Origin of the sequence: Micromonospora sp. NPDC023888, from assembly GCF_040639415.1 — a bacterium.
Classification (GTDB): domain Bacteria; phylum Actinomycetota; class Actinomycetes; order Mycobacteriales; family Micromonosporaceae; genus Micromonospora.
In genome coordinates, this window is record NZ_JBEZZW010000015.1 from 1 (window position 1) to 54965 (window position 54965).

At 72.8% G+C, this 54965-nt stretch carries 56 protein-coding genes and 1 pseudogene (1 of these 57 running past the window's edge); 28 read left to right on the forward strand and 29 right to left on the reverse strand.

The genetic code is table 11. The features are described from left to right. The 6 genes and pseudogenes from AB0F61_RS15670 to AB0F61_RS15695 all read left to right on the forward strand — a co-directional run. Window positions 1-99, forward strand: a pseudogene (locus tag AB0F61_RS15670) (alcohol dehydrogenase catalytic domain-containing protein); the annotation flags it as partial. A gap of 118 nt (window positions 100-217) precedes the next feature. Continuing rightward, complete coding sequence (locus AB0F61_RS15675) at window positions 218-784, forward strand: hypothetical protein (protein WP_357809869.1); 567 nt, start codon at window positions 218-220, stop codon at window positions 782-784. Between the two features lie 141 nt (window positions 785-925). Then, window positions 926-1318: a YciI family protein gene (locus tag AB0F61_RS15680; RefSeq protein ID WP_357809449.1), complete on the forward strand. Its 393-nt coding sequence runs from the start codon at window positions 926-928 to the stop codon at window positions 1316-1318. 122 nt (window positions 1319-1440) lie between these two features. Next, entirely contained in the window at window positions 1441-4221 is a 2781-nt protein-coding gene (locus AB0F61_RS15685) for a BTAD domain-containing putative transcriptional regulator (protein ID WP_357809452.1), read from the forward strand. Window positions 4222-4313: 92 nt separating this feature from the next. Then, window positions 4314-5033: a hypothetical protein gene (locus tag AB0F61_RS15690; protein ID WP_357809455.1), complete on the forward strand. Its 720-nt coding sequence runs from the start codon at window positions 4314-4316 to the stop codon at window positions 5031-5033. A 43-nt stretch (window positions 5034-5076) separates the two neighbouring features. Beyond that, complete coding sequence (locus AB0F61_RS15695; protein ID WP_357809458.1) at window positions 5077-5964, forward strand: hypothetical protein; 888 nt, start codon at window positions 5077-5079, stop codon at window positions 5962-5964. Window positions 5965-6046: 82 nt separating this feature from the next. Here AB0F61_RS15695 and AB0F61_RS15700 read toward each other — a convergent pair whose 3' ends face one another. Then, entirely contained in the window at window positions 6047-7030 is a 984-nt protein-coding gene (locus AB0F61_RS15700; RefSeq protein ID WP_357809461.1) for an AraC family transcriptional regulator, read from the reverse strand. A gap of 332 nt (window positions 7031-7362) precedes the next feature. Here AB0F61_RS15700 and AB0F61_RS15705 point away from each other — a divergent pair, with 332 nt between their 5' ends. The 3 genes from AB0F61_RS15705 to AB0F61_RS15715 all read left to right on the forward strand — a co-directional run bounded on the left by AB0F61_RS15705 (window position 7363) and on the right by AB0F61_RS15715 (window position 10080). Next, on the forward strand, window positions 7363-8181 hold the full coding sequence (locus AB0F61_RS15705; RefSeq protein ID WP_357809464.1) for a hypothetical protein: 819 nt from the start codon (window positions 7363-7365) through the stop codon (window positions 8179-8181). Continuing rightward, window positions 8178-8582: a lasso peptide biosynthesis B2 protein gene (locus tag AB0F61_RS15710; RefSeq protein ID WP_357809467.1), complete on the forward strand. Its 405-nt coding sequence runs from the start codon at window positions 8178-8180 to the stop codon at window positions 8580-8582. Before AB0F61_RS15705 ends, AB0F61_RS15710 begins: the two co-directional genes overlap by 4 nt. A gap of 571 nt (window positions 8583-9153) precedes the next feature. Next, window positions 9154-10080: an AraC family transcriptional regulator gene (locus AB0F61_RS15715; RefSeq protein ID WP_357809470.1), complete on the forward strand. Its 927-nt coding sequence runs from the start codon at window positions 9154-9156 to the stop codon at window positions 10078-10080. Window positions 10081-10201: 121 nt separating this feature from the next. On the opposite strand, the gene AB0F61_RS15720 is transcribed toward AB0F61_RS15715, so the two are convergent. Further along, a complete protein-coding gene (locus AB0F61_RS15720) occupies window positions 10202-11584 on the reverse strand; it encodes a vanadium-dependent haloperoxidase (protein WP_357809473.1) in 1383 nt (460 codons plus the stop codon). A 97-nt stretch (window positions 11585-11681) separates the two neighbouring features. On the opposite strand from AB0F61_RS15720, the gene AB0F61_RS15725 reads away from it, so the two are divergent. Then, window positions 11682-12173, forward strand: a complete 492-nt coding sequence (locus AB0F61_RS15725) for a YcxB family protein (protein WP_357809476.1) — start codon at window positions 11682-11684, stop codon at window positions 12171-12173. A 12-nt stretch (window positions 12174-12185) separates the two neighbouring features. On the opposite strand, the gene AB0F61_RS15730 is transcribed toward AB0F61_RS15725, so the two are convergent. Both AB0F61_RS15730 and AB0F61_RS15735 read right to left on the reverse strand, forming a co-directional pair. After that, window positions 12186-12677 (reverse strand): helix-turn-helix domain-containing protein, encoded by a 492-nt coding sequence (locus AB0F61_RS15730; protein ID WP_357809479.1) that lies wholly within the window; start codon window positions 12675-12677, stop codon window positions 12186-12188. Window positions 12678-12711: 34 nt separating this feature from the next. Then, complete coding sequence (locus tag AB0F61_RS15735) at window positions 12712-13251, reverse strand: helix-turn-helix domain-containing protein (protein WP_357809482.1); 540 nt, start codon at window positions 13249-13251, stop codon at window positions 12712-12714. Between the two features lie 86 nt (window positions 13252-13337). On the opposite strand from AB0F61_RS15735, the gene AB0F61_RS15740 reads away from it, so the two are divergent. Beyond that, window positions 13338-14228 (forward strand): NmrA family NAD(P)-binding protein, encoded by an 891-nt coding sequence (locus AB0F61_RS15740; protein WP_357809485.1) that lies wholly within the window; start codon window positions 13338-13340, stop codon window positions 14226-14228. A gap of 11 nt (window positions 14229-14239) precedes the next feature. Here the strand turns inward: AB0F61_RS15740 and AB0F61_RS15745 are convergent, their stop codons facing one another. From AB0F61_RS15745 to AB0F61_RS15765, 5 genes are all read right to left on the reverse strand, one after another. Continuing rightward, window positions 14240-15415 carry an FAD-dependent oxidoreductase gene (locus tag AB0F61_RS15745; RefSeq protein ID WP_357809488.1) on the reverse strand — a complete coding sequence of 392 codons (1176 nt, stop codon included), beginning with the start codon at window positions 15413-15415 and terminating at the stop codon, window positions 14240-14242. 82 nt (window positions 15416-15497) lie between these two features. Further along, window positions 15498-16442: an RNA polymerase sigma-70 factor gene (locus AB0F61_RS15750; RefSeq protein ID WP_357809491.1), complete on the reverse strand. Its 945-nt coding sequence runs from the start codon at window positions 16440-16442 to the stop codon at window positions 15498-15500. 10 nt (window positions 16443-16452) lie between these two features. Beyond that, window positions 16453-17661 (reverse strand): MFS transporter, encoded by a 1209-nt coding sequence (locus AB0F61_RS15755; protein WP_357809494.1) that lies wholly within the window; start codon window positions 17659-17661, stop codon window positions 16453-16455. A 75-nt stretch (window positions 17662-17736) separates the two neighbouring features. Further along, window positions 17737-18216 carry a hypothetical protein gene (locus AB0F61_RS15760; RefSeq protein WP_357809497.1) on the reverse strand — a complete coding sequence of 160 codons (480 nt, stop codon included), beginning with the start codon at window positions 18214-18216 and terminating at the stop codon, window positions 17737-17739. Window positions 18217-18220: 4 nt separating this feature from the next. Then, on the reverse strand, window positions 18221-18673 hold the full coding sequence (locus tag AB0F61_RS15765) for a GNAT family N-acetyltransferase (RefSeq protein ID WP_357809500.1): 453 nt from the start codon (window positions 18671-18673) through the stop codon (window positions 18221-18223). 427 nt (window positions 18674-19100) lie between these two features. Here AB0F61_RS15765 and AB0F61_RS15770 point away from each other — a divergent pair, with 427 nt between their 5' ends. From AB0F61_RS15770 to AB0F61_RS15780, 3 genes are all read left to right on the forward strand, one after another. Then, the gene (locus AB0F61_RS15770; protein ID WP_357809504.1) at window positions 19101-19370 is read left to right on the forward strand and encodes a hypothetical protein; all 270 of its coding nucleotides are present in this window, start codon (window positions 19101-19103) and stop codon (window positions 19368-19370) included. Then, complete coding sequence (locus tag AB0F61_RS15775) at window positions 19370-20410, forward strand: hypothetical protein (protein WP_357809507.1); 1041 nt, start codon at window positions 19370-19372, stop codon at window positions 20408-20410. Before AB0F61_RS15770 ends, AB0F61_RS15775 begins: the two co-directional genes overlap by 1 nt. 69 nt (window positions 20411-20479) lie before the next feature. Beyond that, on the forward strand, window positions 20480-21409 hold the full coding sequence (locus tag AB0F61_RS15780) for an LLM class F420-dependent oxidoreductase (RefSeq protein WP_357809510.1): 930 nt from the start codon (window positions 20480-20482) through the stop codon (window positions 21407-21409). Between the two features lie 23 nt (window positions 21410-21432). Here AB0F61_RS15780 and AB0F61_RS15785 read toward each other — a convergent pair whose 3' ends face one another. Further along, window positions 21433-21870, reverse strand: a complete 438-nt coding sequence (locus AB0F61_RS15785; protein ID WP_357809513.1) for a hypothetical protein — start codon at window positions 21868-21870, stop codon at window positions 21433-21435. A 221-nt stretch (window positions 21871-22091) separates the two neighbouring features. Here AB0F61_RS15785 and AB0F61_RS15790 point away from each other — a divergent pair, with 221 nt between their 5' ends. Beyond that, window positions 22092-22742, forward strand: coding sequence for a hypothetical protein (locus AB0F61_RS15790; RefSeq protein ID WP_357809516.1), 651 nt, complete (start codon window positions 22092-22094; stop codon window positions 22740-22742). Continuing rightward, window positions 22739-24016 (forward strand): FAD-binding protein, encoded by a 1278-nt coding sequence (locus tag AB0F61_RS15795; RefSeq protein ID WP_357809519.1) that lies wholly within the window; start codon window positions 22739-22741, stop codon window positions 24014-24016. The genes AB0F61_RS15790 and AB0F61_RS15795 overlap by 4 nt, the downstream gene beginning before the upstream one ends. A 92-nt stretch (window positions 24017-24108) precedes the next feature. On the opposite strand, the gene AB0F61_RS15800 is transcribed toward AB0F61_RS15795, so the two are convergent. From AB0F61_RS15800 to AB0F61_RS15815, 4 genes are all read right to left on the reverse strand, one after another. Next, a complete protein-coding gene (locus AB0F61_RS15800; RefSeq protein ID WP_357809522.1) occupies window positions 24109-25245 on the reverse strand; it encodes a site-2 protease family protein in 1137 nt (378 codons plus the stop codon). Between the two features lie 60 nt (window positions 25246-25305). Further along, on the reverse strand, window positions 25306-25725 hold the full coding sequence (locus tag AB0F61_RS15805; RefSeq protein WP_357809526.1) for a PIN domain nuclease: 420 nt from the start codon (window positions 25723-25725) through the stop codon (window positions 25306-25308). After that, window positions 25722-25931: a type II toxin-antitoxin system VapB family antitoxin gene (locus AB0F61_RS15810; protein WP_357809529.1), complete on the reverse strand. Its 210-nt coding sequence runs from the start codon at window positions 25929-25931 to the stop codon at window positions 25722-25724. The genes AB0F61_RS15805 and AB0F61_RS15810 overlap by 4 nt, the downstream gene beginning before the upstream one ends. A 102-nt stretch (window positions 25932-26033) precedes the next feature. Next, window positions 26034-26888, reverse strand: a complete 855-nt coding sequence (locus AB0F61_RS15815) for an alpha/beta fold hydrolase (RefSeq protein ID WP_357809531.1) — start codon at window positions 26886-26888, stop codon at window positions 26034-26036. Between the two features lie 209 nt (window positions 26889-27097). Here AB0F61_RS15815 and AB0F61_RS15820 point away from each other — a divergent pair, with 209 nt between their 5' ends. The 4 genes from AB0F61_RS15820 to AB0F61_RS15835 are packed head-to-tail and all read left to right on the forward strand — an operon-like array spanning window position 27098 to window position 30597. After that, the gene (locus AB0F61_RS15820) at window positions 27098-27997 is read left to right on the forward strand and encodes an ABC transporter ATP-binding protein (RefSeq protein ID WP_357809534.1); all 900 of its coding nucleotides are present in this window, start codon (window positions 27098-27100) and stop codon (window positions 27995-27997) included. A gap of 1 nt (window position 27998) precedes the next feature. Continuing rightward, window positions 27999-28799 carry an ABC transporter permease gene (locus AB0F61_RS15825; protein ID WP_357809537.1) on the forward strand — a complete coding sequence of 267 codons (801 nt, stop codon included), beginning with the start codon at window positions 27999-28001 and terminating at the stop codon, window positions 28797-28799. A 26-nt stretch (window positions 28800-28825) separates the two neighbouring features. Beyond that, complete coding sequence (locus AB0F61_RS15830) at window positions 28826-29956, forward strand: histidine kinase (protein WP_357809539.1); 1131 nt, start codon at window positions 28826-28828, stop codon at window positions 29954-29956. Next, window positions 29953-30597, forward strand: coding sequence for a response regulator transcription factor (locus tag AB0F61_RS15835; RefSeq protein ID WP_357809542.1), 645 nt, complete (start codon window positions 29953-29955; stop codon window positions 30595-30597). The genes AB0F61_RS15830 and AB0F61_RS15835 overlap by 4 nt, the downstream gene beginning before the upstream one ends. A gap of 10 nt (window positions 30598-30607) precedes the next feature. On the opposite strand, the gene AB0F61_RS15840 is transcribed toward AB0F61_RS15835, so the two are convergent. Continuing rightward, window positions 30608-31516, reverse strand: a complete 909-nt coding sequence (locus AB0F61_RS15840; RefSeq protein ID WP_357809545.1) for a L,D-transpeptidase — start codon at window positions 31514-31516, stop codon at window positions 30608-30610. Window positions 31517-31713: 197 nt separating this feature from the next. Between AB0F61_RS15840 and AB0F61_RS15845 the strand changes: the two genes are divergently transcribed. From AB0F61_RS15845 to AB0F61_RS15860, 4 genes are read left to right on the forward strand one after another with little or no spacing between them, the layout of a single operon-like run. After that, a complete protein-coding gene (locus AB0F61_RS15845) occupies window positions 31714-33363 on the forward strand; it encodes a hypothetical protein (protein WP_357809547.1) in 1650 nt (549 codons plus the stop codon). Next, a complete protein-coding gene (locus AB0F61_RS15850) occupies window positions 33363-34826 on the forward strand; it encodes an NADH-ubiquinone oxidoreductase-F iron-sulfur binding region domain-containing protein (RefSeq protein WP_357809550.1) in 1464 nt (487 codons plus the stop codon). Before AB0F61_RS15845 ends, AB0F61_RS15850 begins: the two co-directional genes overlap by 1 nt. 37 nt (window positions 34827-34863) lie before the next feature. Continuing rightward, complete coding sequence (locus tag AB0F61_RS15855; RefSeq protein WP_357809553.1) at window positions 34864-35484, forward strand: redoxin domain-containing protein; 621 nt, start codon at window positions 34864-34866, stop codon at window positions 35482-35484. Further along, a complete protein-coding gene (locus tag AB0F61_RS15860) occupies window positions 35481-36344 on the forward strand; it encodes a cytochrome c biogenesis protein CcdA (protein ID WP_357809556.1) in 864 nt (287 codons plus the stop codon). Before AB0F61_RS15855 ends, AB0F61_RS15860 begins: the two co-directional genes overlap by 4 nt. Here the strand turns inward: AB0F61_RS15860 and serS are convergent. The 5 genes from serS to AB0F61_RS15885 form a co-directional block, all read right to left on the reverse strand. Then, complete coding sequence (serS, locus tag AB0F61_RS15865; RefSeq protein WP_357809853.1) at window positions 36341-37624, reverse strand: serine--tRNA ligase; 1284 nt, start codon at window positions 37622-37624, stop codon at window positions 36341-36343. The two genes, AB0F61_RS15860 and serS, sit on opposite strands and share 4 nt — an antisense overlap. A gap of 96 nt (window positions 37625-37720) precedes the next feature. Then, window positions 37721-38803 (reverse strand): MerR family transcriptional regulator, encoded by a 1083-nt coding sequence (locus AB0F61_RS15870; protein WP_357809558.1) that lies wholly within the window; start codon window positions 38801-38803, stop codon window positions 37721-37723. 25 nt (window positions 38804-38828) lie between these two features. Further along, complete coding sequence (locus AB0F61_RS15875) at window positions 38829-40025, reverse strand: saccharopine dehydrogenase NADP-binding domain-containing protein (protein WP_357809561.1); 1197 nt, start codon at window positions 40023-40025, stop codon at window positions 38829-38831. Window positions 40026-40076: 51 nt separating this feature from the next. Further along, window positions 40077-41210 (reverse strand): alcohol dehydrogenase catalytic domain-containing protein, encoded by a 1134-nt coding sequence (locus tag AB0F61_RS15880; RefSeq protein ID WP_357809564.1) that lies wholly within the window; start codon window positions 41208-41210, stop codon window positions 40077-40079. Then, window positions 41207-41695: a hypothetical protein gene (locus tag AB0F61_RS15885; RefSeq protein ID WP_357809566.1), complete on the reverse strand. Its 489-nt coding sequence runs from the start codon at window positions 41693-41695 to the stop codon at window positions 41207-41209. The genes AB0F61_RS15880 and AB0F61_RS15885 overlap by 4 nt, the downstream gene beginning before the upstream one ends. Before the next feature lie 131 nt (window positions 41696-41826). Between AB0F61_RS15885 and AB0F61_RS15890 the strand changes: the two genes are divergently transcribed. Beyond that, a complete protein-coding gene (locus AB0F61_RS15890; protein WP_357809568.1) occupies window positions 41827-44691 on the forward strand; it encodes a LuxR C-terminal-related transcriptional regulator in 2865 nt (954 codons plus the stop codon). Window positions 44692-44703: 12 nt separating this feature from the next. On the opposite strand, the gene AB0F61_RS15895 is transcribed toward AB0F61_RS15890, so the two are convergent. The 3 genes from AB0F61_RS15895 to AB0F61_RS15905 all read right to left on the reverse strand — a co-directional run bounded on the left by AB0F61_RS15895 (window position 44704) and on the right by AB0F61_RS15905 (window position 46497). Further along, entirely contained in the window at window positions 44704-45252 is a 549-nt protein-coding gene (locus tag AB0F61_RS15895) for a DsbA family protein (RefSeq protein ID WP_357809571.1), read from the reverse strand. Continuing rightward, entirely contained in the window at window positions 45249-45746 is a 498-nt protein-coding gene (locus tag AB0F61_RS15900) for a redoxin domain-containing protein (RefSeq protein ID WP_357809573.1), read from the reverse strand. Before AB0F61_RS15900 ends, AB0F61_RS15895 begins: the two co-directional genes overlap by 4 nt. A 64-nt stretch (window positions 45747-45810) precedes the next feature. Continuing rightward, a complete protein-coding gene (locus AB0F61_RS15905; RefSeq protein WP_357809575.1) occupies window positions 45811-46497 on the reverse strand; it encodes a BON domain-containing protein in 687 nt (228 codons plus the stop codon). Between the two features lie 345 nt (window positions 46498-46842). Between AB0F61_RS15905 and AB0F61_RS15910 the strand changes: the two genes are divergently transcribed. Then, window positions 46843-49596: a cellulose binding domain-containing protein gene (locus AB0F61_RS15910; protein ID WP_357809577.1), complete on the forward strand. Its 2754-nt coding sequence runs from the start codon at window positions 46843-46845 to the stop codon at window positions 49594-49596. A gap of 252 nt (window positions 49597-49848) precedes the next feature. On the opposite strand, the gene AB0F61_RS15915 is transcribed toward AB0F61_RS15910, so the two are convergent. Together AB0F61_RS15915 and AB0F61_RS15920 are read right to left on the reverse strand one after the other, a co-directional pair. Then, window positions 49849-50247: a hypothetical protein gene (locus AB0F61_RS15915; RefSeq protein ID WP_357809580.1), complete on the reverse strand. Its 399-nt coding sequence runs from the start codon at window positions 50245-50247 to the stop codon at window positions 49849-49851. A gap of 140 nt (window positions 50248-50387) precedes the next feature. Next, a complete protein-coding gene (locus tag AB0F61_RS15920; protein ID WP_357809583.1) occupies window positions 50388-50531 on the reverse strand; it encodes a hypothetical protein in 144 nt (47 codons plus the stop codon). A gap of 383 nt (window positions 50532-50914) precedes the next feature. On the opposite strand from AB0F61_RS15920, the gene AB0F61_RS15925 reads away from it, so the two are divergent. Continuing rightward, window positions 50915-51277, forward strand: coding sequence for an STAS domain-containing protein (locus tag AB0F61_RS15925; protein ID WP_357244821.1), 363 nt, complete (start codon window positions 50915-50917; stop codon window positions 51275-51277). A 20-nt stretch (window positions 51278-51297) separates the two neighbouring features. Here AB0F61_RS15925 and AB0F61_RS15930 read toward each other — a convergent pair whose 3' ends face one another. Both AB0F61_RS15930 and AB0F61_RS15935 read right to left on the reverse strand, forming a co-directional pair. Beyond that, entirely contained in the window at window positions 51298-52125 is an 828-nt protein-coding gene (locus tag AB0F61_RS15930) for a 5'/3'-nucleotidase SurE (RefSeq protein ID WP_357809587.1), read from the reverse strand. After that, on the reverse strand, window positions 52122-53099 hold the full coding sequence (locus tag AB0F61_RS15935; RefSeq protein WP_357809589.1) for a PfkB family carbohydrate kinase: 978 nt from the start codon (window positions 53097-53099) through the stop codon (window positions 52122-52124). Before AB0F61_RS15935 ends, AB0F61_RS15930 begins: the two co-directional genes overlap by 4 nt. 187 nt (window positions 53100-53286) lie before the next feature. On the opposite strand from AB0F61_RS15935, the gene AB0F61_RS15940 reads away from it, so the two are divergent. Continuing rightward, complete coding sequence (locus tag AB0F61_RS15940; protein ID WP_357809592.1) at window positions 53287-53754, forward strand: SRPBCC family protein; 468 nt, start codon at window positions 53287-53289, stop codon at window positions 53752-53754. On the opposite strand, the gene AB0F61_RS15945 is transcribed toward AB0F61_RS15940, so the two are convergent. Both AB0F61_RS15945 and AB0F61_RS15950 read right to left on the reverse strand, forming a co-directional pair. Next, complete coding sequence (locus AB0F61_RS15945; protein ID WP_357809594.1) at window positions 53685-54239, reverse strand: hypothetical protein; 555 nt, start codon at window positions 54237-54239, stop codon at window positions 53685-53687. The two genes, AB0F61_RS15940 and AB0F61_RS15945, sit on opposite strands and share 70 nt — an antisense overlap. Before the next feature lie 92 nt (window positions 54240-54331). Then, window positions 54332-54965, reverse strand: the 3' portion of a protein-coding gene (locus AB0F61_RS15950; RefSeq protein ID WP_357809855.1) for a hypothetical protein. 383 nt of this gene lie beyond the right edge of the window; the window shows 634 of its 1017 coding nt (coding positions 384-1017); its start codon lies beyond the right edge, outside the window; the stop codon is at window positions 54332-54334.

Here is a 54965-nt window from a genome sequence, read left to right on the forward strand (position 1 = left end):
TTCCTGCTCGGCCACGAGGCGGCGGGCATCGTCGAGCAGGTGGGCGAGGGCGTCACCGACGTCGCCCCGGGTGATTTCGTGGTCCTCAACTGGCGCGCCGCCCGGGCTCCGCCTCGGCTCGACCGCCCTTATGAAACAGACCCTAGGGTGCACGAAGGGTGCCGGGCGCATGGTCGTCTCTGGATCCCGGCGACCGAGATCACGTGGGGAGCACACCTTGACCGACCCGTACCCGGCCCAGCAGCCGCAGTCGCCCTACCAGCCGGGCGGCCCGGTGTACCCGCCGCAGCAGTACCAACCCCACCCGATCGGGCAGCAGGACCTCGGGTCGGATCAACCCGGCCACCTGCCACCGCCGCCGCCGGCAGGCACGTCAAGCCGTAAGCCGCTGCTGTTCGCCGCCGTCGCCTTCGTCGTCCTCCTGATGCTCCTGGCCACCGGGTTCACCGTGTACGAGGGGTTCATCAAGGAGGACTCCGGGGTGGCCGCGTGCAAGGCGATGGCCGAGGGCCGGGACCCGGACGGCACCTCCAAGGGCACCGGCGAGGACGAGCTCACCGAAGCGGAGTACCGGAAGACGCGGAAGCTGTTCGAGGACTCCCGGCACGAGGACATTCGCGAGCACGGGACCGCGCTTGTGGACCTCGCCTGGCAGATCTCGCAGCTACCGGATGGGCAGGAGATGGGTGCGATCGCGTTCCTCGGTCCGGTGGAAACCGCGACGACGGGTCTCCAGACGGCATGCGCCGACCAGGGTGTGATCCTCAAGCTGAGGAGCAGGTAGCGCAGCGCTGCGCGGCGCAGACGGAATGAGCCGCCGAGATCCCGTGAAACTCTTCAGGCATCGCGTCGAATCCGAGACGCGTCGTTCGTAGTAGAGGCAGGAGGCGGTCGGAGGAGGCCGCCGGGACGAGGGAGTCTTGGCATGCCGCGGTACCTGATCTCGTTCAATGACGGCGCGATGGACCACATACCCCGCGAGGACATGCCCGACGTGGGCAAGGCGTCGCACGCGGTGGTCGAGGAGGCCGTGAACGCGGGCGTGTGGGTGTTCGGCGCCGGACTGGAGAGGCAGCGCGCGACAATCGTGTCCACCGACGGGACGGTCACCGACGGCCCGTACCCGGAGACCAAGGAGGTCGTCGGCGGGTTCGTGGTCGTCGACGTGGACACCCGCGAGGAGGCGCAGGTGTGGGCCGCCAGGATCGCCGCGGGTTGCCGCTGCGCCCAGGAGGTCCGCGAGCTCATGCCCGACCCCGAGACAGAGGCGATACTCCGCCGGGCCGGGTCGCCCTCGATGTCCGCGCCCCCGCGGTAGGTCACCTGCTCGACGCGAGTCGCTGTCAAGTACACCGGCTGACGGCGGGGCTCAGCCGTTGATCGTGTCCAGTCCGCGACGAACAACGCGAGGTCACCGGGCTGCGGAACTAGCCTGATTCGGTGATCTCGACGGCTGGCACGGGCGTGCGGGTCAGGCTGCTCGGGCCGGTGGAGGTGGTCGTCGCCGGCAGTCCGCAGGCGGTGAACGGCATGCGCCGCAAGGCGATACTGGCGACGTTGGCGCTGCACGCGGGTCGGGTGGTGAGCGTCGACCGGCTCATCGACGTGGTGTGGGGCGAGCACCTACCGGCCACCGCGGCGAACACGCTTCAGCGCCACGTCTCCTACCTGCGCGGAGTGCTCGGCGAGCCCGGATCGATAGTGGCGCGCCCGCCCGGTTACGTGCTCGACACCGGGCCGGAGTCCACGGACGTCCAGGCCGCCGAGCGCCTCCTCGAACTGGCCCGGCGGTCGTCGGACCGCGCCGAGCAGGTGACCCACCTGACGGCCGCTGTGGCGCTGTGGCGTGGCCCGCCGCTGGCCGACGTGGCCGGGTCCGCCTGGCTTGCGGAGCAGGCCGAACACCTGGCCCGCCTCCGGCTGGAGGCCGAACGGGCGCTCGCCGAGGCCCGGCTGTCCGTCGGCGAGCACGCCCGGCTCGTCCCCGGGTTGGAACGGCTCGTCCGGCAGCACCCCTTCGACGAGCACCTGCACGGGCAGTTGATGCTCGCCCTGTACCGCGACGGCCGACAGGGCGAGGCGGTAGCCACGTACCGGCGGCTGCGCGACACCCTCCGGGAGCACCTCGGCATCGACCCGAGTCCGCGGCTCCGGGATCTGGAGTGCGCCATCCTGCGCCAGGACAGCGCGATCGCCGCACCCGACCCGGCCACACCGGCTCCGGCGTCGGTGGCGGCGCAACTGCCTCCGGCCGTACCGACGTTCGTCGGGCGTGAGGCGGAGCTGGCCGCCCTCGACGCGCTCGTCGATCGGGGCGGCGCCGTGGTGGTGTCCGGGACCGCGGGCGTCGGCAAGACGGCGCTTGCCGTGCACTGGGCGCACCGGGCGGCCGAGCGCTTCCCCGACGGGCAGCTCTACGTCAACCTGCGCGGTTTCGACCCGGGGGCCGCACCTACCGAACCGGCGCGAGCGCTGCACGGGTTCCTGGAGGCGCTCGGCGTTCCGGCGGCACGGATGCCGAGCGACCCCGAGCTGATGGTGAGCCTGTACCGCACGACGGTGGCCGGCCGACGGCTGCTGGTGGTGCTGGACAACGCGCGGGACGCGGAACAGGTCCGGCCACTGCTGCCCGGCTCACCCGACTGCCTCACGATCGTCACCAGCCGCGACCAACTCAACCCGCTCGTCGTCACCGAGAGCGCCCAACCGGTACTCCTCGACCTGCTCAGCCCCGGCGAAGCCCGCGACATGCTGGTCCGCCGGCTCGGAGAGCGCCAGGTCGCCGCCGAACCCGCAGCGGCCGACCACATCGCCGACCGGTGCGCGCGGCTGCCCATCGCCCTGGCCATCGTCGCGGCCAGGGCCGCCACCAACCGGCACTTCCCGCTCGGTGTGATCGCCGACGAGCTGGACGATCTGGACGCCTTCCACGGCGGTGACGAGGCCACCGACGTACGGGCGGTCTTCTCCTGGTCGTGCCGGACCCTCAGCCCGGCCGCGATCCGGCTGTTCCGGCTGCTGAGCCTGCATCCCGGCCCGGACGTCTCCGCCCCGGCCGTGGCCAGCCTGGCCGGCAGCATCCCCCAGGCGACAGGTCCGCTGCTCACCGAGTTGACCCGGGCGAACCTGCTCACCGAGCACACGTACGGGCGCTACGCGTTCCACGACCTGCTGCGCGCGTACGCCGCGAGCCTCGCCGACGAGGCCGAACCACCGGCCGACCGCCGGGCCGCCGTCCACCGGCTGCTCGACCACTGCCTGCACACCGCACACGCCGCCGACCTCGTCCTGCACCCGCACTTCAGCGAGATCAGCCTCCCGCCGGCGGGTGTGGGCGTGACACCGGAAAACCCCCGGAGCAGGTCGGCCGCCACGGCCTGGTTCACCGCCGAACTCCCCGTCCTGCTCGCTGCGGTACCGCTCGCGGCGCGGCTCGGGTTCGAAGGACACGCCTGGCGGCTCGCCTGGACCCTGGCCGGCTTCCTGCACCGGCAGGGGCACTGGCAGGACTGGCTCGGCACGCAACGCATCGCCCTCGCCGCCGCTTCCCGGATCGGGGACCAGAGCGGGCAGGGGCAGGCACACCGCAGCCTCGGTCTCGCCTGCTCGCGACTGCGCCGCTACGACGAGGCCGACGACCACCTGCGGCGCGCGTTCGACAGGTTCACCGAGGTCGGCGACGACGCCGGGCGGGCACACACCTGCCTGAACCTGGGCCAGTTGGCCGAGCGGCGGGGGCAGCGCCACGAGGCGCTCCACCATTCCCGGCGGGCGCTGACCCTGTTCCGGCGGGCCGGAAACCAGGCCGGGCAGGGCTACACCCTCAACGCGGTCGGGTGGCAGGAAGGGCTGCTCGGCGACTACCACAGTGCCCTCCGGTCGTGCGGCGAGGCGCTGCGCATGTTGCAGGAGGTGGGCGACGTCCAGGGACAGGCCGACACGTGGGACAGCCTCGGCCACGCCCATCACCAGCTCGGAGACGACAGGCGCGCGATCGCCTGCTACGAGCACGCGCTCGACCTCTTCACCCAGGTCAACGACCGGTACGCCGAGGCGAGCACCTACGTCAACCTTGGTGGCAGCCACCGGGCCCTCGCCGACCTCGACGCCACCCGTGCCGCGTGGCGTCGGGCCCTGACCATCCTCGACGAGCTCGGCGATGCCGACGCCGACTCGATCCGCGCCGACCTCGCGCAGCTCGACGCCAGTCGACTCGCCTGACGTACCGCGCTTTCCGCGCCGTTTCCGCGCCGCTTCAGCGCGGCCCGGCACTCTTCGGACACCAGCTTCTGTCACGAGGAATGGAGCGTTCGATGAGTCGCTTGGCACGCCGCCTCGCGGTGATCGGGGTGGTCAGCGCGACGGTGCTGGCCATGTCCACCGCAGCCGTGGCCCAGACCGACAAGCCGCCGACGAAGGGTACCGACTGTGTGGTCCAGCACGTCGACGACCGCGGCGGGATCGTCCGGACCGAGACCGAGCCCGAGGGCCGGGAGTACGGCCAGTTCCGGTGCGTCGGCGGGCAGTGGACGTTCGCCTGGGACCCGTTCGGAGCGGACGACATGATCACGGCCGACGAGATCCAGATCGACCCGGCCGGTGCCGTCTCGGTCCGGCGGTTCACCGGCCCCGCACTCGGCAACGACCTCACGGTGGGCGAGATCGCCGGCATCGCCCGAGCCGTCAGCGGCAGCCGGGAGGTGCTGATCGACCGCGCGATAGTGGCGGTCGACGACGGCAGGGAGCGGACCCCGGAGCAGATCGAGGCACTGTTTGCCGGCAAGGACACCACAGGCGTACGGGTGCTGGACATCATCGAGAAGCCGAACGCCGCCATGTCGACGACTGACGTCATCGACGAGGCCGGCGGCACCCCGGAGACGACGGTCGTCTACTTCAGCCTCTGGGGCGCGATCAAGTCGGTCTTCGCCTGGATCGTGGACACGATCGGCGACATCGGCGAGTGGATCGACGACCACTGCGACTGGGGATCCCCGAACACCGTCGGCGACGTGGTCACGTGTCGCTGGTAGCCCGACCGACCCCGCCGGCACCGATCACCGAGACGAGGACACCATGACAGCTCTGCGGGACATCACCAGACGCGTCACCATCATGACGACGGCCCTGATCGTCGGGCTGACCGCTTCGTACGCTCCGTCGCAGGCCGCCGCCGACGAGGCCCGGACGACGGTCACCGACCACCCCGGTGCTCCGGGGACGATGCTCCAACGCTTCGAGGACCTGACCGGCCGGCCCGTCGGCGATCTGGACCGGGTGCTGGCCGTCGACTCCGGAGGCCGCGAACTCACCGCCGACCAACTCGCGGCGCTCGTGGCCGGCGAGCAGGTGGACGGCGTCAAGGTCGTGGGCACGATGCCGGGCAGCCGGGACCTCCTGGGCACGACAATGGCCGACCTCGCCGACGGCGCGTACGACGGCAGGGGTGACGGTGGGACAGCGACCTCCCTGCTGTTCGCCTCGTCCACGCCCGGCGGGCGGGAGTGGTGCCTGACCATGTGCGTCGCCTCGGGCAAGACCATCTGGGAGTGCCTCCTGTCGCGCCGGGGCAGCGACCAGATCCTCACCCTCGACTTCGCCGGCGACACCACGTTGGGTGGGACGAAGGCGGCCTTCGAGAAGGCGAACGGCGTCACCGCCGACGGGCCGTACACCGTGGACACCCTGGTCGGCGACGTCGAGCCCTCGGCGGAGGAGATCGAGATGCTCGTCGGCGGCAAGGACGTCGAATCGCTGCCCCGGGTGGCGACAGTCGACGCACCGGACCCCGGGTGGGCGTTGGCCGACGTCGCCGAGAAGTCAGGCGTCCCGTACGGGAAGAAGACGACGATCCACATCGTCACCGTCGGGCTTCCCCTCCTCGGGAAGGTCGTCTTCGTCTGCGTCACCCACAACGCCGGCAAGACCTGGAAGTGCGAGGCCTACCAGTGGGGCGGGTTCTAACGGGTAGGCCACCGATGAGCCAGCTCTCGGTCGCCGTCCGGGCCTGGTACGCCAGGGTCGGACGGTGGCCGTCGCGGGGGGATCAGGTGTGCAGGGTGTCGCTGGGCGACTGGCCGTGCACCGCTCGGTAGTCGGCCGCGAACCGGCCCGTGTGCGGGTAGCCCCAGCGGTGCGCGATCTCGGCCACGGTGGCCCCCCGGGTCGGATCGGCCCCGAGCAGGTCCTGGTGGGCCCGGTCCAGCCGCGCCCGCCGCAGGTACGCCATCGGAGTGGTGCCCAACCGGCGGCGAAACGCCGCCTGGAGGGCGCGGGGCGTGACGCGGGCGGCCTCGGCGATGTGGGTGACGGTGATCGCCTCGGCTGAGTGCGTCTCGATGAACGACACGGCACGGCGGACCGGGCCGGCGGGTAACGGGACGGCCTCCACCCGGTGCGACAGCGTCATCGCCGAGTTCGGAAAGGCGGCGAGCGCGGCCGAGGCGACCAGGTCGATGGCGGCGCCGACCACGAGCGGGCTTCGGAGCGGCTCCGGCGGCCCGTTGAAGAGGTGGTAGAGATGGATCGTGGTGCTGTGCCAGAAGTGGCCCATCTCCCTGGAGATCGGCGTCATCGCCTCGAAGCGAAAGTCGGCCGGATCGATGCCCGTCCGCTCGGTGGCGGCCTCCGTGACGACGCGCCGGTCCAGATTGACGCAGTAGAGATCGAATTGCTGGCAGATGTTGGTGAGTGGGCGGCCGGTCGGGTGCAGGAGCGCCTCGTCGGGACCTGTCCGCGCCCCGTCCCGGCCGTCCCGCGTCTCGACCTGCCCACTCAGCACGGCGAGAAACATCAGGTCGGTAAGCGGCTCAAGGTGGACTTCGACGGCCGCGCCGCACTGCACCCGGCTGACCAGGATGGGCCCGGCACCGACGGACTCCTCCCGGTACGTGGACTGTCCGACGACGCCGCGCGGCCGAAACTCGATCCCCGAGCATGACTGGTTGATCACGTCCTGCGCCTCCGAGACCTCGCGGGTCTCGTACCTGCGCCAGATGGGCGGACCTGCCGCCTCAGCGCCCTGGTGCATCTTGGCTCCTCGTTGCCAAGCGGAGGGGCCGTCAGACGCGTCTGCTTGGCGACGCACGGTGGGCGGAGCGCGTGAAATGTGAAGGCTCCACTGTTCTCAACGACGTCGAGCCTCCGTCGACATGGGCAGGACCGCAGCCGCCACGCCGATGGCGGGAGCCGTGCTGTCCACAATCCGCGCGAGACGGGCCGGATAACGCCGACCAGAACCAGTGAACGCGGCCGCGGCGGGCAGGACGTGGTAGTTCCGAGAGAGCGGGTTTCCGCTGTTGACGAGTCCGTACCACAGGCACCCGCCGGGCGGACGGCGCCGATCGTCCCGGAGACGCACCCATGAGAACCGCCTACGGGCTGCACATCGAGGGCCTCGACGAGGTCGTCGAACTGGACGGCGGGACGTGCCCACCCGTGGGAAGCCGACCGGTGACCGTACGGCAGCGGCACGCCGCCCCGCCGCCGCCCGCGCCGTTGGACGCCGACCGAATGGTCCGGATACTCGCCGACGGCCGCACCCTCGAACTGAGCCGGGCCAGCGGCAGCGCCACCTTCTACGGGCCGCCGCTCGCCGCGGACCTGCTCGCCCACCCGTACCTCGCCCCGGTGGCCGTGGTGGTCAACCGATGGGCCGAACGGGAGACCTTCCACGCCGGCGCGTTCGTCCACGCCGGACGGGCCTGGGTGGTGCTCGGTGGCCGTACCGCCGGCAAGAGCACGCTGCTCGCGGCGCTCGCCGCCCGGGACGTGCCGGTGCTGGCCGACGACATCGTGGTCTGTGCCGGCGGCGACGTGCTCGCCGGCCCACGCTGCGTCGACCTACGAGAGCCCATCCCCGGCTTCGGGTTGTCCACCCGAGTCGTCCGCGACGACAGCCGGCTTCGGGTCACCCTGCCCGCCGTCACGCCCGGGCTACCCATCGGCGGTTGGATCTTCCTGCACTGGGGTGACCGGCCCGCGGTGACCCCGGTCGGCCCGGCCGAGTTGCTGGCCCGCCTCGTCGCCCGTCGCTCCCTGCCCGAGTTGCCCTCCGACCCGAGCGCGCTGCTCGCGCTGGCCGCCCGGCCCGGTTTCGACCTGACCCGCCCCCGTGACTGGGCGGCCCTCGATGCCACCCACCGACTCCTCGACAACACGCTCACCGGGTCGCTGCCGTGACGGCCGGCCCCGCCCTCGATGCGCTGGCCCGGCTGATCCGCGGCCACGGACCACGTGGTGTGGCAGTGGTGGCGTGGACGATGCTGGCCTGTCGGCGGGTACGTCGCCAGCTCGCCCGAGGCGGGCTTGGCGCGGTACGCCTCACCGCGCCTCCGTCGGGTGGTACCGACACGGTGGTTCGGGGGGCGCTGCGCCGCAGCGGTGGCAACTGTCTGGAGAGCGCACTGGTGCGGCAGCGCTGGTTCGCCGAGCGCGGGGTGCCGCGGACCGTGGTGATCGGGGTCAGCGCGCCGGCCGCCGGTTTCCACGCCCACGCCTGGCTCGACGGCGACCCCGACCCGCACCGGCACGGGCTGGCCGAGATTCTGCGGCACCCGGTGCCGCCGGCCTGGCTGCGCTGACCGTCGCGCCGCCCACACCAGCCCGGTAGGAACGACAGGCGGGACCGGCCGACCGGGGCCGCTTCGTCGCGGACCCCGGTCGACCGGCCGATCCAGGGTGAGTGGCTCGGACAGCAGAGGGTCGTGCTGAAGAGCAGTGAACAGACGTTGCCGACTGAAAAGTCGGCAACCTGACAATTCCGCCCCGGAGAACCGCGTAACCACATTGACGCAGTCATGCTGCTCACTCCCGAGACCGCCTCGGTCCAGCCCGGGGACGCACAGCGCCGAACTCGATTGTTGCGTGGCAACGAACCATCACGCGACCTGTCGTTCGTGAAGTGGACAGGCAGATACGGGAACCGGATCGGCTCATCGGCTCGGCGTCTCGCAGGCTCGATGGATGCCGTCGCCGTGGTCCGCAAGTCCCCGAGAGGCCGTTCCGAACCGCCGACTGGCGCGTTCAAACAGATCGGGACGGATTGACGGCCGACGGAGGTGACGGCCCATGCCGTGGACGGGGAATCTTGACGGGCCCGAGCCTGTCACCCGAGACGTCGTCGAGACTGACGACCCAGAAGAAGCGCACCACGTGATCGCACTCAAGTACGGAGAACACCGCGTACGGATCTCCGGTCCACCCGCTCGATTCCGCTATCGGCAGGCGACGCTGCGCGTCGACGACCTGGAAATCGGTGAGTCCCGATACACGATGCGCAACCGCAGCGAAGCGTTGCCCTATCGCGACTTCACAGCGGTGACGGTGACGCACGGCCGGTATGCCGTCCGTACCGACGACGAGGAGTTGCGCCTCGGCCCCGGCACGACCGGTCGATACCCGCACGTGGGTGCGGTCCACCTCATCGACGATCTGGCGGCCGTCTCCGTCGGGCTGCCGATGCAACGGGTCGCGGCGGCCGCCTCCGTCCGCACCGGCCTGCCCATCGCGAACTTCCGGTTCACCACGATGGCGCCCCTCTCCCCGGCGATGGCCCTGCTCTGGCAGTCGGTGACGGCGTTCGCCCGGCGACAACTCGCCGTCAACGCTGTCGTCGCCAATCCACTGGCCCGCGCCGGCCTGGTGGACCTGGTGGCGACCACCGCCGTCGCGGTGTTCCCGAACACCACAATGACCATCAACTACCTGCCCGGACAGGCAGGTGTCGGCCGCGCGATCGTGCGCCGGGCCGCCGAGTTCATCGAGGCCCACGCCGCGTCGCCGTTGACCGTGGGGCGGATAGCCGAAGCCTGCGAGGTCAGCCAACGCGCGTTACAGGTGGCGTTCCAGCGTTACCACGGGCAGACCCCGATGGCGTTCCTGCGTGCCGTCCGATTACGCCAGGCGCACTGGGACCTGCAACACGCCAAGCCGGGGCAGACCGTGGCCGAGACGGCCCGGCGCTGGGGCTGGACCCATCCCGGGCGCTTCGCCCAGGCGTACCGCGAGACGTACGGCTGCCACCCCTACGACACCCTGCGCGCGACGGGAGCCTCGGTGCCGACGAAGCCGGGCCGGTGACGACCGCCGGCCAATGCCCGGACCAGGACGCCGAGCCGGCCGGGGTGGCCCGCGACCCGCCGGCCCGTCGTGGGGGTGCCGGCCGCACGATCCGCGCGCCCCGTGGACGGCGTCGCCACGCTCAAGGCCGCTGCCGCAGCGGACGGAAGTAGTGTCCGACCGCGTAGCGGTAGACCTCCGCACCGAGTTTCGCACCCTCGACGTCGGCGGTGCGGAAGTGGACGCCACCCCAGACGCGCGCGCCGATCAGCTCGTCGAGCGCCTGCGAGAAGCTGGTGAAATGCCGGGTCGTGCCGGAGTCGACGCTGGATCCGCTGAACGCGACGTCGTCGCGGCCGAAGAAGTACCGGTACAGCGACATCCGCGCGCCGGTGCCGCAGGCGTGGCCGGAAGGGTACTCCGGGAAGGGGGGCGTGCCGAGCAACGACTGCCAGCCCGGGTCGGCGGACGTCCTCGGGTTGCCGTCGATGTCGGCCAGGTGGATCGCGGTGACCGGACGCCAGTAGCTCCAGAAGTCCTTCTGGCTGAAGCACGCCACCCCGGAGTCGGCCACGATGAGGTCGGTCATCGCGAAGAAGCGCGCGGTGTGCAGGGCGTCCAGCTTGTGGGTGGTGGCGAGTTGCCGCTTGATCTCCCAGGAGGCGGACCGCCTGTCGTGCCACCAGATCGCGGCCTCGGTCTGGTCCTGGGTGCGCACCGTGCTCGTCGCACCGCCGACCGCCCGCACCTCGTTGAGGTCGCGGGCGTAGGCGCTGCTGCTCAGGCGGGGCGGCGCCGGGGCGCGGAACGTCGACGCGCGGGGGAGGAGGAACGGTCGCATGTGCCCGGTCCAGGCGCCCTGCGACAGGAACAGCGGCGGCGTGGGTCGCCACTGGCCGGGCTCGGTCCCGGTGCGCCACTGCTGATCCCCGAACGCGCCGTCGCCCTGCCTGGCGGCGACCATCGCGGCCGCCGCTCGCGCCCCTACCGCCACACCGCCCTGCTTCGACCGCCCGGCGGGTACCGCGGCGATGGCCTCGTCGTACTGGGCCCGAAGTCGCTCATGCTGGGCGGGGAAGAGGGCCGCGAGTACGTCGTGGGCGGCCGTGGCGACGGCGGCGTCGGCCGACTCCGTCCCGCTTGACGGCGGTGCGACGAGATACGGCTGGTACGGGGTGCCGCCGATCGCGTTGAGCGCGTCGTAGACGGCTCCGCTCACCATCGCGAAGCTGCGCACCTGCTCGTTCGGCTGCTGAGCCGCCACGTCCCAGATCGCCGTCTGGGCGTTGAGGTCCCAGGTGACCACCGGGTTGGCCGGGCTGCTGCGGGCGATCGCGGCCGCGGAGGCCGACGCTGGTGCGGCCATCGTGGCGGCGACAAGCGAGCCGAGCGCGATGGCTGCGGGAATGACGCGTGACCGGATCGTCCGGCTTGCGGGGCTGCGGCTCGTCATGGTCTCCCCGTCGGTGGGTCGGCGAGGCGTGCCGTCGACAGCACCCGGCGCGCGATCGGGAATCGGTGGCATCGAAGGTAGCATCGTCGCGCCTCGATGCGTGTGACGAGATCGCCCTGCGGGCGCGGCCAACCCGAGATCGACGAACGCCGGGCACTATCGTTCTGGCGTGCACATCCATGTCGACGTCCCCCCCGATCCCGCCTACCCGGGCCGGGTGGCCGCCGCGCTCAGCCGTGTCCGCCTGCGCAGGTACGGCTACATCGGCGCAGTGCTGGTGGTGGTGGGAGCGATCGGTCTCGCCGTCTCGCGCGGGTCCGCCCGGGCCGAGCAGATCTCGCCGCTGTGCACGGCCATGGTCGTGGCCGGTCTGCTGTCGATGCTGTACTCGCCGTGGGTGCGGTGGCGCGCCCGGCGCCGCTCCAGCGGCTACGCGGTCGAGGGCGCGTACGACATCACCGACGACAACATCATGATGCGCAGTGGCTCGCAGTCAAGCGGCATCGCCTGGGACGGGGTCGCCCAGGTGAAGGACACCCCGGAGTTCTGGATCGTGTACGTCGGGCGGATGCCGGCGACGGTCATCCCGCGCCTCCTGATGTCCGACGAGGACGCCGAGACGCTGCGTGCCTATCTGGTCGAACGTGGCCTGGTCCAGTGACTCGCGGGCGCCTCAGGGGGTGAAGGCGCGACGGTAGGCGGTGGGGGTGGTGGCGAACGCGCGGCGGAAATGGGCTCGTAGGTTGGTGGCCGTGCCCAGCCCGGTCCGTCTGGCGACCTCGTCGATCGTGATGTCGTCGCCTTCGAGCAGCCCGCAGGCCGCGCGCAGTCGTTGCTCGGTCAGCCACGCCTGTGGGCTCAGCCCGAACCGGTGTCGGAAGTTGCGGTGCAGTGTGCGGGTGGACTGAAGGCCCTGCCGGGCAAGGTCCGCGACGGTGATCGGCAGGTGCAGGTTGGCGGTCGCCCAGGTGGTGACGGCGGCCATCTCGGCGTCCTCCCCGCCGACGGTGACCGCATCACCGCGGGTGCGCTCGCGGCGGGGCTGGATCTGGCCCTGTGGATCACCGAACGAGAGCTCGGCGCGGCCACCGCCGACCGCGTCGCGGCCACCATCGAATACGCGCGACCGGCTCCCACCTGGCTCGCGTAGGGGAGGTAGCCCCATGAGCGACCTCGCTGGCACGCGCCCGCCGCACCGGTCACCGCCCGGGTGGCTGAATTCCCGCCAGGGCGAGGGTGAGGAGCCGCTCCGCCTTGGTCGCGTCGGCCGGCTGTGCGGCTAGCGAGATCGCGTTGACGAGGGTCACCAGGTCCGCCATCGCGACATCCGAGCGTACGGAACCCTGGTCCGCGGCCCGACGCAGCAGCTTCTCGCCCGCTGCGGTGAGCATCGCGCCACAGGTCCCGTTCTCCTCGGGTGGCGCGTTCAGCAGCGTCACCGCCAGGCCGCGGGTTGTCGTGGCGTACGCGGTGACCTCCTGCAACCAGGTGGTGAACGCGGCGAGCGCGTCCGGCTCGGCCAGCAGGTCGTCGGCGCGGGCGGACAGGTTGCCGACGCAGGTGCGGAACACGGCTTGGAGCAGGGACCAGCGGGACGGGAAGTGTCGATGCAGGGTCGCCGAACCCACCCCGGCGGTGCGGGCGATCTCCTCCAGCGACGCGTACGCGCCGTCGCGGGCGATCGCCTCGGCGGCCGCCGTGACGATGAGGTCGTAGTTGCGTTGTGCGTCCGCTCGCATGGCCCGCCATTGCCAAAGTGGGGTGGTCCCCCATATCGTAGCCGACGAGAAGTGGGGGGAGGCCCCACTTTTCTGGGAAGGGAATCATGACTGTCCTTGTCATCGGCGCGACAGGCAAACAGGGCGGGGCGACGGCCCGAGCGCTGCTCGACCGTGGCGTCGCGGTCCGCGCGCTGGTCCGCGACCCCGGCGCCGACAGCGCCCAGGCTCTACTGAAGCAGGGTGCCGAACTGGTCAGGGGCGACCTGGACGACGCGGCGTCGCTGCTCGCCGCGGCCGAGGGAATGGACGGTGTCTTCTCGATCCCGTACCCCGACGTGGCGAACATGCAGGGCGACGCCGAGTTGACCCGCGGTCGCAACGTCGTCGAGGCCGCGCGGCGGGCCGCCGTGTCGCACGTCGTGCACAGCAGCGTCTCCGGTGCCGGCGACTTCCACCGCAACCAGCCCGGCTGGGCCGAGGGTCGCTGGGACAGACACTACTGGGAGAGCAAGGCGGCCATCGACGAGCTGGTGCGTACCAGCGGCTTCGCGCACTGGACCGTGCTCCTGCCCTCGACCTTCATGGAGAACCTCCTCGGCTGGTCCTACCTCTTCGGCGACTGGTCCAGCGGCACGATCATCACCGGGTTCGCCGCGGACGCACGGCTTCCGTGGATCGCCGTCGACGACATCGGCGAAGCCGCGGCGACCGCGTTCACGAACCCGGGAAAGTTCGACGGCCTGGACGTCGAACTCGCCGGCGACCTGCTCACCATGACCGAGGTCGCGGCGATCCTCAGCGAGGTCACCGGTCGGACGATCGCCGCGCCCGTGCTCACCCCGCAACAGGCGGTCGAGCGCGGCCTGCTCCCGGCCATGGTCAACGCGGTCGAGCGGATCAACGAGAACGGTAGCCCCGCCCGCCCGGAGATCGCCCGGGCGCTCGGCCTGCCCACCACCGATTTCCGCACCTGGGCCCGGCGCACGTTCTCCTGACAGTCACCCGGTCACGACATCGTCGCGAGGGTCTCCGTCCGGGTCGTGACGATGCGGCGGCGGCGCACCGGGTACGGGATCGGGTGGGCGATGCTCCAGGCCGCGCCCGCGCAGACGACCTCCTTGTAGCGGGCCGCCAGCGAGCCCTTGAGCAGGGCGGGCCTGGCCCGGTCGTCGGCGGTCACGTACTGGATGAGGCCGTCGCGGCGACCGAGGCTGATGCACTGGTTGAAGTACCGCAGCGGGGCCTTCGGGATCTTCGTCCGGCCGGTCAGGCGCGCGGCGATGGCGTCGGCGGCCTGCCAGGCCATCGGGGTTCCCGAGGCGCAGGACATCCGCAGCGGTTTCCCGCCCGGTCCTTGCGCGAGCGCGGCGTCGCCGACGGCGTACACGTCGGGGTGGGAGACCGAACGCATCGTGGCGTCGACGACGATCTGCCCGGTGTCCGCGACCGTCAGGGTCGTGGCGGCGGCGACGGGGTGGACGGCGAAGCCGCCCGTCCACACGGTCACCTGGGCCGGGATCACCTGACCGTCGCCGGTGACCGCGCCGGTGGCGTCGACCCGGGCGACGGCGGTGTGCTCGTGGACGGTGATGCCGAGCCGGGCGCATACCTCGCGCAGGTGCTGCTGCGCCTTCCCGGTGAGCCAGTCACCGAGAGCGCCCCGGGCGGCGAGCGCGACGTCGAGGTCAGGGCGGGCCTCGGCGATCTCGGTGACCGCTTCGAGACCGGTGAGGCCGCCGCCGACGACGAGCACCGTCGCGCCGGCCGTGAGCTGGGCCAGCCGGTCGCGCAACCGCGACGCCGACGGACTGCCGGCGATGTCGTACGCGTGCTCGGCGACGCCGGGGACGCCGTGGTCCGCGCTGGCGCTGCCGAGGGCGTAGACGAGCGTGTCGTACGCGATCTCGTCGGCGCCGAGCGCGACGGTCCGGCGGTCGACGTCGACGCCGGTGACCCGGGCCACTCGGACCTCGACTCCGGTGCCCGCGTAGACGTCGCTGAGCGGTCGACGCCTGAGCTGCTGCCCGGTGGCGAGTTGGTGCATCCGGACCCGCTCGACGAAGTCGGCGTCGGCGTTGACGATGGTGATCTGCGTGTCGTCGGGGTGCAACCGCCTGGCGAGACGCCCGGCGGCGATGGCTCCGGCGTATCCGGCCCCGAGGACGACGATCCGGTGCTTCATGGTGTCACTCCTGTCTCGGTGAGGGTCGCTTCCTGAACCGGACAGCGACCCGATTCCTGACAGGAGTCGGCTGAGAGCTGGGTCACCAGACGCGCAGCAGGGGCTCCCCGTGCGCGGATGCGGACCAGTGGCGGGTGGCGCGTACGAGCTTGTCGGGGTTGACCTGGGTGTGCAGGGCCGCGACACCGTCGGACGTCACCTTCAGCGACATGACCCCGACGACCTGTTCGTCGACGACGACCACCAGCGCCGGACCACCGTTGGCGACGTCGGCGTAGAGGGCGAGGCTGCCGCCCACGATGTCCCGCTTGGCGGTGCTGGGCGCGAACAGGCCACGCAGGAACTTCGCCACCGCCAGGGCGCCGACGACGGGTCTGGTCCGGGCCGGGACCTTGCCGCCGCCGTCGCCGATGCTCGTCGCGTCGTCGGTGAGGAGCGTGACCAGCCGCTGCGTCTCGCCGTTCGCGGCCGCGGCGAGGAACTCCTCGACGATCCTGCGCGCGGTGGCCCCGTCGACCTCCGCGCGGGCTCGATCACCGGCGACGTGTTGCTTGGCCCGCCGGTAGATCTGCTGGCAGTTCGACTCGCTGACGCCGAGGATGTCGGCGATCTCGCCGTGCGAGTAGCCGAAGGCTTCGCGGAGCACGTACACCGCGCGCTCCCTGGCCGACAGTCGCTCCAGCAGGGTGAGCACCGCCATCGAGACCGACTCGCGCTGCTCGGCGGTGTCGAGGGGGCCGAGCATCCGATCCCCGGCCAGCACCGGTTCGGGCAGCCAGGTGCCCACGTACGTCTCGCGTCGGGCCCGCGCCGAGGTGAGCTGGTTGAGGCACACGTTCGTGAGTGCCTTCGTCAGCCAGGCCTCGGGCGTCTCGACCCGCTGCCGGTCGGCGGCCTGCCAGCGCAGGAAGGTGTCCTGGACCGCGTCCTCGGCGTCACTCGCCGAGCCCAGCAGGCGATAGGCGATAGCCCCCAGGCGGGCCCTGGCGCGTTCGAAGACCTCGACCTCGTCCGGACTGAGCGGCATGGCTCGATAGTTAACCACGCCCGCGGGCTGGTCGACGTCGCCCGTGGAGAACCGCGGCCTCCCGGTCCGCGTCCGGCGGACGGTGGAGCGTGGCGGCCACCGCCGTCAGGCAGATCACGACAGCGGCGACGAGCGGTGGGCGAGCGCCGAGGTGGACGGCCGCCGAGCCGAGGGGTATGGCCAGCACGAGCGGGCCGAACATCGCGGTGTTCGCCGTCGCGGAGACCCGGCCCAGCAGCGCCGAGGGGGTGTGCGTCTGCACGGCCGTCACGGCCGCGACCAGGGTCCAGGGCAGGCCGACGCCGGCGACGACCGCGCCGGCGACAGTGACCGGCCACCAGGGCAGGCCACGGGCCAGGCAACCGACGGCGAACAGCAGCGTCCCGGCGACGCCGACGCCACCCGGGCCGCGGCCGGCCAGGAGCCTGCCGACGATCAGGCCGCCGATGATCGAACCGGCGCCCTGTGCGCTGGTCAGCACGCCCAGGAACGTCGTCGGGAGGCGGAGGTCGGTGGTCACGATCGTGTAGATCGCCGCGGTCGTGAAGCCGGACATGGCGATCGACACGGCGGCGAGCACGACCGGCACGCCGGTCGCCCGCTGTCCGAACAGGACCGACAGTCCGCTGCGCAGGCCCCGGTGTCGCCGCGTCGGCGGGACCTGTGGCGTCCGGTTGAGGCGCACCGTCGCGTACAGGATGGCGACCAGGATCGGCAGGGCCGCGCTGAGTACGACGACCGCGCGGCCGCCGTGCCAGGCGTAGAGGCCCGCCCCGGCCAGCGGGGCGACGAGCTTCGTGCCCTCCTGTGCGCTTGAGCGCCACCCGTTGACGTCGCCGAGTTGCGCAGGTGGCAGCGCGGACGGCAGCAGCGCCGTCTCACCCGCGTCGATGAGCACGTAGCTGACGCCGTAGACGGCCGAAACGGCGAAGATGAGCCACGCCTGCCCCGGCCCGCGCACCGCGAAGAGGGTCAGCAACGCGGCGGCCAACCCGAGGTTGACCGCAATGACAAGCGGCCGTCGGGGTGCCCGGTCGAGCAGGCCGCCCAGCCACGGGCCGGCGAGCACCGGGGCGTACACGCACAGCCCGGTGAGGGCCGCGAGGCCGGTGGAGCCGGTCAGGTCCAGGGTCCAGATGCCGGCCACCAGGGACATGGCGCTGCTGCCGAAGCCGGACAACAGCGAGATCGCCACGAACAGTCCCGCGTTGCGCCGCATGAGTCCTCCAGGTTGAGTCGGGATGACTCATATCCTTTTTCTTGAGGCTTGGCGGCGCAATCCTGGCGAGCTACGTCAACGTGGCATTGACAACGCGGCAACGAGCTTCGCCGCAGCGGCTCGGGCGGGTGCCGGCAGTCGGTCGCCCGCTTCGGCGAGGTCGGCGACGAGATGCGGGACCAGCGCGTACAGCGACCCCGGCGCGGCGTCCAGGGCGGCGTCCACCGTGCCGCGCACGAGTGCCGCGCGACGGAATCGCGCGTTCCACCGCTGGTCCGCGGCGATCCATCGCCCGAGATCGGCCACGGCGGCACGCAGTGCCGCGATCTGCGCCGGGTAGCGGGAGTCGCGGTGCTGCTGCCGTGACCTCCGTGCCGCCACCAGGCGCTGTCGGCGCTGCTCGGCGGCCTGCCGGCTGCCCAGGCCCAACGCCCGCGCCACCTGCGCCCACGTCGCGCCGTGGTGCCGCGCCCGGTCGATCAGGTCCAGCTCCTGCTCGTCCAGGCGGGCGCGGGCAACCTGGACGTCCGCCAACTGCGCCAGCTCCGACGTCACCGTGTCAACGATACGTTGACAGCGGTCGGCGCACCAGGAACACGTCCACCGGGTCCTCGGTTTCCAGCGTGAACCCGTGCCGCTCGTACAGCCGCCGGGCCGGACTGCCCCGCAACACGTTCAGCCGGACCACTGTGCCGTCGCGGTCGCACCGGTCCAGCAACTCGCGCAGCACCGCCGTGCCGATGCCGCTGCCCTGCACGTGCGGAGAGAGGTAGAAATGCTCCAGCCAGTGGGCGTCGTCCGCCGGGCGCAGCGCCACGCAGCCGGCGAACGCGCCGCCCACCTCGACGACCCAGGTGTACGCCGGGGCGAAGCCGTCCCGCAGGCGCTGCCGCACGCGCTGTTCGTCGTACCGCCCGAGCCGCTCCAGATCTGCCCGCAGCACCACGGCGCGTAACTCGGCCACGGCGTCGACGTCCGCCACCGAGGCCTGTCGCAGTTCCCACTCCATCATGATCACCACGCTATCGCCGACCTCGCCGCACACGGGAGGCGCTGCGGGAGGTGCTGGCGGCCCGGCTGCCGGTCGAGCCGGACGGCTCGATCCACCTCGGCGCGCGGGCCTGGGCCGTGCGGGGTTGCGCGCCGCAATAGCCGGCGCGTCTCACGTTTCCGCAGCTCAGCGGGGGTCTCTGTCGGGCAACGGACAAGACGGCAGCGCCTCGGACGGAGCACTGTAGGAGCAGGTGCCGACTCCGCTGGGGGCGCCCGCAGCGGGTTCGTCCTCACCGGGACAAGGACGTCATCACCGCCGACGCCGCCGCCTGGCCGCGTCGTCTGGGCCGGTGTTTCGCCTTCCCTCTCGCACCCGTGTGCGTCCCGCCGGTCCGGCGTCGCTCAGCGCGCCCGGACCCGGCGATCTAGCTCAGAGAGGCACCTCCATGGCCGCTCCCACCGCAACCGCAAGCCTGAACGCGTCGACCTACTCGCCGGGCGCCCAGATGCTGCTGACCGTCACCTACTCCGACCCCGACACCAAGCCGTTGACCGTCACCATCGTGGTCACCGACGCGCAGGGCAACAGCAGCGCGCCCGTCAAGGTCACCGCGGTCATCGACCCGCTCACCCTGACCGTCACCGACACCTCCGGGCGTACCTGGACCCGGGTTTCCGACAACGGCGCGGTCGCCGTCTACCGGGCGGTGGCGTGATGCCCCGCGTCACCGTGCAGGTGCGCGACGCCGCCGGTAACACCGCGACGGCAAGCGCCGACTACACAGTGGGTGGCCAGCCGATACTCGGCGGCTACTACCTCTCCGGGGGTGCCGACCCGACCGCCGACATGGCCGGCGGCAACTTCCACTCGCTGACCCAGTACCGCAGCTTCGCCGACGGTTACATCTTCCCCGGCTACAACCGGCCCTGGCTGATCACGCTGGGCCGGGCGGGGATACAGATGAACATGGTCCTGGAGCTGAAGCACTACGGCGCCCCGGACACCGGCCCGCAGACCTTCACCGTGGACGGCACCACCTACACCGTGCCCGCGCCGTCGATGACCATCCAGCAGCGCCCCAGCACCACCTGGCCGAAGGCGTACGGGTACGGCCAGGTGCTCAGCGGTCAGTGTGACGGGTTGTTCGCCCGCGCGCTGGCGCAGTATCGGACGCTCGGCTTCGGCGTGAACATCCAACTCGCGTCCGAACTGGACACCGACCACGAGTTCGGCACCACCGAAGGCGGTGTCGGGTACACCTGGGCGCAGTCCGACGCCCGGGCGCTGCAGGCGCTCAACTACATGCTCACCTGGTTCAAGACGCGGCCCCTGCCCGGCGGCACGACCTTCTCGATCGGGGTCGGCGGTTTCGACCGGGCCTGCTTCCAGCGCATCCACCCCGAGTCGCTGATGACCCGGCTGGATTTCCTCCAGTGGAACGTCTACGGCACCAACGCCAGCCACACCGCGCTGGCCCGGTTCCGCCGCACCAAGGACTGGGCGGTGGCCGACCTCGGCCCGGTGGCGCTGTCCCGTCCGGTGCTCATCGCCGAGTGGGGGGTGCGGGTCGCCGAGATCCCCAACCAGGCCGCCTGGATCGCCACCGTCCCCGCGGCCATCGCCCAGCTCAACGCCGAGCGTGGACCGCTCATCGTCCGGACCAACTACTTCAACTCCGGGTGGGGCACCCTGACGCCGAAGGCGACCGGGCTGGCCGCGCTGCGGGCGGCCTACTCCACCCCGCCGTACGTCTGAGTCCGCGTCCGGTGGCCCGGTCGGTGCGACCACCGACCGGCCCCGGCCGGGGCACCCTATGCTCGGATCATGGAACTGCGGATCTTCACCGAACCCCAGCAGGGCGCCAGCTACGACCAGTTGCTCGCGGTCGCCCGCTGCGCCGAGGACGCCGGCTACGGCGCGTTCTTCCGGTCCGACCACTACCTCAAGATGGGTGACGTGAGCGGCGCGCCCGGCCCCACCGACGCGTGGACCACTCTCGCCGGCCTGGCCCGGGACACCAGCCGCATCCGGCTCGGCACGTTGATGACCGCGGCCACCTTCCGGCTGCCCGGCCCGCTGGCGATCACCGTGGCGCAGGTCGACCAGATGAGCGGCGGTCGCGTGGAGTTGGGCATCGGCACCGGCTGGTACGCCGAGGAGCACAGCGCGTACGGCATCCCCTTCCCGCCACTGGCCGAGCGGTTCGACCGGCTGGAGGAGCAGCTCGCGGTGATCACCGGGCTCTGGTCCACGCCGCCGGGGGAGCGGTACGAGTACGCCGGCCGGTACTACCCGGTCCGGGATTCGCCCGCGCTGCCGAAGCCCGTGCAGCAGCCGCGCCCACCGATCCTGCTCGGCGGGACGGGCCCGAAGCGCACCCCCGCGCTTGCCGCCCGCTACGCCGACGAGTTCAACCTGCCGTTCGCCTCGGTACCGGACACGGCGGCGCAGTTCGACAGGGTCCGCGCGGCGTGCGCGGAGATCGGCCGGGACCCGGCCGAGCTGGTCTGGTCAAACGCTCTGGTGCTCTGCTGCGGGCGCGACGACGCCGAGGTGGCGCGTCGGGCCGCCGCCATCGGCCGCGATCCGGACGAGTTGCGGGCCAACGGCCTGGCCGGTACGCCCGGCGAGGTCCTGGACACCATCGGCCGGTACGCGGAGATCGGCAGCGAGCGGCTCTACCTCCAGGTGCTTGACCTCGGCGACCTGGCGCACCTCGAACTGGTCGCCGACGAGGTGATGGCGAAGCTCTGAACCAACGGGCCCGCTGCCGGCGGTCAGGCGCGGTGATGGGCGCCCGCGCCCGTCCCGGACGCGTGCGGGTCCCCCAGTACGGTGTCCAGCCGCCCGTCCCGGTCACTGTCCACATAGGTGATGTCGGGTATCCCGTCACCGTCGACGTCGATCTGGACGACGTCGGCGACGCCGTCGCCGTCGAGGTCGGTGACCACCTCCACCGAGCCGTCCAGGTGCCGGGTCACGATCGACTGTGGCCCGCCGCCGGGCGCTCGCGGCGCCGGGCCGGGTGTGGGCACCGGCGTCGGGGCCGGCGCGGGCGCCGGGGTGGGTCGGGGACCGGGCGTGGGCGCCGGGTGACTGGGCAACCCGCCGGCCGACGGCGCGCTGGCCTGCTCGACGCCGCTGCCGGTCGGGTCCAGCTCCTCCTCGGAGGGAAACACGTCGCCCCGCGGGGCCGGATCACGGTAGCTGCTCATGGGCGTAGGGTTCCCCGCCGATGACGAGAACAACCGTGCCCGATCGACCGGTGTCCTCGGTGGGCGGTTTGGCGGAAGATGCTGGAACCGACGCCACGGTCATGAACGGGGGTCCGAGCGTGGAACTGCGCCGGAATCGGGGGGCCCGTGCGCTCGCTCTGGTATGCGTACTCGGTGGGGTGTTCCTGTTGGTTTATCCCAGCGACGGAGCACCGCTACGGATGATCATCGCGGGGGGTGCCGCCGCGCTCGGCGCTGTCGCGCTGGTCAGCGCGCTGCGACCGTTCCGGTTCGGGATCGGCGCCGAAGGGCTCACCATCCGGCGGCCCGGCCTGCGTCGCGACATCCGCTGGGCCGAGGTCGACACGTTGGTCCTCGACGAGCCGCCCCGCCGCGACGGCTACCGCAAACCGCCGCGGCTGCTGCTGGTGCCCGTGCCGGGGGTCCCGGTGGAGCCGGTGACCGCCCGCCACCCGCTCGACGGCCGCCCCGCCATCGAGTTGCTCGCCCTCGACCAGGTCCGCGAGCAGCCCGACCAGGTGTCCGCCGCGCTCACGCGATACGCCGGTGACCGTTTCGTCGACCTGCTGGCGCTGCGCCGAGCCGCCTTCGCCGACCCCGACCTCCCGGTGGGCCTGCGTGGCTACCAGATGGACCGGGTCGACCGGTTGATCCGACGCGGCCAGGACGCCCTGCTGTCCGGGGACGCGCCGACCCGGCAGGCGGCCCGCGGTGAGATCGAACGTGCCAGCGTGGCCGGTCTGCCGATCGCCCAGCGTGGCTACAACACGCTCCAGACGGATACGGTTCTGGACGCCCTCGTCGCCGCGTTGGCCGACCACCCGTCCACCGATCGGGAGACCGCTACATGATCGCGCACGGACAGCACGCCACACCGGCCACGGCGGCCGACGTTCCGCGCCGCAACTGGGCCGGCAACGTGCGGTACGCCGCTCGGGCGTTCCACCGACCGACCTCCACCGACGAACTGCGTCGACTGGTCGCCGGCAGCACCCGGATCCGGGCGGTGGGCAGCGGGCACTCCTTCAACCGGATCGGCGACACCGACGGTGACCTGGTCACCCTCGCCGGGCTGCCCCCGGTGGTCGAGGTCGACCACGAGCGCGCGCAGGTCACGGTGAGCGGGGCGATGCGCTACGGCGACCTCGCCCGACACCTGCACACCCAGGGATACGCGCTTGCCAACCTCGCCTCACTGCCACACATCTCGGTGGCCGGCGCGGTGGCGACCGCCACCCACGGTTCCGGTCAGACCCACGGCAACCTGGCCACCGCGGTCGCCGGCCTGGAGATGGTCACCGCGGCCGGCGACCTGCTGCGGGTCGACCGCGAGAGCGACGCGTTCGCCGGCATGGTGGTCGGGCTCGGCGCGCTCGGCCTGGTCACCCGGGTCACCCTGGACGTGGTGCCCACCTTCGAGCTGCGCCAGTACGTGTCGCTCGACCTCGACCGGGAGGCATTGGACGAGGCGCTCGGCTCGGCGTACAGCGTGAGTGTCTTCACCGACTGGCGTACGCCCCGACTGCGTGAGGTGTGGCGCAAGCAGGTGGCCGACCAGCCGCCGCCCTCGGCGGACTGGCTCGGCACCACCGCCGCCGCCGCGCCCCGGCACCCGGTGCTCGGAATGCCACCGGAGAACTGCACCCCGCAGCTCGGCGAGCCCGGCCCGTGGCACGAGCGGCTGCCGCACTTCAAGCTCGGCTTCACCCCGAGCAGCGGCGACGAGTTGCAGTCGGAGTACCACCTGCCGCGTACGGCGGTAGCCGACGCGCTCGCCGCGCTGGACGAGGTGGCGCACCTGATCGCACCGGTGCTGCTGGTGTGCGAGCTGCGGACCGTGGCGGCGGACGAGCTGTGGCTCAGCCCGAACCACCGGCGGGACAGCTTCGTCGTGCACTTCACCTGGATCGACGACACGGCGGCCGTGCTGCCGGTGGTGGCGGCCGTGGAGGCACGCCTGGCGCCGTTCGCGCCGCGCCCACACTGGGGCAAGGTCTTCGTCACCGACCCGGCCGAGCTGGCGGACCGCTACCCGCGGCACGCCGACTTCGCCGCCCTGCTGCCCCGGCTCGACCCGACCGGCAAGTTCCGCACCGACCTGCTGGACCGCTACTTCCCCCGCTGACCCCCGGACCCCCGGACCCCCGGACCCCCACCCCCCGTTGATCATGAGGTTGGCGGGGTCCAACTCGGCGTAGCACGCCGCTAACCTCATGATCAGCGGGAGGTGGCCGGAGTGGCGAGCGTGCTGTGTTGCACGGCGCGACTGATGTCGCTGGGGGAGACGATGCCGACCAGTTGACCGTCTGTGACCACCAGGGCGCGACCGTCGGCGCACTCGCTGAGCCGGGGGAGCAGGTCGTTGAGTTCCTCGCCGGGCTGGGCGAGGACCAACTGGTCGGCCCGGCAGGCCACCTCGGCGAGCGTGGTCGACGCCCGCCGCTCGGGCGGCACACCGCGTACCCGGTCGACGGTGACCAGGCCGGTCGGCCGGCCCTCCTCGGTGAGGGGCAGCGCCGAATGCCGGTAGGCGAACAGGTAGTGGTCGACGAAGTCGGCGACTGTCATCTCCGCCGAGGCGGTCTGCGGTTGCGGCGTCATGACGTCACCGACCCGGACCCCGCGCAGGGCGCTGCCGGTGCGGGCCTGCCGCTCCTCGGCCCCGGCGGCACCGATCAGGAACCAGCCGATCAGGGCCAGCCAGAGCCCACCGAAACCGACACCGGACAGGAACTGCCACAGCCCCAGGCCGATCAGCAGGACGCCCAGCACCCAGCCCGCCCGCGCGGCGGCCACCGACGCTCTGGTCCGGTCACCGGTGGCCTTCCACACCGCGGCGCGCAGCAACCGGCCGCCGTCCAGGGGTGCGGCCGGCAACACGTTGAAGACGGCCAGCAGCACGTTGATGCCGGCCAACCACGCCACCGCCCCGAAGAGCAGCCCGCCCTGCCCGGCCAACGCGAGCAGCGCGGCGATCGCGCCGAAGAACGCCCCGAGCAGCAGGCTGACCAGGGGGCCGACACCCGCGATCCGCAGCTCCGCGCCGGGGTCGCGCGGCTCGCCCCGCAACTCGGCCACACCGCCGAACAGCCACAGCGTGATGCCGTTGACGGTGAGCCCGTTGCGCTTGGCGACCACCGCGTGCGACACCTCGTGGGCGAGCAGGCCGACGAAGAAGACCACCGCCGCGGCCAGCCCGGCGAGGGTGTACGCCACGGGCGAGCGGTCGGGGTACGAGCGGGGGAACTGGTTGGCCGCCAGCCCCCACGCGATCAGCGCGAAGATGACCAGGACACTCCAGTTGACGCCGACCGGTACCCCCGCGACCCGACCAAGTCGGAAACTGGCCCTCATCCCACCCGGATACCCCGCCAGACCGGGGGCATGCCAAGGCGAATCAGGCGCACCGCGTGATCAGTCGGCGGTGCCGGGCGGGACGACCCAGGCGCTGGGCTGCCCGGTGATAGCGCTGATAAGATCGAAGTCTCCGTCGTAATGCAGCACGGTGACCCCATGTCGTTCGGCGGTGGCAGCGATCAGCAGATCCGCCATGGACAGGGCGCGGTGGTTGCCCTTGTGAAGGGCCTGCACCTGCACGTCGATCGCTCGATCCCAGACTTCGTCAGGCATCGGCAGCCAGTGGAAGCCGCCCATCAACCACCGGGCACGCTGCGCATCCTTCGCAGTACGGGCACTGTGAATGACCTCGATCTCGACAGCGCCGCAGACCGCGAGCAACCCACGGTCGGAGAGTTCACCGAGTACCGGAGCCACCTGCCGCTTCGGCCAGCGGGCGAGGGCGGATTTGTCGAGCAGGTAGTGCTCGTGACTCACGCCGCGTCCGGCTCAGCGGTTCCAACGGGGCCGGTCAGATCGGGCAGCCCGCCGCTCTTGAGCCAGTCGGCGAACTGTCGCCGCTTCTCTCGATCGACGATGGCCTTGAGGGCGGCGTTGACGGTGGCCTTCTTCGTCGTGGTGCCGAGGATCTCGCCAGCCTCGGCGAGGAGTTCATCATCGACGTCAAGGATCGTCCGGCTCACGGTGCCTCCTCAGGTAGGCGATCATCGCGATGATATCAAGATGACGGATTTTTGATATCACGCCGCGCCGAGTCGCCATGCTGACACCGCCTGATCGGCGGTTCAGCGGCGCGGGGACTCGCTGGCGATGGTCGCCTCCCGGGGAAGGGCCGCCGCGCGCAGCGCCCAGTCCAGCGCGTAGTCGGCGATCTCCTCCCAGCCGTCCTGCCCGACGGTGAAGTGTGTTCGGCCGGGGAACTCGTGGTACGCGGTGAGCGCCCGGGACTTCTGGTAGAGCGCCGCGTTGGTCCGGACCACCGACGCCGGCACCACGTGGTCCGCCCCGCCGGCCAGCAGGAGCAGCGGTGCCCGGTCGTCGCGTGCGGTGTCGACCCGGGCCGGCGAGCGCGGATCGACGTTGGCGAAGGCGCCCTCGAAGAACACCCGGCCGGCGCCGGGGACGGCATAGCGCTGCCAGGCCCGGTCGGAGTCCTCGCGGCTCATCGTGTTACCAAAGGTGTAGGCGAAGTCGTCAGGCGTGAACGGAACGGCCTTGCTCCGGTTGGCTGGGCTGCGCAGGATCGGGAAGCCGGAGCGCAGCGTGCTCAGCGGCACCTTGAGCACCCCCTTCACCGCCGCGGGGTGCACCCCGACCACTGCCGCGCCGAGGCCCCGGTCGGCGAGAACCTGCGCGAAGAGGCCGCCGAACGAGTGGCCCATGATGATCGGTGGTCGGGGGAGCGCCCGGATGATCCGGTCGTAGTGCGCGACGATCGTGGCCATGCTCTGGTCGGCGATCGGAGCGGGGTCGGCGCGCAACTGCTCCACGGAGCGGTCCATGCCGGGCCAGGCCGGGGCGATGACGTGCAGGCCGCGCCTGGTGTACCGCTCGACCCACCCCTGCCAGCTACGGGGGGTCATCCAGAGTCCGTGGATCAGCACTACCGTGTCGACCTGGCCCTGCGGTGTGGCACCCATCGCGTCCTCCCGGTGTCGCGGCGTCCCGGCCCGGCGGGTACCCGTTGCCGTGCGCGGAATTCCTCGCCGCCAGGACCGACTGCTGGCCTGACGCTCCGGGTCACCAGGCGATGACGCCGGCCGTCAACGACGGCCCCTGACAAATGTCACGGCCGGGACGTGACGGCCGCCCCGGGCATCGACGTACGCGCCGCCGGAGCATGTTTGACATGACCAGTACGCATCCGGCCGTCGAGTTGAACGGCCTCACCAAGACCTTCGGCGCGGTCACCGCTGTCGACGGGCTGAGCCTGCGGGTGCAGCCCGGCGAGGTGGTGGCGTTCCTCGGCCCCAACGGGGCGGGCAAGACCACCACCATCGACATGCTGCTCGGTTTGGCCCGTCCGGACGAGGGCACCGTCCGCATCCTCGGCGGCACCCCGGACAAGGCGGTGGCCCGGGGTCGGGTCGCCGCCGTACTCCAGACCGGCGGGCTGCTCAAGGACCTCACCGTCGGCGAGACGGTCGAGATGACCGCGCACTTCTACCGGCACACCCGCCCAGCCGCCGAGGTGCTGGAGCGGGCCGGCATCGCCGACATCGCCGGCCGGGTCGTCGGGCGCTGCTCCGGCGGCCAGCAGCAGCGACTGCGCTTCGCGCTGGCCCTCCTGCCCGACCCGGACCTGATGGTGCTCGACGAGCCGACCACCGGCATGGACGTCGAGGGCCGCCGGGACTTCTGGCAGGCGCTGCGCCGCGACGCGCGGGCCGGCCGGACCGTCATCTTCGCCACCCACTACCTCGACGAGGCCGACGCGTACGCCGACCGGATCGTGCTGGTCCGACAGGGGCGCATCGTCGCCGACGGCACCACCGCGGAGATCAAGAACCTGGCCGCCGGCCGTACCGTGCGGGCCACCCTGCCCGGCGCCGACCAGGCCGCGCTCGCCGCGCTGCCCGGGGTGGACGCCGTGGAGGTACGCGGCGACAGCGTGCTGGTGCGTACCGGCGACTCGGACGCGATCGCCCGGCACCTGCTCACCCGGACCGACGCCCGGGACGTGGAGATCACCTCCCGCAACCTCGAGGACGCCTTCCTCGCCCTGACCACCGCGCACCCCGGAGCCTGAGATGACCACACTCACCCCCACTCCCTCCCGTGCCGTCGAGCCGGACCGTCGGCTGCCCGCCCTTGGCGGTTTCGCCCCGGGCGTCCTGCGCATCGAGCTGCGCCGGGTGCTGCGTAACCGCCGCACCCTCGCCTTCACGCTGATCATGCCGGGCGTCTTCTTCCTCATCTTCGGTCTGCCGCAGGGCGGGCAGTCGCTTGACAACGGCCGCCCGGTCACGGCGTACGTCATGATCAGCCTCGCCGTGTACGCGGCCATGGTGGCGACCACGAGCGCGGGCGGCGCGGTCGCCACCGAGCGGGCCCTGGGCTGGAGCCGTCAGTTGCGGCTCACCCCGTTGCGCCCGACCGCGTACGTGGCGACGAAGCTGGTCACCGCGATGACCCTCGGCCTGCTCGCCGTCGTCGTCGAGTTCCTGGTGGGCGCTGCGGCCGGTGTGCGCATCCCCGCGTACGTCTGGCTGCTGTCCGGGCTCGCCGCCTGGATCGGCTCACTTGTCTTCGCCGCGTTCGGCCTGTTCATCGGCTACCTGGTGCCGGCCGAGAACGTCATGCAGTTCATCGGCCCGATCCTGGCCGTGCTGGCCATGTTCGGCGGCCTGTTCGTCCCGGTCGAGGTGCTGCCGGAGGTGCTCCAGCAGGTCGCGAAGTTCACCCCGGTGTACGGCATGGGGGTGCTGGCCCGCGCCCCGCTGACCGGCGAGGGGGTGAGCGCGGCGGCTCTGGTCAATCTCGTCGGCTGGGCGTTGGTCTTCGGTGTCGGTGCGGCCCGGCTGTTCCGCCGGGACACCGCGCGGGTCTGACCACCGCGACGGCTAGCGTGGACCCGATGGATCTCTCGACCGGGCAGCCCTGGCCGGTGAGCCGCCACTGGCGGTTCACCGGCTGGCTGCTGGCCGCCGTGTGGCTGTTCTTCCTCAACGTGCCGCTCGCCACGGCGTTGCACCAACCGCAGCCGTGGCGGCGGGTCCTCGGGGTGGCGGCCCTGCTCGTGTTCGGCGTCGGTTACGTGCTGCTGTTCCAGTGGGCCCGCAAGCAGCGCCAGGCACTGCTGCCGATCCCGGCGGGTCGGGCGCGGGTCGGGCTGGTGCTGCTGCTCGCGGTGGGCGTGGTCAGCATCCCGGGCACGGGTGGGGACTGGCTGGCGACCCTGGTCTACGTGGCGGCGGCAGGGGTGTTCCTGCTGCCGGCGGGGGAGGCGTTGGCCGCGGTGGTGCTCTGCGCGCTGACCCCCGTGCTGGCGTCCTGGCTCGTGCCGGGCTGGGAGGCGGAGAGCGGCATCGTCTTCGCGGTGCTGCTCGCCTCGTTCGCGATGTTCGGGGTGTCCCGACTTGCCCAGCGCAACAGTGAACTTCGGGCCGCCCAACGGGAGATCGGCCGGCTCGCGGTCGCCGAGGAACGGGCCCGCGCCGCCCGCGACCTGCACGACATTCTCGGGCACTCGTTGACCGTGGTGGCGATCAAGGCCGAGTTGGCGGGCCGGCTCATCGAGGTGGACCGCGAACGCGCCGCCGCCGAGATCGCCGAGGTGGAGGCGCTGGCCCGCGCGGCGCTGTCCGACGTGCGGCAGACGGTCGGGGCGTACCGGGAGGTCACCCTCACCGCGGAGTTGGCCGGCGCCCGCTCCGCGCTGGCCGCGGCGGGCATCGAGGCGGACCTGCCGGCCGAGGTGCCGGCGCTGCCGGAGGAGTGGGACCGGTTGTTCGGGTGGGCGGTACGGGAAGGGGTGACGAACGTGGTCCGGCACAGCGGGGCGCGGTGCTGCACGGTCCGGGTGTACCCGGACCGGGTCGAGGTGAGCGACGACGGTCGGGGCCCGTCCACTCCCGACGCCACCGGGCACGGGCTCGTCGGCCTGCGTGAGCGGGCGCGGGAGTTGGACGCCTCGTTGACCGTCGGCCGCCGGCCCGACGGGAGTGGCTTCCTGCTCCGGGTGCACGCCCCGGCGGAGGCCCGGTGAGTGCCCCCGGCGCGGGGCCGCCCGACCCGATCCGGCTGCTGCTCGCCGACGACCAGGCGCTGGTCCGCGGCGCGCTGGCGGCGCTGCTCTCGCTGGAGGAGGACCTGAGCGTGGTGGCCGAGGTCGGTCGCGGCGACGAGGTGGTGCCCGCGGCCCGCCGCAGCAACCCCGACGTCGCCCTGCTGGACGTGGAGATGCCCGGCCTGGACGGGATCGCCGCCGCCGCCGCGTTACGGACCGCGCTGCCGACCTGCCGGGTGCTCGTGGTGACCACCTTCGGTCGGCCCGGCTACCTGCGTCGGGCGATGGAGGCCGGCGCGAGCGGCTTCGTGGTCAAGGACACCCCGGCCCGGCAACTCGCCGACGCGGTCCGCCGGGTGCACGCGGGCCTGCGGGTGGTCGACCCCACGCTTGCCGCCGAGACCCTGGCCGCCGGGGTGAGCCCACTGACCGACCGGGAGACCGAGGTGCTGCGGACCGCCCGTGGCGGTGGCACGGTCGCCGACCTGGCCGGGGCGTTGCACCTGTCCGAGGGGACGGTGCGCAACCACCTCTCGGCTGCGATCGGCAAGACCGGCGCCCGCAACCGGGCCGAGGCGATCCGGATCGCCGAGCAGAACGGTTGGCTGCTCGGCGAGTGACCGCTGCCGGTCAGGCGGTCGGGGGCGGGGTGGGCAGCTTGTCGACGACCACCACACTGCTGCCGGGGCGGACCTCGGCGAGCAGTTCCCGCTGACCGCTGCGGGTCAACCGGATACAGCCGTTCGTGGTGTTCTCGCCCAACTCGTCGTCGTCGTGCCAGGTGTGCACTCCGATGTGGGCGCCCCGCAGCCCGGCCGGCACCGACTCGGGGTCGTCGGGCACCGCGCCGAGGGCGTAGATGTCCACGCCGCCGTAGACCTCCTCCGGCGGCGGGGTACGGCCCAGGACGAAGGTCCGCCCCAGCGGGGTCTCCTGCCCCGACTGGCCGAGGCTGACCTCCCAGGAGCGCACCGCCGTGCCGGCCCGGTACCAGGTGAGCCGGTGGACCTTGCGTTCCACCACGATCTGGTCGCGCAGCGCCACTGTGTCGAACCCACCGGGAGGCAGCCAGGCGAGCCGCCGGTTGGCCGACGGCAGCAGGACGGCGGTCCAGCCGACACGCCGGTCGGCGATCGGCATGGTGAGGTCGACGCCGCTTATCGTCGGTTCGAGGAAGGCTCGCGGACGGCCGCCGGGCGCGTCGTACGCGGCGATCCGCCTGGTCGGGTGCGCGCCCTCGGTGAGCGGCGTGGTGTCCATGGTGGCCGGATCGGCGGGGAAGCCTCCGGGCGCGGGGTCGTAGTCGACCACCGGCAGCCCCGCCGGGGCGGGCGCGGCCGGGGGGATGGACTCCTCGGGGCTCTGCTCGACGGTGTTCGGCGTCGGGTCGGCCGCCGCGATCCGTCTGTCGGGAGCCGTCGTGCCGGGGGTCAGGGCCTGGCCCACCAGCAGCGCGGCCACCAGCAGGGCCGGTACGGCGATCGCGGCGGCCACCCAGGGGCCACGGCGGCGGTACGAAGACTTTCGGTCAAACGGCACGAAACCACTCTAAGGTGGCGGACGGCTCGGGGCTCCCGGTTCGGTGAGACCCGCCGACCAAAGGCCCCGCGAGCGCGCCAAGGTGGACGGAAACGCACGTCGACACGGTTCGGTTCGATCCCGGCCAGAAATTTTTCCGGACAGGTGATCCGCGCGCCCCGTCGGTCCGTACTGGATGGGGGAGCAGGGGTCGGCCGGTGGTACGCCGCCGCGAGACGATCGAGGAGCACATGGCCCGGGCACAGCAGAACCAGAAGGCGGCCACCGTCCGGACCAGCGCCAGCAGTCGGGGGGTGCGCACACCGTCACGGTCGGCGGCCACCCTGCTGATCGCGTCGGTGCTCGCCGCACTGTGGGCGGCGATCATGCTGACGGGCGCCGGGCAGACGGCGTACGCGTACGGTTTCTTCTTCACCGAGTTCTTCGCCGGGGTGATCTCCCTGGTGGCGTTGAGTCTCACCGTGATGCTCGGCCTGCTCGCCACCGACCGGCTGGTGCTGCGCATCTCGCACCGGGTGCTGATGCAGTCGGCGCACCGGGCCACCGGCGTACTGGGCGTGGCCGGGCTCGGCTTCCACGTCCTCACCAAGATCGCCACCGGACGGGCGGCGGCGACCGACGCGCTGGTGCCGTTCGTCGGCGGCCGGGGGCTCTACGTCGGGCTCGGCACCGTGGCCGCCCTGTTGATGGTCAGCGTGATCTGGACCGGCATCATCCGGGCCCGCTTCGCCGGCGTCGGTCCGAAGTGGCTGTGGCGAACGCTGCACTCCACCGCGTATCTGGCCTGGCCGTTCGCTGTCTTTCACGGCCTCAACGCCGGTCGGGCCGCAGCGCCCTGGGTGATGTTCAGCTACCTCGGCTGCATTCTGCTGGTGGTGCTGGCCCTGCTGGTCCGGTTCTCGGTCACCATCGGTCGACGCAGCCGCGAGCAGCACCAGGCCGCGGTCCGCAACGCGGTGATGGCAGGCCGGGCCGAGGAGGCGAAGACCGCCCGATCGCTGCTGGCCGGGTTGGGTCGGCGCAGCAAGGCCGCCGACAAGCGTCCCGCCTGGGCGGAGACCACCACCGCCACCTGGGCCGCGCCGGCCGCGCGGCGTGACCCCGAACGGTTCACCGTCCCGGTGGTGCCCGAGCCCGGTTCCCTCGTCGAGCCGACCCGGCCGAGCCGACGTCGACGGGAGGAGGAGCCGGCGGCCCGCCGCGACACCGAACGGTCCTCACGCAGCCGGCGGACCGAGGAGACCACGACCAGCCGATCGGCCCGCCGCAGCGTGGAGGACACCGGCACGTTCCGACGCGACGAGGAGGAGCTGGAGCCGGTGAGTCGGCGACGCGCCTCGCGCACCCGGGACGAGGACGTACCGACCGGCCGGCGACGCGCCGACGAGGTCACCTCTGAGCGGTCCCGTCGCCGGTCCCGCAACGAGGACGACGGCAGCCGTTACTCCGCGCCGCCGCAGTCGAGCCTGGACGAGCCCGAGGAGCCGTGGGACAGCCCGCGCCGGTGGCAGGCCGACGAGCCGATCTCCGCCGGCCCGGTCTCCAGCAGCCCGATCTCGGCCGGGCCGGTCTCCAGCAGCCCGATCTCGTCGGCGCCGCGCAGCGGCAGCGGCCGGCACAGCGCCGAGGACGACCTGCCCGAGGAGCCGGACTACTGGCGTCCGCCGGCCCGGTACGTGCCGGACGAGGTGCCGCCGCCCGTCGACGACACCCCGACCCTTGTCGACCTGGCGTCCCGGCGCGCTCGGCGGGCGGCCGGCGAGGGCCGGTCCGCCAAGCGCCGCAAGGCCAGCGCCGACGCGGTGGACGGGGCGTACTGGGCTGGGCTGCGGGGTGAGGCGAAGTGATGCGGACGACGGTGCCACCGGTCGCCTGCGTCGGGGAGCCCCGGCTCACCGCCGGCTTCGCCGAGTTCGGTCGGCTGGACCTGGCCGCGCACGAGGAGGTGCACGGCCCGATCGGCCCGATGGAGCCGGCGCAGCTTCTCCGGCTCGCCGAGGGCATGCAGCTCAAGGGCAAGGGCGGGGCGGGTTTCCCGTTCGCCCGCAAACTGCGCGCGGTGCTGGAGTCCTGCGAACGGCAGGACCTCGCCGCCGTCGTGGTCGTCAACGCCACCGAGGGGGAGCCGGCGAGCTGGAAGGACAAGGTGCTGCTCACCCGTGCCCCGCACCTGGTCCTGGACGGCGCGGCGCTTGCCGCGTACGCGTTGGACGCCGACGAGATCGTGATCGGCGTGGCCGACGACGGGGTCGGCCGAGACTCGTTGATGGATGCCCTCGAAGAGCGCCGGATGCCGGTGCTGACCACGATCGTCACCGTGCCGCACCGGTTCATCTCCGGCGAGGGCGGCGCACTCGTCAACGGGATCAACGGGCTGCCGCACATCCCGCCCGGCACCAAGAAGCGCTCAAGCGACTCCGGGGTCAGCGGCCTGCCCACCCTGCTGTCGAACGCCGAGACGTACGCGCAGCTCGCCGTCGGCGCGCGACTCGGCCCGTACGAGTACGCGGCCCTCGGCACCGACGACGAGCCGGGCACCGTGCTGCTCACCGTGACCGGCGCGGCGGGCCGGCCGGCCGTGGTGGAGTGCACCGCCGGCATGCCGCTGCGCGACGTCCTCGACCTGTGCGAGGTGCCGGAGACGCAGGGCATCCTGATGGGCGGCTACCACGGCAAGTGGATCACCCCGGAGGCGGCGGAGAAGGCCGAGGTGTCCCGCAAGGGCCTGGCCGCGGTCGGCGGCACCCTCGGCGCGGGCATCATCATCCCGCTCGGCGTCGACACCTGCCCGCTGGGTGAGGCCGCCCAGGTGGTGCGCTATCTCGCCGGGGAGTCCGCCGGCCAGTGCGGACCGTGCAAGATGGGCCTGCCGGACCTGGCCCGCGCCGTGGACCTGGCGGTGGCCGGGAGTCAGCCGGCCGAGGTGGTGCGGGCCGCCGCCGGCGAGGTGAAGGGGCGGGGCGCGTGCAGTCATCCGGACGGCACCGCCCGGTTCGCGCTCTCCGCGATCGAGGTGTTCGCCGAGGACCTGCGGCTGCACAGCACCGGTGACGGCTGTGGCCGGCGGGTCAAGGGCGTGATGGGGCTGCCGGGCGCACCCGACGCGAACCCGCAGAAGCTCACCCTGGACTGGTCGCGCTGCGACGGGCACGGCCTGTGCGCGCACGTCGTACCGGACTTCATCCGGCTCGACGCGAACGGATATCCCGCCTTCCCACCCACCCCCGTGCCGACCTGGCTGCGGGAGGGCGCGCTGAAGGCGGTCAAGGTGTGCCCCGAGCTGGCGCTCCGCCTCGCCAAGGCCGAGTAGGGAAGGGCACCTTCTCGCCGAACGAACGGAGACGCGCATGCCCAGCTCGCCCGAACGGAGGCGACCGTCAGGGGTTGGTGCGGCCCGCCGTGCCGGCACCGCCGCGGCGCTGGCCGCCGCTCTGCTCGGCGCGGCCTCCTGCACCGGCACGGCCAGCCCGCCAGCGGCGGTCGCCGGTACCGCGCCGGCCACCACCGGTGCCGCGGCAACCCCCACCGCCACCGCGACCGGCTCGCCGCCCCCGGCGCAGGTTCCGGACGTGCTGCGCTTCACCGGCACCACCCTCACCGGCACGGCGTTCGACGCGGCGCAACTCGCCGGCAAGCCGGTGGTGCTGTGGTTCTGGGCGCCGTGGTGCGCCACCTGCGCCAGCCAGGCCTGGACGGTGGCCGAGGTCGCGCCCCGCTACCGGGACACCGTGCCGATCATCGGCGTCGCCGGGCTGGGTGAGCAGCGGGCCATGAAGGAGTTCGTCACCGAGTTCGACCTTGCCGGGACGCCGCAGCTCGACGACCGCAAGGGCGCGCTGTGGAAGCGGTTCACGGTGACCGAGCAGAGCATCTTCGTGATCATCGACCGGAACGGCACGGTGATCCACCAGGGCTTCCTCGACGGTGAGGCGCTCGCCACCCGGGTCGCCGCACTGGCCGGGGCGTGACCACCCCCCTGCTGCTCGCGCTGACCGCCGGCATGCTCGGCGCTGTCAACCCGTGCGGCTTCGCGTTGCTGCCCGCGTACCTCTCGCTGTTGGTCGCCGGGGCGTCGGACGCCCGCGGCGCGGTCGGCCGCGCGCTCACCGCGGCTGCCGGGCTGACAGTGGGGTATGTGCTGGTCTTCGGCGCGTTCGGCCTGGCGCTCGCGCCGCTGGCCGGCTGGCTGCGCCCCCGACTGCCCTGGCTGACCGTGGCGCTCGGCGTGCTGCTGGCGGTGGCCGGCTGCTGGCTGCTCGCCGGCCGGCGGCTGCCCGCGCCCGGCTGGTCCACCCGCGCGCCCCGGCTCACCCGCTCCTGGCCGTCGATGGCCCTGTTCGGCGCGGCGTACGCGCTGGCGTCGCTCGGCTGCGCCATCGCGCCGTTCCTGGCCATCGTGGTGACAAGCGTCCAGGCCGGCTCGACCGGGCGCGGGTTGGCGCTGTTCGGCGCGTACGCCCTCGGGATGGGCCTGGTGGTCGCGGTCGCCGCGCTCGGTGTGGCGCTGCTGCGCGACGGTCTGGTGGCCCGGCTGCGCGTCGCCGGCGCGCTGGTGCCCCGCCTCAGCGGCCTGGTGCTGCTGCTCGCCGGCGGGTACGTCGCCTGGTACGGCTGGTACGAGCTACGGCTCGCCGCCGGCCGCCGCGACGCCCTGCGGGACCCGGTGATCCAGGTGGCGTCGGAGGTGCAGCACGCCCTGGCCGACGCTCTCGACGCCATCGGCCCCACAGTGTTGCTTGTCGTCCTCGTCCTGCTCGCCGCGCTGGGCGTGTGGATGCGTCGACGGGGGCGCGGGGCGGCCCCGGCCCCCGTCGAACGGATCGGCTAGCGCGGGGTCAGGCGGTCGGTGCCCAGGCGGTCCTGGAGGACCTTGGGGATCAGCACCGAGCCGTCGGCCTGCTGGTTCTGCTCAAGGATGGCCGGGAAGAGCCGGCTGGTGGCCAGCGCCGAGCCGTTGAGGGTGTGCACGAAACGGGTCTGCTTGCCGCCCGGCTCCCGGTAGCGGATGGCCGCCCGACGGGCCTGGTAGTCGCCGGCCCAGGAGACCGACGACACCTCCTTGTACTTGCCGGTGCTCGGCATCCACACCTCGATGTCGAGGGTCTTCTTCATCGACGCGCTGGCGTCACCGGCGGAGAGCAGGCTGCGCTGGTAGTGCAGGCCCAGCCCCTCGACCAGGCTCTCCGCGTGGGCGAGCATCTCCTCAAGCGCGGCGTCGGCCTGCTCGGGCAGGGTGAACTGGAAGATCTCCACCTTGTTGAACTGGTGCCCGCGCACCGTGCCGCGCTCGTCCGAGTGCGAGCCGGCCGACTCCCGCCGGTAGCACGGCGTGTACGCGAAGGCCTTCAGCGGCAGCTTCGGGGTCTCCAGGATCTCGTCCTGGTACGCGCCGAGGATCGCCGTCTCCGACGTGGGCAACAGGAACTGCCCGCGCGGGGCGGACTCGGCGTCCAGGTGGTAGACGTCGTCGTAGAACTTGGGGAACTGCCCGGCGGCGAAGCCGGCCGAGTCGAGCAGCAGGTGCGGCGGGAGCAGGAACTCGTACCCGGCCTTGACGTGCTGGTCGATGAAGTAGTTGAGCAGCGCCCACTCCAGGCGCGCGCCGATGCCCGTGTAGATCCAGAAGCCGGAGCCGCCGAGCTTGACCCCGCGCTCGTAGTCGACAAGGCCCAACGCGCGGCTCAACTCCACGTGGTCGCGGACCTTGTCGATCACCGGCGGCGCGCCGAAGGTCTTCACGACCCGGTTGGCTTCCTTGCCACCTGCCACCACGTCGTCGGCCGGCAGGTTGGGCAGCTCACTCATCGCCGTGCGCAGCCGGACCTGCACCTCGTCCAACTGGGACTCCAGCTCGGCGAGCTGCTTACGCTCGGCCTCCGGTGCGGCGGCCTGCGGCTCCTCGCCGGCCCGCTTCGCCTGCGCGTACGCCCGGGCCTCCGCCTTGCGGCGCTGCCGCTCGGCGTCGATCTCCGTGATCAGGGCGCGGCGTTCCTGGTCGAGCCGCTGGATCTCGTCCAGGGCCCGGGTGACCTCGGCGGGATCCAGACGCTTCGCCAGCGCGGTCGCCACCGCCTCGCGATCCTTCCGGATCAACTCCATGTCGAGCATGCTGCTCCGTACGCCTCCGTCCGGGGTCACAGGTGAACCACCAGATGCTACCGTCGCGGGCTTTTCCTCCCGGAACGGGGAGTGCGGGCGGCAGGCTCAGAGCCGGATCGGCATCAACACCGAGTAGGTGTCCGCGTCGTCGGTGCGGCGCACGGCCAGCGGGGCGATCGGCCCGTCCAGCTCCAACACGAGCTGCGGCGCGCCGGCCGCGGTCAACGCGTCGAGCAGGTAACCGCCGTCCACCCCGACCCGCAGCGCGTCGGTGCCCAGGTCGGCGGCGGGGAGCAGCCGCAGCCCGCCCTGGTCGTCGACGCCGAGCACGGTGACCGCCCGGGTCGTGCCGTCGTGGTCGCGGGCGACAGTGGGGGCCGCCGGGTCGGCAAGCGCGGCGCGCAACGCCGCCACGTCCACCGGGATCCGGCGCGCGGTGGGCCGCTCACCGACTGCCTTGCGCAGCAGCCTGCGGTAGTCCGGGAAGTCGTACGGCAGGGCGGTGCCGGTCACCGTCCGTCCGGCCACCAGCACCCGCAGCTCCGCGCCGGCCACGCTCACCCACACCGGCCGGGCGTCGGTGGCGTCGAGCAGCGGCCGGAGCTCGTCGACGAGGGCCACCGGAACGAACACCCGCGCCGGCGGACCGTCGACGTCAGCGGTGGCCCGGGCGACCGCGAGCCGGTACCGGTCGGTGGCGACGAGCCGCACGCCGTCCGGCTCCACGTCGAGCAGTACGCCGGAGAGCATCGGCAGCTCCGGGTCGACGCCGACGGCGAAGCGCACCGCGTCGAGCGCGGCGGCCAGGTCGGCGGGGGAGAGCAGCAGCGTGGTGGTGGCCGGCCGGGCCGGGTCGACCAGGGCCCGGAGTCGGGCGGCCTCCCGGCGGGCGTCGGTGAGCCCGTCGGCCAGCCGGCGCAAATGCGTGTCGAGCAACTGGTGCACCGCCGCCGGCTCGGCGCGTACCGCCGCGGCGATCTCCGGGACCGGCATGCCGATCCGGCGCAGCCCGGCCACCAACCGGGCCGGCGTGATCTGCTCGTCCGTGTACCAGCGGTAGCCGGTCACCGGGTCGACCAGGGCCGGCTCCAGCACCCCGGCCGAGTCGTAGAAGCGCAGCGCGCTGACGGTCAGGCCGCTGGCGCGGGCCAGCTCGCCGATGCTGTGCAGGTCACTCACGCAGGGCATCCTGCCCCCTCGACCCGGTCGAGGGTCAAGCCGAGGGCTCCAGCGTCTCCTGCTCGAGCACCCGGAAGGTGAGCCCGGCCCGGATCAGCCGGTCCAGCAGCGCGTCACCCATCGCGGCGACCGGGGTGAGCTGCCCGACGGCCGGCGGAAGCTCGTCGAACGCCAGGCAGAGCGCCGACTCGGCGAGCATCTTCGCCGTCTCGTCGTACCCCGGGTCGCCGCCGGCCACCTCGGTGACCACCCGCCGCCCGCCGCCGGTGCCGACGAACCGGACCCGGAACCAGGACGCCGCCCGTTGCTCGACGGTGGGCCCCTGCCCGGAGGCGAGCCGCCCGAGCAGCCAGCGTCGGGTGGGCGGCAGCTTCACCAGCCCGACCAGCGCGCCGAGCCCGACCGCGCCGGCCAGCACGGTGGGCAGCCGCTTCACGGCGGCGAAGTGCCGGTACCGGAAATCCGGGCCGTACTCCGGTCTCGCCGCCGCCGACCGGCGGACCACCTGCGGGTCGATTGTCGGCAGCGGCACGGTCCAGATGCCCAGCTCGGCGGAGCGGGCCAGCCGGCCGGGCACCGCGCGGACCCGGCGGTCGGTGGGGCGTGGCTCGACCGCCCGGCGCTCCCGGGCGGCCCGGCTGGCCTGCCCGGTACGGGAGAACGCGGTGAGCGCCGAATGGTAGGTGCCGGCGGAGAACCGGCCGCCGGCGCGGACGTAACCGTCCACGGTGATCGGCATGTCGGCGGGCAACCGCTTGACCGTGAACCAGACGCCCAGGTCGTGCGGGACGGAGTCGAACCCGCAGGCGTGCACAAGTCGCGCCCCGGTGCGGGTCGCCTCGGCGTGGTGGCGCACGTACATCAGGTCGACGAACTCCGGCTCGCCGGTGATGTCCAGATAGTCGGTGCCGGCCGCCGCGCAGGCCGCGACGAGCGGCTCGCCGTGGTGGACGAACGGGCCGACGGTGCTGGCCACCACCCGGGCGCTCTCCGCCACGGCCCGCAGCGAGTCGGCGTCGGTCACGTCGGCGGTGAGCAGCGGCAGGTCGGCCAGTGTCGGGTCGACCGCGGCGAGCCGGTCCCGGGCGGCGGCGAGGCGGCCCGGGTTACGCCCGGCCAGCGCCCAACGCAGCCCGGCCGGGGCGTGTCGGGCCAGGTAGTCGGCGGTCAGGCCGCCGGTGAACCCGGTCGCCCCGAACAGCACCACGTCGTACGTTCGCTCCCCAGCCATCCCCAGAGTGTGCCATTCGCGGTCCCCGATGGCAGTGGACGAGCAGGGGCGTCAGGGCGTGAACACGGCTCGTACGCAGCCGTCGGCCCGGTCCCGGAACAGCGCGTACCCGTGGGGGCCGTGCGCCAACGGCAGCCGGTGGGTGGCGAGGTGTTCGGTGCGCAGCTCACCGCGGGCCATCCGGTCCAGCAGCATCGGCACGTCCCGCAGGTCCGGCCGGGCGGCACCGCGCAGGGTCAGCCGGCGATCGGTCACCGCGCCCAGCGGGAACGCGTCGACGAACCCGTCCGTCGCGCCCAACAGCACCACCACACCGCCCTTGCGGCACGCGTGCACGGCCTCGCGTCCCGCGTCCGGCCGGTCGGCATGCCCACCGAACCGCTCGGGCGGCGACGCGCCGACCGCCACCACGCACACGTCCGGACCCCGTCCGCCGCTGCGGTCGCGCAACTCCGCCGCCACGTCGGTGCGCCGGTAGTCCAGCGGCTCCGCGCCCACGTGCCGCTCGGCCATCCGCAACCGCTCCTCGTGCCTGTCGACGACGAGCACCCGGGCGGCGCCGCGCAGCACCGCCGCCCGAGCGGTCAACTGGCCCACCGCCCCCGCACCCCAGACCGCCACCACGTCACCGGGACGCACCGCGCCCAACTCGGCGGCCAGCCACCCGGTCGGCGCCGCGTCGGCGGCGAACAACGCCGTGTCGTCGTCGACGGTGTCCGGCACCCGGAAGGCGCCCACGTCGGCGTACGGCACCCGCACGTACTCGGCGTGGCCGCCCGCGAACCCGCCCGCCGCCCGGGGACGACCGAAGCAGCCGGCATCCGAGCGTCCCCAGCCGGGGTCGGCGCTCGCCGGGTCGGCGTGGGCGTTGTCGCAGCAGGACTGCAGGCCCTGGCGGCAGTACCAGCAGCCGCCGCAGGCGACGCTCGCTCCGACGACCACCCGATCGCCGCTGCGGTGCCGGCGGACCCCGGGGCCGACCTCGACCACCTCGCCCAGGAACTCGGCCCCGAGCACGTCGCCGGCCCGCAGCAGCGGGTTCCGGCCGGCCAGCAGTGGCAGGTCCGCGCCGGAGGTGGCGCTGCGGCGGACCCGGACGATGACGTCACGCTCGTTGCGCAGCTCCGGGTCGGGCACCTCGCGTACCGCCAGCTCGTCGGCGGCCACCCAGCACAGCGCCCTCACCCGCGGACCTCGGGGCGGTCCAGCGCGGACCGGTCGGCGCGCAGCACCTCGCCGGCCTCTACCCCCTGCTTGACCTGGCGCAGGGCCCGGCGGACCAGCAGACCCGGGTCGTCGCCGACCAGGTGCGCGGCCAGCCCGACCGGCGGGGTGACGCCGGCCAGTGGCCGGGCGGCCAGCTCGGTGCCCCGGTCGCCGGGCGCCGGCCGCACCCGCACCTCGACCGCGCCGTCCAGGCGGCGCAGCGGTTCCGGCCACCGGCCGGCGGGAAGCACCTGCTCGGGCGGCCGGTCGACGGTGACCACCTCCCACCGGGGCGGGGTGACCGGGTCGCGGTCCCCGCCGCCCCGGCCACGCCACCGGGGTACGCGCAGCCGGCGCAGCCCGGTCCTCGCCGCACCGGCTCGGCGGCGCAGCCCGGTCCTGGTCGTGCCGCCGAGGGCGGGTCCCGCCCGCGCCAGCCGTCCCATCACTCTCACCGGTCCCACGTCCTCCCCGTCCACGTCCCCCGATCGTCGGTCCCGGTCGGGTGAAGCGTGCTCGCCCGGAAGGGGTGAACCGGCCCGCGCCGGGTAACCGCTCGCCGACCGGGGGCGGAGCGTGGTGGGGGTGGGGCCGAGTGCCAGAGCAGCAGAGTCGCGTACGCGTCGACACCGCGGCGGGGCACCCGGTGCAGCCGCCGCTGCTGGCGTCCCGGCTGACCCCGGCCGTGCCACCGGAGCCGGTGCTGGCCCGGCCCCGGCTGCTGCGCCGGCTGGACGAGGGCACCGCCGGACCGGTCACCCTGGTCGCCGCCCCCGCCGGCTGGGGCAAGACCACACTGCTCGCCACCTGGGCGCGGCTCGACGGGCAGACGCCCGACGTCGAGCCGGGGGCGGTCGTGCCCGACTCCGGTGACCTGTCGGTGTCGCCCGAGGACAGCCCGGTTTCGGCCTGGCTGTCGGTGGAGGACGGCGACGACACCGACCGGCTCTGGGCGTACCTCGCGGCGGTGTTGCGGACGGCGACCGGGTCGGCCGAGGGTGGTCCGGTGCCCGACCGGCCGCCCCGCCCCGACCAACTGGAGCTGTTGGCCGCCACCCTCGCCGCCGCGGACCGGCCGGTGCTGCTGATCCTGGACGACCTGCACCGGGTCGCCGACCCGGCGGCGCTGAGCGGCCTGGAGTTCCTGCTGCGACACGCCGGGCAGCGACTACGCCTGGTGATCGGGGCGCGGGCCGGGCTGCACCTGCCCCTGCACCGGCTCCGCCTCGCGGGCGAGCTGACCGAGATCGGCCCGGACGACCTGGCGTTCACCACCGACGAGGTGGCCGATCTGCTCACCGCGCACGGCGCGGCCCTTCCGGCGGCCGACGTGCACCAGTTGCGCGAGCGCACCGGTGGTTGGCCGGCGGCGCTGCGCATCGCCGCCCTGGCGGTCCGCGGTCAGAGCGACCCGGGACGCTGGGTGGGGCAGTTCGGGGGTGACCAACCGGAGATCGCCGGGTACCTACGCGAGGAGGTGCTGGCGACGCTCGACCCGGCCGAGGTGGACCTGCTGCGCCGGACCGCCGTCGTCGAGTCCGTCTGCGCCGACCTGGCCGGCGCGCTGACCGGCCGCGCGGACGCCGGGCAGGCGCTTGCCGACCTGGCCGGGACCGGTGGTCTGCTGCACCGGGAGGACACCCGGCCGCCGTGGTACCGCTGCGACCCGCTGCTCGCCGACCTGCTCCGCGCCGACCTGGCCCGGCTTCCCGGCCCCGAGGTGCGCGAACTGCACGTGCGGGCGGCCGACTGGTACGCGGGCGACGGCCGGCCGGCAGACGGTCTGCGGCACGCGCTGACCGCCGGCCGGTGGGATCTGGCCGGTGACCTGTTCGTCGCGCACTGGCCGGAGCTGACCCGGTACGACAGCGATCCGGTGCACGCCCCGGCCCCGGTGGCCCCGCCGACGGAGGTGATCCGGGCCGACCCGGAGGTGGCTCTGGCCTACGCGGCCGAGCGCGCGTACGCCGGCGATCTTCCGGCCGCCGCCAGTCACCTGCGCGCCGCCGCCGAGCACGCCGCCGGCCTGCCCGTGCCGCGCCGGCAACGGTTCCTGCGGTTGCTCACCGCGCTGGAGCTGACGGTGGCCCGGCTCGCCGACGACCCGGTGGAGGTGCGGGCCGCCGCCGCCCGACTGCTGCGGACCCGCCCGCCGGGCGCGACGCCGACGAAGCTGCCGGGCTCCGCGTCGACAACCGGTTCCGCGCCGACGTCAGGTGGAGGCGACGCCGCCGACGACGCCGACCTGCGGGCGTTCACCGGCACCGCGCTGGGGCTTGTCGAGCTGGCCGGCGGCGCGCTGCCGACCGCCCGGTTCGTCCGGGCCCGGGCGGCCGCCCGGGAGGCGGGCCGGCCGCGTACCGAGCTGGTCGCCGCCAGCCGCGCCGCGCTGCTGCTCGCGGTCCGCGGTGAGCTGCGGGCGGCCGAGCAGGCGGCCCGGGACGCGCTGGGCATGCCGCCCTGTCGGGGCTGGTCCTGTCGGCTCGACTGCGCCTACGCGTACCTGGCGTTGGCCCAGGTGGCGCTGCTGCGCGACCAGCCCGACGAGGCCACGGCGAACCTCAACCTCGCCGGCCCGGCGCTCGGCGTCACCGCAGGCCGGGTCGGCGGCTCCGTGGTGGACGCGGGCGACGGCTGGCTCGCCGCGGCTCCCGGCGAACCGGTCGCCGCCGCGGTGGCCGCGTTGTGTGGGGCGCAGCTACACCGCGACTCCGGTGACCCGGCGGCGGGTCAACGACTTCTCGTCCGGGCCCGGGAGGCGCTTGTCGACACGTCGTCGGAGTTGACCGGCCTGCTGCGGGCCGCCGAGGCCGAACTGCGCGCCGAGCGGGGCGACCTGGACGCCGCCCGCGACCTGCTGGGCGTCACCGACGCGGGTACCGACCCGGTGGTCGCGGTGACGGCGGCGAAGGTGGAGCTGCAGGCCGGCGACGCCGCCGGCGCGGGCCGCGCGCTGCCGGACTGGCGGGCGCCGGCGGCCACCGCCTGGCCCCTGCCGGTACGCCTGGACGCGGGCCTGCTGGACGCGGTGCTTGCCGAGCGGGCCGGGGACGGGCGTCGGGCGGGCCGGCTCCTGGAGCAGGTGCTGGATTTGGCCGGGCCGCAGGGTTGCCGGCGGGTCTTCACCCACGCCGGACCGCCGGTCCGGGACCTGCTGGCCGCGCACCTGGACGCGGGCACCGCCCACTTCGCGCTGGTCAGTGACCTGGTGCGCGGGGCCGGCCCGAGCGCCGCCCGACCGGCCGCCGAGCCGAGGGGCGCGCTCGACGAGCCGCTCACCGAGCGGGAGTTGACCATCCTGCGCTATCTGCAGAGCATCCTGTCCAACGTGGAGATCGCCAGCGAGCTGTCCCTCTCGGTCAACACGGTGAAGACCCACGTTCGCAACATCTACCGCAAACTCGACGCGACCCGCCGGCGTGAGGCGGTCCGGCGGGCGCGCGAGTTGCGACTGATCTGAGCGGGTCGACGGTCAGGCGTCTGTCGCCGCGTCCACGGCCGCCAGCAGGTCGGGCAGGTCGTACCCGCCCTCGTGGCGGACGCCGTTGACGAACAGGGTGGGGGTGCCGTTCACCCCGCTGCGGATGCCGCCGACGAAGTCGCGGCGCACCCGGTCGGCGTGCGTCCGGTTCTCCACCTCGGCGTTCAGCTCGTCCGGTGGCAGGCCGACCTGCTCGACACCGAGCGAGAGGTGCACCGGGTCGAGTTGGTCCTGGTGCTCGTAGAGCCAGTCGTGCATCTCCCAGAACCGGCCCCGGACCGCGGCGGCCTCGGCCGTCTCGGCGGCGCGTTCGGCGTACGGGTGCACGTTGGCGATGGGGAAGTAGCGGTAGACCAGCCGTACGGTGTCGGCCCGCTGCCGCAGCATTTCGTGCAGGTTCGGGTACGCCGCACCGCAGAACTGGCACTGGAAGTCGCCGTACTCGACGACCGTCACCGCCGCGTCGGCCGGCCCCCGGACGTGGTCCTCGGTGGTGACGGGGTCCCGGAGTCGGGCGGTCACCTGCAGTGGCGTGGTCATCCGGTCATCACCTTCCGATCGGCGGCGAGTTGGTCGAGCGCGTCGAAGATTCCGTCCGCGCCCGGGTTGACGTCGGGCGGCGAGACGTAGCTCCAGGTCACCTGCCCGGCCGGGTCGAGCACCACGAGTGCGCGGTCCGCCTCACCCTGCGAGTTGTACGCGCCGTAGCGGCGGGCCACCTCGCCCTTCGGCTCGAAGTCGGCGAGCAGGGGGAACTCGATGCCCCGACTCTCCGCGAACGCCCGGTGTGACCAGATGCTGTCCACCGAGATGCCGAGCACTGCCGCCTGGTACTGGGCGAAGACGGGTGCCGCCGACTGGTAGAGCGACATCTGGTCGCCGCACACCGGGCTCCAGTCGGCCGGGTAGAAGGCGAGCACGACCGGTCGTCCCCGGAACTGCCCGGGCCCGGTCAGGGCCCCGTCCGGGGTGGCCGGCAGTGTGAAGTCGGGCGCGGCGCGCCCGGGTCGGATCAGCCCGTTCGGATCACTCATGCCCCCAGCCTGCTCCCGGGGTGGGTGAGACCGGCTCACCCACCCCGGGTGGTTTCGCGCTCGCTCAGCGCAGCACCGGGGCGACCGCGATGTGGTTCTGCACCTCCCGGATGCCGGGGGCGGACCAGGCCACCTGCTCGACCTCGGCCCGTTCGGGCATCGAGTGCACCAAACCGGCGAGCACCGCGGTGTCGCCGTGCACCCGGACGCTGATCCGTTCGGCCTCGGTCGCTCCGGCTCGGGCGAGGGCGTCGACGATCCGATCGGCCAGATTGCGGCCGTCCGGTGCGGCGGCCGGCCGCACGGTGATGCCGTTGCTCAGCCCGCGTACGCCGGTGAGGCGTCCCACCGCCCGTTCGGCGGCTCGGCGCTGGTATTCCCACTCGACCTCGCCGTGCAGCGTCACCCACCCGGCCGAGACGGTGACCTGGAGCTTCTCGATGGGCACGAACGCGTCCCATTCCAGCGCGTGGCTTGCCGCAGCGGCCAGGTCGGGGTCGGCGCGCTCGGTGCCGTTGGTGAGTTGCACGGCCAGGTCGTTGGCGACCGCCCGGACCCGGGCGACCCGGTGGGCGGCCCGTTCGGCGGCCCACTTCTTCGCGTAGCTGTCCACCCGGCCGGTCAGCGTGACGACGCCCTCGGCGACGGTCACGCCGATCTCGTGCGGTTGCACCCTGGGTTCCCAGGTCAGCTCGTCGAGTACGTCGGATTGGATGTCCTGGTCGGTGCGGTCGATCTCGGCGATCGCCATCTGGCCTCCTCCCTGCGTGGGTGGCGGACCGGTGGCGGCTGCGGCCGGAGGTCCGCCGGGGTCCGAGCCTGCCGACGGGTCGGGTGAACCGTCCTCACCCGGACCGGGTGAGGCGTCGCGGGTCCGGGTGCCTTGGGATGGTCGCAAAGGAGATGGTGGGAGCGCTTCCAAAGCGAGCGGGTTTCGGTTAACGTAATCGCATTCCTCGATCGCGGGAGCCGTCGCGTCGGGTGGTGGGAGCCAGGGCAGCTCCGTCCGTCCCGTCGTTGTGCCCGTCCCCCGGGCCACGGCGTCGCCACGCGACCAACCCCGTCCCCCGGGGTTGCCTCCCGAGAGGAACCGCAGATGCCCAGAAGTCTCGCCAGCACGGTCGTGAGCGTGCTGGCAGCCGCCACAGCCGTCGTGGCGGTCCCGCTCACCCCCGCCGGGTCGGCCTCCGCCCCGACCGCGGCGGAGGCGTACACCTGGCGCAACGTCCCGGTGGGCGGCGGCGGCTTCGTGCCTGGCATCGTCTTCAACCCCACCGAGAAAAACCTGATCTACGCGCGCACCGACATCGGTGGGGCGTACCGCTGGGAGCAGGCCAGCCAGTCGTGGACGCCGCTGCTCGACTGGGTCGGCGCCGACCGCTGGGGTTACAACGGCGTGGTCAGCATCGCCACCGACCCGGTGCAGACCAACCGGGTGTACGCGGCGGTCGGCATGTACACCAACAGCTGGGACCCGAACAACGGCGCGATCCTGCGCTCCTCCGACAAGGGCGCCACCTGGCAGGCCACCGAATTGCCGTTCAAGAACGGCGGCAACATGCCGGGCCGGGGCATGGGTGAGCGGCTGGCCGTCGACCCCAACCGGAACAGCATCGTCTACTACGGCGCCGAGGGCGGCAACGGGCTGTGGCGCAGCACCGACCACGGGGCCACCTGGGCGCGGGTCACCGCCTTCCCCAACGCCGGCAACTACCGGGCCGACCCCAGCGACCCGAACGGCTACAACGGGCAGAACCAGGGCCTGACCTGGGTCAGCTTCGACAAGAGCACCGGCACCGCCGGATCCACGACGCAGACCATCTACGTGGGTGTGGCGGACAAGGAGAATCCGGTCTACCGCAGCACCGACGGGGGCGTGAGCTGGTCGCGCATTCCCGGCCAGCCCACCGGCTACCTGGCGCACAAGGGTGTCGTCGACCCGGTCGGCGGTCACCTCTACATCGCCACCAGTGACACCGGTGGCCCGTACGACGGCGGCAAGGGCGACGTCTGGAAGTTCACCCGGTCGACCGGAGCCTGGACCCGGATCAGCCCGGTGCCCTCCACCAGCGCCGACGACTACTTCGGCTACAGCGGCCTGACCATCGACCGGCAGCACCCCAACACGTTGATGGTGGCCACCCAGGTCTCCTGGTGGCCGGACGCGATCTTCTTCCGCAGCACCGACGGCGGAGCGAGCTGGACCCGGATCTGGGACTTCACCAGCTATCCCGAGCGGTCCCGCCGCTACACCATGGACATCAGCTCGGTGCCCTGGCTGACCTTCGGCGTCAATCCGGCGCCCCCGGAGGCCTCGCCGAAGCTCGGCTGGATGAACGAGTCGGTGGAGATCGATCCGCACGACTCCAACCGGATGATGTATGGCACCGGTGCCACCATCTACGGCACCACCGACCTCACCAAGTGGGACACCGGCGGCCAGTTCACCATCCGACCGATGGTGCGCGGGCTGGAGGAGACGGCGGTGCTCGACCTGGTCAGCCCGCCCAGCGGCGCACCGCTGATCAGCGCGCTCGGTGACGTCGGTGGCTTCCGGCACACCGACCTGACCGCCATTCCGCCGATGCTGTTCACCCAACCGGTGTTCACGACGACCACCAGCCTGGACTACGCCGAGAGCAAACCGGCCGTACTGGTGCGGGCCGGGAGCTTCACCGACTCCGACCGGCCCGGCGACAGCCATGTCGCGTTCTCCACCGACGGTGGGGCCACCTGGTTCCAGGGCACCGAACCGTCCGGCGTCAACACCGGTGGCACGGTCGCCGCAGCGGCCGACGGCAGTCGGTTCGTCTGGGCGCCCGGCGACGCCGGTCAACGGGTGGTCTACTCGGTGGGCTTCGGCAACTCGTGGGCGCCCTCGACCGGCATCCCCGCCAACGCGACCATCGAGTCCGACCGGGTCGACCCCAACCGGTTCTACGGCTTCAGCGGCGGGCGGTTCTACCTCAGCACCAACGGTGGGGCGACCTTCACCGCCACGGCGGCGACCGGTCTGCCCGCCACCGACGTCCGGTTCAAGGCGCTGCCCGGCCGTTCCGGCGAGTTGTGGCTGGCCGGGCCCGGTGGCCTGTGGCGATCCACCGACTCCGGTGCCAGCTTCACCAAGCTGGACGGCGTCAGCGCCTCCGGCAACGTCGGCTTCGGCAAGGCGGCACCCGGGCGCACCAACCCCGCCGTCTTCCTGTACGGCACGGTGAACGGTCAGCCCGGCGTGCACCGCTCCGACGACGCCGGCGCGACGTGGGTACGCATCAACGACGACCGCCACCAGTACGGCAACCCGGCCGAGGCGTTGACCGGTGACCCCCGCGTCTACGGCCGGGTGTACCTCGGCTCCAACGGGCGCGGCATCCTGGTCGCCGATCGAACAGATGGGCCGCCCCCGACGACGCCGCCTCCCACGACGCCGCCTCCCACGACGCCGCCTCCGACCACGCCGCCTCCCACGACGCCGCCTCCGACCACGCCGCCTCCCACGACGCCGCCTCCGACCACGCCTCCTCCGACCACGCCGCCTCCGGCGAGTGGGTGTACGGCGACCTATCGCGTCACCGGCTCCTGGTCGGGTGGCTTCCAGGCGGACCTGGTGGTCCGCAATGCCGGCAGCATGCCCATCGCCGGTTGGACGCTCGGCTGGACCTTCCCCAACGGGCAGCAGATCACTCAACTCTGGGGCGGGACCCACACCCAGGCCGGGGCTGTCGTCTCGGTCCGCGACAGCGGCTGGAACGGCGCGCTCGGTGCCGGGGCCACCACTACTGCCGGCTTCCTCGGCTCGTGGACCGGCAGCAACGCGCCGCCGGCCACCATCACCTGCCTGAGTCGCTGACCTGGTGATGCGGGCCTGAACGGCCCGATCACCACCCGAGCACCGGTCCGTCGGGCTGCCTGAGGGGTCCGGCGCCCGACGGACCGGTCCACCCGTGGCCGACAACGTCGATCATGGAGTCGTGGTGGGGGAAAGGGAAAGGTGCTTGCACCCTTTGTCCACCACCACAACGCCATGATCGACCGATGTGGTGCAAACGACGCAGGGCCGCACTCGACCTCTATCGAGTGCGGCCCTGCGTCGTTCGGTCGGTCAGACCGCAGGCGAGTTGGGTCGGTCGACGTCGACGAACTCCACGTCGTCGACGGCGTGGTGGTCCCGGCTGCCAGCGGCCCGCGCGGCGGAGCCGACGGCCCAGCCAACGGCGGCGCCGACAAGCGCGGCGCCGATCAGCAGCGTCCAGGGCAGAGCCGGCTGCCGACCGGCAAGCGCGTCGAAGGCCAGCGAGGCACGACGTCGCGCCTCCTCGGCGGCGGAGCCCACCAGGTCACCCGCACCGTCGGCGAGGTCGCCGCTGTTGCGGCGGGCCGAGCGGGCGGTGTCCCGCACGCTGTCTCCGGCCGAGGTGACGGCGGAGAGCAGGTGCTCCCAGGCGTGGTCCGCAATCCGCTCCGTTTTGCTGCGGCGGTCCAGCACGTTGGTTCCGAACATCGTGGTTACCTCCTCGGGTGCCGAAGCCGCCGGCCACTTCGGACTTCGGCGTCTGTTCAGCGCGTCACGGTTCGCCTACCCCGCCAGTGCCCAGGGCCGCCCGGGCGCAAACCCGGCCGGCTCTGGCCCGCCACCGGAACTCAGCGCACCACCACCACGGCGACACCGCGGGCGAAGTCGTCGTCATCGTCGTCATCGTCGTCGTCTCCACCACCGAAACCGCAGGCCAGTACGAGAGCGAGCAGAACGCCGACGCCAGCCAGACCGGCAAGTCGTTTGATCATCGAAGGTCCTCTCCGTCACGGGGGGTGTCCCGGCCCGATGCTAGGTGGCGTCGGCAACGGGGGACCCGGTTCGGGCGGGTGTTCGCGGGCGACACGCCGGTGGCAACGGGTGGGCCGCCGGTCGGGGCCGGTTGTCGGGCGCGTCGGGCCTGGACCGTTACGCTGGTTCGCGGCGCGTCGGTCGTGACCGGTCGTCGAAGGTCAAATAACAAAAAGTCTTGAGCAATCAGATACTCAAAAGTGCGGATATGGTGCCTTTGTGGGCCCGGATCCGCGAATTGCTCATCCCGAGGGGTGGCGACCGAGGCTGTCAGAGGAATACTCTCGGTCGCGGCCCGCGTACTGATGAGGCGCCCGGGGGACGGGCGGGTGGAGGTGCTCGCGTGAGCCTGTCGATCGTGAAGTCGGTTTTGTCCGGTGGAGTCGTGGAGATCGCCCCGCGGGGCGAGATCGACGTCGACACAGCGTACGAGGTGCGCGAGGCGATCGCGGAGGTGCTGGCCAAAGGCCGGCCGCTCCGCATCGAACTGAACATGAGGCTTGTCACCTTCATCGACTCCGTCGGCATCAGCGCCATGGTCGCCGGCTTCCAGACGGCCGAGGTCAGCAACGTCAAGCTGGTGGTCACCGAGCCGAGCCGGTTCGTGCACCGACAGCTCTGGGTGACCGGCCTGCTCGGCCTGTTCGGCGCCCCGGAGCCCTACTTCGCCGGCGCTGCCACCCCCGAGGTGCTGCCCGGCGCCTGAGCGCCACCAGGCGAGCACCGTCAGGGCTTGTCGTCGAGCCCGGTCAGGTCGACGTCCGTCGCCTCGGTGACCGCTCGGATGGCGGTCACCGACGCGTACCCGGCGGCCAGCAACGCCACGTCCGTGCCGGGCTGCGCGGCCTGCCCCGGCTCCTCCAGCGAGGTACGGACGAAGCCATGCCCGGATTCGGCCACCGTCATCTGCACCTGACCGAAGCTGGCCAGCGTGCCCCGTCGCACCCCGCGCAGCCGCCCGTGCGGCAGGTCCGGGGCGTTCACGTTGAGCACGCTCTCCATCGGCCCGGAGGTCAACCGGGGGAGCAGGTCCAGGGCGACCCGCGCGGCCGTGCTCCAGTGCCGCTCGGCGTCGCGTACCCGGGCGGCGGCGTCCACAGCGGCACCGCCGCTGGCTGCCGTCGCCTCCCCGGCGGAGAGCACGTCGAGGGAGACCGCCATCGCCCGGCAGCCGTTCGTGGCGGCGGTGAACGCGGCACCCACAGTTCCGGAGTGCAGCACGGCCCGGCCCGCGTTGGCGCCCCGGTTGATGCCGGAGAGCACCACCGACGGCGGTGGGCCGAATGCGCCGTGCAGGGCGATCAGGGTGATGAAGCCGGGGGAGCCACCCACCCCGTACGCCGGCACACCCGTCAGGTCCGGCAGCGGGTGGTCGTTCACGACGACCCGCCCGTCACGCTCCACGGCGCTCATCGCGGCGCTGGTGCCGCTCGCCTCCTCCAGCGGCGCGGCGACCACCACGTCCAGGCCCCGCTGTGCCGCCGCCCAGGCCAGTGCCTGAATGCCGGGCGCGGCGATCCCGTCGTCGTTGGTGATCAGCACCCGCAGCGTCATCGCTCGACCACCCGGTCGGCCAACTCGTCCGGCGTGGTCCGCTCCTGTGGCCGGCTGTCCGCCGGCACCAGCCGGACCCGGTCGACCAGGCCGGTGATCGAGTCCAGTCGCCCGGTGCCCAGGCCGTGCCGGGTCACGTTCATCGCGCCGGCGGCAGCGCCGGTGCGGATGGCGGTCCGGATGTCTCCGCCCCGGGCCACGACGGCGGCCACCCCGGCGGTCATCGAGTCGCCCGCGCCACGCGGGTCGGCGGCCTCCAACCGGGGCATCTCGACCTCGAACAGTTCCCCGTCGACGAGCGCCAGCGCCGGCTGGTCGGCCCGGCTCACCACCACCGTCTCGGCGCCGGCGGCGTGCAGCTCGTACATGGTCCGGGTCAGCTCCAGGCTGTCGTCGCTGCGGGCGCGGCCGTCGCGGATCAACTCCTCGTGGCTCACCTTGAGGAAGAACACGCCGCTCTCCAGCACCGCGCCGAGGTGATCGCCGGAGAGGTCGACCACCACCCGGCCGCCGTTGGCGGCGAGGTCGGCGGCGAAGCGCCGGTACAGGTCGGCCGGGACCAGCCACGGCTCGTTCGGCCCACTGAGGACGCTCACCGCGGCCCGGAGGCCCTCGCCGAGGGCCAGGTTGTACAGCTCGTCCAGCTCGTGTCGGCTCAGCGGCTGCCCGGGTACGTCGGCGATCTCCTGACGTGAGCCGCCCCGGCGGTCGTGCACGTACCCACCGCTGCCGGAGTCCCGGACCACCACCTTGAGGTCCACGCCCTCGCTGACCAGGAGTGGCTCCAGCACCTGGCCGATCTCACCGCCGAGGGCGGCGCACAGCACCACGTCGACACCGAGCGACATCGCCATCCGGGCCTGCCAGACGCCCTGCCCGCCGGGGTGCAGATGCAGCTCGGGGTGCTCGTTCGGCTGGTCCACGGTGACCGTGAGCTGCGGGGTGGGCGCGAAGACCATCACGTGGCCGCTCATCCGTCGTCGCCGCTCATGGTGTCGCCCTTCGCGCGGTCGGGTGATTCATCATCAACCGACCCTAATGCGACAACTGGCGGTGCGGCATCTCATCGGCCGGGGTTCGTCCGGGCATCGGCGGCCGTCCGGCGTTGCCAGCCAGACATCGGTACGGGACGATCGTGCGACAAACGACGGTGGGAGACGTGTGCTCAGCAGCGATACCTTCAGCTACACCGTCCAGGCCCGGTGTTCGCTGGCCGAGGCGGCGGCGATGCTCAGTGACCTGACCCGGCAGGGCGAGCTGCATCCGCTGATCGTCCGGGTCCGTCAGGTGCCGACCCGACCCGGCGCCCGGGCCAGCTACACGATCAACGACAGGCTGGTGGCCGGCCCACTGCGCTTCCGGACCACGTACCACGCGGACGTGCTGACCATCGAGGACGACGAGATCGTCACGGTGGCCCGCCAGTGGCCCGCCACCACGGTGCGCAACCACACTCGACTGCGCGCCGAGCCGGACGGCCTGGTCCGGATCGACGTCGAGATCACCCTGACCGCGCCGACCCCACTGTTCCGGTACGCGTTCCGCCAGGCGCGGGCCGCTCACCTCGCCCTCGCGGCCCGTCTCGGCCCGGCCCTCGACCGCGCCGGCGACCCACCGCCCCCGGCCTGACCCCGCCCGTGGGTGGGTGGGGCGGCGGGACGTCGACCCCACGGTTTGTAGGTGGACAGCACCGTCGCGATGATCATCAGGCTGGTCGACACCGCGGGTGCGATCACCAGGTCGGCGCGGTCGCGGGCGGGGAGGGCGGCGCCCACCGCACCGGCGTGCCGCAGATTCGGCGTGAGCAGGAACAGCACCAGCCCGACCATCACCGTGGTGAGCACGAGCTTGGCCAGTACCCAGCGATAGCGCCACAGGCCCCAGGGGGTGAGCAGCGCGCTGGCGACCCCGATCAGCCAGACCAGGACGCTCAGCGGCGCGAACAGCACCGTGCCGACCAGCGCGGTGACCGGGTAGACGACAGCCGGGTCGGCGCCGCGCTGCACGGCGATGCCGAGGGTGAGGAGCACGAGGTCGGCGCCGAGCCAGCCGAGCGAGGTGACCAGATGCAGGGTGAGGAGCCCCTTGCGGGCGCTGGGTGGGATCCGACGCATACCGCGATGCTGCCCGCCGACCCGGTCCGGGTCGTCCGACCGCCGACGACATCCGGGGTACGTCCCGGGACGTACCCCGAACGTCGGGTGGGTCAGTAGACCGACAGGTGTACGTGGTTGGTGTGGTCGGTGGACGGGGTGCCACCCGCGCCGCTGTACGACTTCCACCCGCTGCTGGGCAGCCAGATCTGCCGGTACCAGATCACGTACAGCACGGCGAGTTGGTCGGCGTTGCGGATGAAGTACGCGGCCAGGTTGTTGCCGTACGTCTTGTCGCCGCCGGTGGCGTTACCGCCGAAGCCGCTCTTCTGGGCGGCGAAGTCGCAGGCCCGGCCCTTGGGATGCTCGCCGGAGCCGCTGGGGCGGTGACAGGAGACGTACCGGGTGAAGCCGGCGGCCTTGGCCTGGTTGAGCGCGTGCAGGGTGCGCGGGGTGATGCAGCCGCTGGCGGGCGTGGGGTCGTTGACGCTGCACGATTCGGATGGCCAGGAGCCGTCGGAGTTACGGGGCGCCGGCTTGGCGTTGGCGGTGGAGGTGCCCCGGTTGGAGCCGGTGTCGGCGGTGGTCTGCGGCTTGGGGGTGTTGGCCACGGTCAGCGCCCGTTCGGCCTGGTCCTTGCGCTTGGACATCACCGCGACCTGCTTGCGTTGTTCGACGATCTCGCCGTTCAGGGCGGCCCGGGTGCGACTGGCCTGGTCCTTGGTGGCGAGCAGGTCGCGCAGCACC

What these genes read in the sequence shown, in the direction of transcription:
- AB0F61_RS15680 (WP_357809449.1), top strand. Translation starts at nt 926, where the DNA reads ATGCCGCGGTACCTGATCTCGTTCAATGACGGCGCGATGGACCACATA.
- AB0F61_RS15690 (WP_357809455.1), top strand. Translation starts at nt 4,314, where the DNA reads ATGAGTCGCTTGGCACGCCGCCTCGCGGTGATCGGGGTGGTCAGCGCG.
- AB0F61_RS15695 (WP_357809458.1), top strand. Translation starts at nt 5,077, where the DNA reads ATGACAGCTCTGCGGGACATCACCAGACGCGTCACCATCATGACGACG.
- AB0F61_RS15700 (WP_357809461.1), bottom strand. Translation starts at nt 7,030, where the DNA reads ATGCACCAGGGCGCTGAGGCGGCAGGTCCGCCCATCTGGCGCAGGTAC.
- AB0F61_RS15705 (WP_357809464.1), top strand. Translation starts at nt 7,363, where the DNA reads ATGAGAACCGCCTACGGGCTGCACATCGAGGGCCTCGACGAGGTCGTC.
- AB0F61_RS15720 (WP_357809473.1), bottom strand. Translation starts at nt 11,584, where the DNA reads ATGCCACCGATTCCCGATCGCGCGCCGGGTGCTGTCGACGGCACGCCT.
- AB0F61_RS15730 (WP_357809479.1), bottom strand. Translation starts at nt 12,677, where the DNA reads ATGGGGCTACCTCCCCTACGCGAGCCAGGTGGGAGCCGGTCGCGCGTA.
- AB0F61_RS15735 (WP_357809482.1), bottom strand. Translation starts at nt 13,251, where the DNA reads ATGCGAGCGGACGCACAACGCAACTACGACCTCATCGTCACGGCGGCC.
- AB0F61_RS15740 (WP_357809485.1), top strand. Translation starts at nt 13,338, where the DNA reads ATGACTGTCCTTGTCATCGGCGCGACAGGCAAACAGGGCGGGGCGACG.
- AB0F61_RS15745 (WP_357809488.1), bottom strand. Translation starts at nt 15,415, where the DNA reads ATGAAGCACCGGATCGTCGTCCTCGGGGCCGGATACGCCGGAGCCATC.
- AB0F61_RS15750 (WP_357809491.1), bottom strand. Translation starts at nt 16,442, where the DNA reads ATGCCGCTCAGTCCGGACGAGGTCGAGGTCTTCGAACGCGCCAGGGCC.
- AB0F61_RS15755 (WP_357809494.1), bottom strand. Translation starts at nt 17,661, where the DNA reads ATGCGGCGCAACGCGGGACTGTTCGTGGCGATCTCGCTGTTGTCCGGC.
- AB0F61_RS15765 (WP_357809500.1), bottom strand. Translation starts at nt 18,673, where the DNA reads ATGATGGAGTGGGAACTGCGACAGGCCTCGGTGGCGGACGTCGACGCC.
- AB0F61_RS15770 (WP_357809504.1), top strand. Translation starts at nt 19,101, where the DNA reads ATGGCCGCTCCCACCGCAACCGCAAGCCTGAACGCGTCGACCTACTCG.
- AB0F61_RS15775 (WP_357809507.1), top strand. Translation starts at nt 19,370, where the DNA reads ATGCCCCGCGTCACCGTGCAGGTGCGCGACGCCGCCGGTAACACCGCG.
- AB0F61_RS15780 (WP_357809510.1), top strand. Translation starts at nt 20,480, where the DNA reads ATGGAACTGCGGATCTTCACCGAACCCCAGCAGGGCGCCAGCTACGAC.
- AB0F61_RS15785 (WP_357809513.1), bottom strand. Translation starts at nt 21,870, where the DNA reads ATGAGCAGCTACCGTGATCCGGCCCCGCGGGGCGACGTGTTTCCCTCC.
- AB0F61_RS15790 (WP_357809516.1), top strand. Translation starts at nt 22,092, where the DNA reads ATGATCATCGCGGGGGGTGCCGCCGCGCTCGGCGCTGTCGCGCTGGTC.
- AB0F61_RS15795 (WP_357809519.1), top strand. Translation starts at nt 22,739, where the DNA reads ATGATCGCGCACGGACAGCACGCCACACCGGCCACGGCGGCCGACGTT.
- AB0F61_RS15800 (WP_357809522.1), bottom strand. Translation starts at nt 25,245, where the DNA reads ATGAGGGCCAGTTTCCGACTTGGTCGGGTCGCGGGGGTACCGGTCGGC.
- AB0F61_RS15815 (WP_357809531.1), bottom strand. Translation starts at nt 26,888, where the DNA reads ATGGGTGCCACACCGCAGGGCCAGGTCGACACGGTAGTGCTGATCCAC.
- AB0F61_RS15820 (WP_357809534.1), top strand. Translation starts at nt 27,098, where the DNA reads ATGACCAGTACGCATCCGGCCGTCGAGTTGAACGGCCTCACCAAGACC.
- AB0F61_RS15825 (WP_357809537.1), top strand. Translation starts at nt 27,999, where the DNA reads ATGACCACACTCACCCCCACTCCCTCCCGTGCCGTCGAGCCGGACCGT.
- AB0F61_RS15830 (WP_357809539.1), top strand. Translation starts at nt 28,826, where the DNA reads ATGGATCTCTCGACCGGGCAGCCCTGGCCGGTGAGCCGCCACTGGCGG.
- AB0F61_RS15850 (WP_357809550.1), top strand. Translation starts at nt 33,363, where the DNA reads ATGCGGACGACGGTGCCACCGGTCGCCTGCGTCGGGGAGCCCCGGCTC.
- AB0F61_RS15855 (WP_357809553.1), top strand. Translation starts at nt 34,864, where the DNA reads ATGCCCAGCTCGCCCGAACGGAGGCGACCGTCAGGGGTTGGTGCGGCC.
- serS (WP_357809853.1), bottom strand. Translation starts at nt 37,624, where the DNA reads ATGCTCGACATGGAGTTGATCCGGAAGGATCGCGAGGCGGTGGCGACC.
- AB0F61_RS15870 (WP_357809558.1), bottom strand. Translation starts at nt 38,803, where the DNA reads ATGCCCTGCGTGAGTGACCTGCACAGCATCGGCGAGCTGGCCCGCGCC.
- AB0F61_RS15875 (WP_357809561.1), bottom strand. Translation starts at nt 40,025, where the DNA reads ATGGCTGGGGAGCGAACGTACGACGTGGTGCTGTTCGGGGCGACCGGG.
- AB0F61_RS15895 (WP_357809571.1), bottom strand. Translation starts at nt 45,252, where the DNA reads ATGACCACGCCACTGCAGGTGACCGCCCGACTCCGGGACCCCGTCACC.
- AB0F61_RS15900 (WP_357809573.1), bottom strand. Translation starts at nt 45,746, where the DNA reads ATGAGTGATCCGAACGGGCTGATCCGACCCGGGCGCGCCGCGCCCGAC.
- AB0F61_RS15905 (WP_357809575.1), bottom strand. Translation starts at nt 46,497, where the DNA reads ATGGCGATCGCCGAGATCGACCGCACCGACCAGGACATCCAATCCGAC.
- AB0F61_RS15910 (WP_357809577.1), top strand. Translation starts at nt 46,843, where the DNA reads ATGCCCAGAAGTCTCGCCAGCACGGTCGTGAGCGTGCTGGCAGCCGCC.
- AB0F61_RS15915 (WP_357809580.1), bottom strand. Translation starts at nt 50,247, where the DNA reads ATGTTCGGAACCAACGTGCTGGACCGCCGCAGCAAAACGGAGCGGATT.
- AB0F61_RS15920 (WP_357809583.1), bottom strand. Translation starts at nt 50,531, where the DNA reads ATGATCAAACGACTTGCCGGTCTGGCTGGCGTCGGCGTTCTGCTCGCT.
- AB0F61_RS15930 (WP_357809587.1), bottom strand. Translation starts at nt 52,125, where the DNA reads ATGACGCTGCGGGTGCTGATCACCAACGACGACGGGATCGCCGCGCCC.
- AB0F61_RS15935 (WP_357809589.1), bottom strand. Translation starts at nt 53,099, where the DNA reads ATGAGCGGCCACGTGATGGTCTTCGCGCCCACCCCGCAGCTCACGGTC.
- AB0F61_RS15945 (WP_357809594.1), bottom strand. Translation starts at nt 54,239, where the DNA reads ATGCGTCGGATCCCACCCAGCGCCCGCAAGGGGCTCCTCACCCTGCAT.